Genomic DNA, 56,612 nt, shown 5'->3' with positions numbered 1-56,612 from the left:
ATCTGGTCCTGGGGCATCATCATCCAGAAGCTGATCAATTACCGCGCGGCCCGTCGCGAGGCGCAGGCATTTGACGAGAGCTTCTGGTCCGGCAACCCTTTGGACGAGCTGTTCGAGCAGATCGGAACCCAGCCGGATGGCAGTTCTGAAAAGATTTTTGCTGCTGGAATGATCGAATGGCGCAGGTCGCACCGAAATGATGGCGGATTGATTGCCGGAGCGACCGCGCGGATAGACCGGTCCATGGATGTGGCCATAGCGAAAGAGGCAGAGACCTTGCAGAAAGGTCTGCCCATCCTGGCCACGGTTGGATCGACTGCGCCGTTCATCGGCCTGTTTGGTACGGTCTGGGGCATCATGAATGCGTTTATAGAAATCGCCGAACAGCAGAATACCAACCTGGCGGTCGTGGCCCCGGGTATTGCCGAGGCACTATTGGCAACGGGGCTTGGCCTTCTGGCCGCGATCCCGGCGGTTATTTTCTACAACAAGCTCAGTGCAGACTGTGACCGCATCGTGGGCGGCTACGAAGCCTTTGCCGACGAGTTCGCGACCATCCTGTCGCGCCAGTTGGACAGCTGACAATGGGCGCGGCGGTTCAGCAATCCTCGGGTGGAAACGGGCGCAGACGCGGTCGGCGTCGCGGTCGCGCGCAACCCATGGCCGAGATCAACGTGACACCGTTTGTGGATGTCATGCTGGTTTTGCTGATCATCTTCATGGTGGCCGCGCCATTGCTGACCGTCGGTGTTCCGGTAGATCTGCCCAAGACCGCCGCCAGTGCTTTGCCCGGTGACAATGAAGAACCGTTGACCGTGACCCTGACGGCAGATGGACGTGTGCAGATCCAGACAACAGACGTGTTGCGCGAGGAACTGATCGGCAAGCTGCGGGCCATCGCCGCTGAGCGGAGCAGTGACCGGGTTTTCCTGCGCGCCGATGGCGCGATTCCTTACGCGCAGGTCATGCAGGTCATGGGCGCGCTGAACGCGGGCGGGTTTTCCAACGTTGGGCTTGTGACCGATACGGGCGGGCCGACGCTGGACGAAGGTGGAGAGTGAGGGCGCACGGTGGATACCGGCACCAAGATTTCGGCGATTGCGCATGTCAGCCTGATCGGAGTGGCGCTTTTCGGCGGCACCTTCCGGTCCGAGCCTTTGCCGATGGCCGTACAGGATGTGTCCGTGATCACCGCTGAACAATTCGCGGCCATGACGGCCCAGCGGGATGCGCCTGAGATCCTAGAGGTGCCGGCGGCATTGCAACAACCGCCCGAACCACAGGCTGATAGCACGCCGCCAGAACCTGTGGTCGAGGAACAGCCCCGCCCTGAACCCGTCGTGCCTGCCGAACCCGAACCCGAGCCTGCGCCCGTTATCGTCGAAGCACCGCCGGAACCGGACGTGCCGGATGAACTGCCGGTATTGACAGAGCCCGAGGTCGAACCTGTCGCACAGCCGGTGCCTCCGGGACCCGAGGCGCAGCCGCGCCCGTCCGACCGTGTTGCCCCCGAGGCCATAGCGCCACCACCGCCCGAGGCAAAACCGGATGATTTCGAAACGCCGCCCGTTTCACTGGATGAGGGCGCCGAGGTTCAGCAGGAACAACAGGATCAGACCGCGCCGGAAGAAGCGGCCCCCGAGATCGTGACCGAGGCAGAGGAAACCAAAGAGCAGTCTCCGCTTACGTCTCCGCGACCGCGGGTGCGTCCGAACCGCCCAAGCCCACCGCCCGAACCCGTTGTGGCAGAGACGCCCGAGGCGGCACCTGAACCTGACGCGCAAGCCGACGAGGCCGCGATCAATGACGCTCTGGCCGAAGCCTTGGGCAGTGGAACCCAGCCATCCGGCCCACCACTGACCAGCGGCGAGAAGGACGCGATGCGATTGGCCGTGTCCAAGTGCTGGAATGTGGGCTCTTTGTCTACGGATGCACTGAGTACTGTGGTCGTTGTGGCTTTTTCGCTAAACCGTGATGGTACGGTTGTGGATGGCAGCATTCGGATGCTGGACAGTTCTGGTGGGTCTGCTGGCGCGGCCAATCAGGCCTATCAGGCCGCCCGGCGCGCGATTTTGCGCTGCGGGGCCAGAGGATATGACTTGCCTGCTGACAAATACGCTCATTGGCAGGATGTTGAGATTACATTCAATCCCGAGAGGATGCGGATCAAATGATGAAACTTCTGACCAGCCTCTTTGTCGGCCTGACGCTGATGTCTACGCCGGTTCTTGCACAGAACAGTCCCCTGCGGCTGGAATTGGACCAGGGCATTATCGAACCATTGCCCTTTGCGGTGCCGAACTTTGTTCCCGATGGCCCGTCAGCGGCGCAATATGCACAGGACATCTCGCGCGTGGTGGCGGCTGATCTGACAGGAACCGGGTTGTTTCGCGAGATCTCTTCGGATGCCTTCATCAGTCGGGTCAGCAGCTTTGAGGCTCCGGTTCAGTTCGCCGATTGGAAAGCGATCAATGCCGATGCGCTGATCACGGGGGCAGTCAATGTTTCGGGCAAGAACCTCACGGTTCGATTCCGGGTCTGGGATGTGTTTTCGGGTCAGGAGCTGGGCAATGGGTTGCAATTGGCAGGCACCACCGAGGGCTGGCGGCGCATGGCCCACAAAGTGGCCGATCAGGTGTACAGCCGGATTACAGGCGAGGGCGGATATTTTGACAGCCGCGTGGCCTTTGTTTCGGAAAGTGGGCCGAAAAACCAACGCCTGAAACGTCTGGCGATCATGGATTACGATGGGGCGAACGTGCAGTACATGACCGACAGTGCGGCAATCGTTCTGGCGCCGCGCTTTTCACCCAATGGCGATCGGTTGCTTTACACCAGCTATGAAAGCGGCAGCCCGCGCATCTATGTTCTGGATGTGGGGCGCGTCAAACGGCAGGAGTTGAAGACGCAGGACGGAACCATGAGCTTTTCGCCCCGCTTTTCGCCGGATGGCCGGTCGATCGTGTATTCCTTGATTCAGGGCGGAAACACGGATCTGTGGAAAATGGATCTGGCGTCGGGGCAAAGCACTCGTCTGACCAACACGCCAGCGATTGAGACCGCCCCCAGCTATTCGCCGGATGGCAGCCGGATCGTGTTTGAAAGCGACCGTTCGGGTACACCTCAGCTGTACGTGATGCCCGCGAATGGCGGTGAGGCCACGCGGATCAGCTTTGGCTCGGGTCGTTATGGCACGCCGGTATGGTCGCCGCGCGGCGATCTGATTGCCTTTACCAAGCAAAATCAGGGCCGCTTCCACATCGGGGTGATGCGCACGGACGGATCAGAGGAACGCTTGTTGACCGCCTCGTTTCTGGACGAAGGCCCGACCTGGTCGCCCAATGGCCGCGTCATCATGTTCACCCGTGAAACGCAGGGCGCCAGCGGCCGGGCCTCGCTATATTCGGTGGATATCTCGGGCCGCAACCTGCGCCCGGTGCGTACACCGGATGGCGGCAGTGATCCGTCATGGGGCCCACTACAGAATTGATCGCAGCAAAGTTCACAACGAATCGTCCCTGTGGTAGACAGGCGGCAACAATCAAAACACGAGGCACTTGAAATGAATGTATTGAGCAAAGTCCTGGCGTTGGGCGCGCTGAGTGTGATCGCCGCCTGTACGAACAATGACCCATCCGCCTTGGGCGGCAGCGGTGCCGGCGGCACAGGCGCAATTGTACCGGGCTCGCCCAGTGACCCGCGTTCGCCTGCGTATTTCCAGCAGACCGTCGGGGATCGTGTTCTGTTCGCCGTGGACCAGTCCACCCTGACACCACAGGCGCAGACCGTGTTGCAAGGGCAAGCGGACTGGCTTCTGGCCAATCCGGATTTTGTTGCCACGATCGAAGGTCACGCGGACGAGCAGGGTACGCGCGAGTATAACCTTGCGCTGGGTGCGCGTCGCGCAAATGCCGCTCGTGAGTATCTGATTTCGCGTGGTGTTGCTGGCAACCGTCTCAAAACCGTCAGCTACGGCAAGGAGCGCCCAATCGAGATTTGCAGCGTTGAGGAATGCTATTCCAAGAACCGCCGCGCAGTGACTGTGCTGACCGGATCAACACTGGGGTAAGACAATGCGTATGGCAGGATGGGTATTGGCGGCGGTCATGGCGACAGCCGGTGTTGCACAGGCACAGGATCAGCAAACCCTGGCCGACATACGTCAGGAGCTGACGGTGCTGCATGTGGAAATTCAGCGCCTGAAGCGCGAGTTTTCCACCACAGGATCGCCAGCGCCAAACTTGTCCGGCAGTTCGGTTCTTGAACGGGTTGACGCCATTGAAGCGGAACTGCAACGCCTGACCCGTCAGACCGAGCAGCTGAACCAGCGTGTGCAAAACATTGTCTCGGACGGCACCAATCGCATCGGAGATCTGGAGTTCCGCCTGTGCGAGCTTGAGGCAAACTGCGAGATTTCAGGCGAACCGACCAGCACACTGGGCGGAGAGGGCACAGATGTAGGTACGGCCGTTATCACGCCTGCCACGCCATCCCAAACCGATCAGGGTGAACTGGCCGTGGGCGAGCGGGCGGATTTCGACGCGGCATCGCAAGCACTGGCCGATGGGGATTACCAGACTGCGGCTGATTTGTTTGCGCAGTTTGATACGAACTATCCCGGCAGCCCCCTGGCGCCCGAAGTGAATCTGAAACGTGGTCATGCGCTTGAAGGCCTTGGCGACACCCGCGAAGCGGCACGGGCGTTCTTGGCAAGCTTTACCGGAGATTCCGAAGGAGCGTTTGCCCCCGAGGCCCTGTTCGAGTTGGGCGCGGCGCTGGGGCGTCTGGGGCAGACCGATCAGGCCTGCATCACGCTCAATGAAGTTGGCGTGCGCTTTCCATCCGCACCGGCGTTTGCGGATGCGACGCAAGAGATGTCTGCGCTGGGGTGTTCTTGAACCGTCACAGCGAAAACCTGCTTGCAGAGCTTCGCGCCCGGCTTCCCGAAAGGCTTCCGCCTAAACTGGGCGTGGCGGTCTCGGGCGGTGGGGATTCCGTCGCGTTGATGCATCTTTTGCATCAAGTCGCCCAAAACGAAGAGATCGCCCTTTTTGTGGCCACGGTCGATCACGGCTTGCGCCCCGACGCAGCGCAGGAGGCCGTGACAGTTTCGCGCCAGGCCGCTGCTTTGGGGCTGCCGCATGACATTTTGCATTGGGCGGGTTGGGACAGATCGGGCAATGTTCAGGATGAGGCCCGCAAGGCGCGTTACAGCCTGCTTGCCGGTTGGGCGCAACAGCGCGGAATCGACGCTATCGCGTTGGGGCACACGGCGGATGATCAGGCAGAAACGTTGCTGATGCGATTGGGTCGTTCATCAGGTGTTACGGGACTGTCCGGCATGTCGGCAAGCCGGCAATGGGAAGGTGTGACATTGCTGCGGCCAATGCTGGGGATCACACGCAAGGATCTGAGAACCTACCTGACCGGTATCGGCGCAACATGGGTCGAAGATCCGTCGAATCAGGACCCTCGTTTCGACCGGATCAAGGCACGAGAGGCCGTGTCCGGCCTCAAGCCACTGGGAATTGACGCGCTTTCATTGTCGCGAGTAGCCGAAAATCTGGCGCAGGCCCATGCAGCCCTGGGTGTGTTTGCGCAGGAATCCGCACGGAATGTCGCCCAAGTCGAACAAAGCGACGTGAAGGTGGACAGGGCCGGTTTTGCCGCATTGCCCAAGGAAATCCGACGCCGCGTGTTGCTTGGATGTCTTGTCTGGATCGCAGGGCTGGGATATCCCCCGCGTCAGGCGGCGGTCGAGCAGGCCATGAAGGCCATAATCGACGGGCGGGCAGGGTCGCTCAGCGGTTGCCTGTTGGTCCCGGAAGGGATGAGTGTTTGGATTTGCAGGGAATTCAAGGCCGTGGAGGCTCGGATTTCAGCACCTGACGAAGTTTGGGATAGCAAATGGGTCTTGACCGGGCCCGAGATTTCCGGTGCCGAGATCCGCGCTCTGGGTGAAGACGGGCTGCGACAGATGCCCGAATGGCGCGAAACGGGCCGGCCCAGGCTGGCCTTGAGCGCGACGCCCGCAGTCTGGAAGGGGGGCGCGGTGCTGGCCGCTCCGCTTGCGGGATTTGCGAACGGATGGCGCGCGGACACGACGCCGGAATGGCCCGAGTTCTACGCATCTTTTTTATCGCATTGAACATACCACAATCCTCTCTATTTTAAGAGGTAACTTGGCAGCTCCTCACCTGCCGGAACTTTTGGGAGAATTTCCTTGGGCAACGCTCGCAATATCGCGTTTTGGGTCGTTCTGTTTCTGCTGATCCTTGCACTGTTCAATCTGTTCAGTGGACCGGGCGGAACGCTTCAGAGCAATGAAAGAACTTATTCCGATTTCGTCGGCGCCGTGCAAAGCGGTGAAGTCAAGAACGTGACGCTGGACGGCGAACAGATCCGCTATACGACCGAAAGCGGTGCGACTTACGTCACGATCAAACCCGGCGACGCCGAGGTCACCAAGCTTTTGATCGATGAGAACATCCCGGTTCAGGCGGTCAAGCAACAGCAGTCGGGCTTCCAGTCTTTCCTGATCACGCTCTTGCCGTTCCTGCTGCTGATCGGTGTCTGGGTCTATTTCATGAACCGGATGCAGGGCGGCGGCAAAGGCGGTGCGATGGGCTTTGGCAAGTCGAAGGCCAAGATGCTGACCGAAAAGCATGGCCGCGTCACATTTGACGACGTCGCGGGCATCGACGAAGCCAAGGAAGAGCTGGAAGAGATCGTCGAATTCCTGCGCAATCCACAGAAGTTCAGCCGCCTTGGCGGCAAGATCCCGAAAGGCGCGCTGCTGGTCGGTCCTCCGGGTACTGGTAAAACATTGCTGGCCCGCGCCATCGCGGGTGAGGCAGGCGTTCCGTTCTTCACCATTTCGGGGTCCGACTTCGTCGAGATGTTTGTCGGCGTCGGTGCATCCCGTGTCCGGGACATGTTTGAACAGGCCAAGAAGAATGCGCCTTGCATCGTCTTCATCGACGAGATCGACGCGGTGGGTCGCCATCGTGGCGCTGGATACGGCGGTGGTAACGACGAACGCGAACAGACCCTCAACCAGTTGCTGGTTGAGATGGACGGGTTTGAGGCCAACGAAGGCGTGATCATTCTGGCGGCTACCAACCGTAAAGACGTTCTGGATCCCGCGCTGCTGCGTCCAGGCCGTTTTGACCGCAACGTGACCGTTGGTAACCCCGACATCAAAGGCCGTGAGAAAATTCTGGGCGTGCACGCACGTAAGACGCCTCTGGGCCCCGATGTCGATCTGCGCATCATTGCGCGCGGTACGCCGGGCTTCTCGGGGGCCGATCTGGCGAACCTCGTGAACGAGGCTGCGTTGATGGCCGCCCGCGTGGGTCGCCGCTTTGTCACTATGGAAGATTTTGAGAACGCCAAGGACAAGGTGATGATGGGGGCCGAGCGCCGCTCGATGGTGCTGACGCAGGACCAGAAGGAAAAGACAGCCTATCACGAGGCGGGGCATGCCGTTGTCGGCCTGACCCTGCCGTTGTGCGATCCTGTCTACAAAGCCACGATCATTCCGCGCGGTGGTGCGCTGGGTATGGTGGTTTCGCTGCCTGAAATGGATCGCCTGAACTACCACCGTGATGAGTGTGAGCAAAAGCTGGCCATGACCATGGCCGGCAAAGCCGCCGAGGTTATCAAATACGGTGAAGACCACGTTTCGAACGGCCCGGCCGGGGACATCATGCAGGCCAGCCAGTTGGCGCGTGCCATGGTGATGCGCTGGGGCATGTCGGACAAGGTCGGTAACATCGACTATGCCGAGGCGCACGAAGGCTATCAGGGCAACACCGCAGGGTTCTCGGTGTCGGCGCATACGAAAGAGCTGATCGAAGAAGAGGTGAAACGCCTTATCCAGCAGGGTTATGAGCGCGCGCACCAGATTCTGACCGAACAGCGCGAAGAATGGGAACGCTTGGCGCAGGGCTTGCTTGAATACGAAACCCTGACGGGTGATGAGATCAAGCGTGTCATGAATGGTGAATCACCCACCGAGGATGATGATGAAGGCGACAAGCCGGATGAAGGCAGCGCGCCCAGTGTCACGGCCATTCCCAAGACAAAGGCCAAGAAATCTCCGCCCGATGGCGGGATGGAGCCCGAACCTACCGCATAGTCAAAATAGACCCGGCGCATAGTCCGGGTCTTTTTTCTTTTCATCGGTGTTTTGCCGGGCAATATGCACGCAAGAAAAAGAGCGAAAAGGGAAGGCTATGCCATTTTTGCGTGAAACCGAGTTTGCCGCCGAAGCGGTCTGGCTTGGCCATGTCTCTGCGGGAACCTCTTTACGGGCCAAGGCTGTTGACACGCTGGATCTGGGTTTTGACGGCGTGAAGGGTGAACGCCACGAAGGCCTCAATCGGGCGTCCTGTGTCAGGGTCTCGAACCTTTACCCGAAAGGCACTGAAATTCGAAACGTGCGTCAGCTTTCAGTTTTGTCCGAGGAGGAATTGCAGCAAATTGCGCAGGACATGGGGTTGGATCAGCTTGACCCGTCCTGTCTTGGGGCTTCCATTGTGCTGCGTGGGATCCCGGATTTTTCGCATATCCCCTCGTCTTCACGTCTTCAGGCAACGAGCGGGGCGACGATAACGGTGGACATGGAAAACGCCCCTTGTGTTCTGCCGGGGCGCGAGATCGAAGCGGATCAACCGGGGCATGGCACGGCTTTCAAACCCGCGGCGGTCGGGCGTCGGGGCATCACCGGATGGGTTGAACGTCCGGGGCGCATTCAACTGGGGGACCGGCTGAAACTGTTTGTTCCCGATCAACCTGCTTGGGCTTGGGAAAACGGGCTTGTTTCCGATTAGAAACCCCTGAAACGAACTTACGACGCTTCGCGACGCCAGAATGTCGGAATCCATGGCTATCGGGATTGTACACAAGGGTATGGAATGCACAGCGCCGACGCCCCGCGTCGGTTTTGCACGGTATTCAATCAAGGACCCCGGCCAATGAGCTACAAATCCGATATCGAAATCGCCCGCGAAGCGAACAAAAAGCCGATTCAGGAAATCGGTGCCAAGATCGGCATCGACTCTGCGGATCTGCTGCCTTACGGCCATGACAAGGCGAAGGTTAGCCAGAACTTCATCAACTCGGTTCAGGACCGCGAAGACGGCAAGCTGATCCTGGTGACTGCAATCAACCCGACCCCGGCAGGTGAGGGCAAGACCACGACCACAGTGGGTCTGGGTGACGGTCTCAACCGCATCGGCAAGAACGCGATGATCTGTATCCGCGAAGCCTCGCTTGGCCCGAACTTCGGTATGAAGGGCGGCGCCGCGGGTGGCGGTTATGCGCAGGTCGTTCCGATGGAAGAGATGAACCTGCACTTCACCGGTGACTTCCACGCCATCACTTCGGCTCACTCGCTGCTGTCGGCGATGATCGACAACCACATCTATTGGGGTAACGAGCAGGAGATTGACACCCGCCGCGTCGCATGGCGCCGTGTGGTCGACATGAACGACCGTGCCCTGCGTCAGATCACAGCTTCACTGGGTGGTGTATCGAACGGCTTCCCGCGTGAGGCGGGTTTTGACATCACCGTAGCGTCCGAAGTCATGGCGATCCTCTGTCTGGCGAACGACCTGAAAGACCTGGAAAAGCGTCTGGGCGACATCATCGTTGCTTACCGCCGCGACAAATCTCCGGTCTACTGTCGCGACATCAAGGCCGAAGGCGCAATGACCGTTCTGCTGAAGGACGCGATGCAGCCGAACCTGGTGCAAACGCTGGAAAACAACCCGGCCTTCGTCCACGGCGGCCCGTTCGCGAACATCGCGCATGGCTGTAACTCGGTCATCGCGACCAAGACCGCTCTGAAAGTCGCCGACTATGTCGTGACCGAAGCCGGTTTCGGTGCGGATCTGGGTGCCGAGAAGTTCATGAACATCAAATGCCGCAAGGCGGGCATTGCCCCGTCGGCAGTTGTTCTGGTTGCGACCGTGCGCGCGATGAAGATGAACGGCGGCGTTGCCAAGGCCGATCTGGGTGCGGAAAACGTTGAGGCCGTCAAATCAGGCTGTGCCAACCTGGGCCGTCACATCGAGAACGTGAAGTCGTTTGGCGTGCCGGTTGTCGTCGCCATCAACCACTTCGTCACCGATACCGATGCCGAAGTTCAGGCGGTGAAAGACTATTGCGGCGAGCACGGCGTCGAGGCGGTTTTGTCGCGTCACTGGGAGTTGGGTTCCGAAGGGTCTGCGCCGTTGGCCGAGAAAGTCGTCGAAATCGTCGAAGGTGGCACCGCGAACTTCGCACCGATCTACCCCGACGATATGCCTCTGTTCGAGAAGATCGAAACCATCGCCAAGCGCATCTACCGCGCTGACGAGGTTCTGGCTGACAACAAGATCCGCAACCAGCTGCGTGAATGGGAAGAAGCCGGATATGGCAACCTGCCGGTCTGCATGGCCAAGACGCAGTATTCCTTCTCGACCGACCCATCGCTGCGCGGTGCACCCACGGGCCATTCGGTTCCGGTGCGCGAGGTACGCCTGAGCGCGGGCGCGGGCTTCATCGTGGTCGTTTGCGGCGAGATCATGACCATGCCTGGTCTGCCCCGCAAGCCGGCTGCCGAAACCATCTGCCTCAATGACGCAGGTGAGATCGAGGGCTTGTTCTAAGCCGCCGAATAGGACATCTCGTGGTCCGGGGATTCATTCCCGGGCCATGAGGAGATGACGATGCCCACTCTGATACCGCCTCAGAACTGTAACACGATGCAGGAGCTGCGGGCTGAGATCGACAAGCTGGATCGCCAACTGATCGAAATGTTGGTAACGCGCGCGACATATATTGACCGCGCGTCGCAGCTGAAACCGGGCGAGGGCCTTCCGGCCCGTATCCCGGAACGTGTCGAAGAGGTGGTGCAACGCGTGCGTGCAAGTTCGGACGCGCTGGGGATGGACCCGGATCTGGCCGAGAAGCTATGGCGCATATTGATTGACTGGTCGATTGCACGCGAAGAGCGCGTGATTGGCACCGACTGACTGACCGGGCGTTCTGTGCGCCCGATCCGTTTTTTGAAAGAAGGGATCGAAGTATGGTAGCTCAGGTTATCGACGGTAAGGCCTTTGCCGCAAAAGTGCGCGGTCAAGTTGCCGATCAGGTCGCAAAGCTGAAAGAAGAAAACGGCATCACCCCCGGCCTGGCCGTGGTTCTTGTGGGCGAAGACCCAGCCAGCCAGGTTTATGTCCGTTCGAAGGGCAAAATGACCGTTGAAGTCGGCATGAATTCATACGAGCACAAGCTGGACGTCGATACATCCGAGGAAGATCTGCTGGCGCTGATTGACAAGCTGAACAACGACCCGGCCGTGCATGGCATTCTGGTCCAGTTGCCGTTGCCCAAACACCTGAACGAGGATCTGGTGATCAACTCGATCGACCCGGCCAAGGATGTGGATGGCTTCCACATTTCGAACGTGGGCCTGCTGGGCACCGGTCAGAAGTCGATGGTGCCCTGCACCCCGCTGGGTTGCCTGATGATGCTGCGTGACCACCACGGTTCGCTTTCCGGCATGGACGCCGTTGTGATCGGTCGCTCGAACATTGTGGGTAAACCGATGGCGCAGCTGCTGCTGGGCGATAGCTGCACCGTGACCATCGCACATTCGCGCACCAAGGATCTGCCGGACGTCGTACGCCGCGCCGACATCGTCGTGGCTGCCGTGGGGCGTCCGGAAATGGTGCCGGGTGACTGGATCAAGGAAGGCGCGACCGTGATCGATGTAGGCATAAACCGCATCGAACGCGACGGAAAGAACAAGCTGGTCGGGGATGTGGACTATGCCAGCGCGTCCCAGCGTGCTGGCGCCATCACTCCGGTTCCGGGGGGTGTAGGTCCGATGACCATTGCATGCCTGTTGGCCAACACTTTGACTGCGTGCTGCCGCGCCAACGCTCTGCCCGAACCAGAAGGTTTGACGGCGTAAGGTAATCTGGTCGGGTCGATCTTGTCGGCCCGGCACATTCCTCGGTTGTGCATGACTTCGCGGGACAATCATCGGACGCTCCAGTCAATTTGCCCTGAATGGGTTTGACAGCTTAAAAAATCGTGATATCCCTGTATTCCCAGTTGGTTACAGGTAAGGTGCTTCAGTGCTTGTCGTGCTAAGGTTGAATTTTGTTAAGTCATGCACAAAAGCGGTATGACGTCTGGGATAAACACTATTCGGAATGCTTGCACCCCACAGCGAGTGACGGCGGGCCTTGTCTTTCTTCCATTGCTTGCCTACGCGTTTCCTCCGTTTCTGGTCGCGGATCTGAGCTTCGGTTTGCGTCTTCTTTTCTGGACCGGGGTGATGGTTCTTGCCCTGACAGTCACCGGGTTGGCGCGCAACTTGATGCAAAAAAACCCCGTTCTGTTGAATGTTCCCGTCCGTGATCTGGCATTCGCGGCACTGATCCTGGTTCTGTTCACGCCGTCCCTTTGGATGTTGGCATGGATCCTGTTCACCTGCGGAGGTCACATGGCACCAGGCGCCCAGACCGTCGCGGTATATGGGGTCCTGTTTGCAACGGGTTTGGTTCTTGTGCAACGCAATGATCTGAACCCATTGATGGCCTCGACACCTGAAACCGAGAGGCCGCGTCTGATCAGGCGTCTGCCGCCTGACTTCCATGGTCAAATCCATCGTTTGACGGTCAGGGATCACAATGTGGATATTGTCACTTCGGAAGGCACGTTCACGGTCCGCTCGCGCTTTACGGACGCAATTGCCGAGATGGAGCCGGTTCCCGGACACTGTTCGCACCGTTCACATTGGGTGGTGGACGCGTCCATCGTTGGGGTTGAAAAATCGGGGGGCAAAACCTTTTTGCGCCTGACGAACGGCGATCTGGTTCCAGTAAGCCGCAAGTACAAACCGAAGTTGGAAGAAGACGGGTTGATCTGAACTCAACGCGGCATTGGAATCATTTGCGGATGCGGGCCGGTCAGAATGGCCATTGCGTCCGCGCCCAAAAGATCGGAAAGTGCCCGATCCGAACTGCGCAACCCCCCGGTGTAAGTTCCGTAGGCAGGCAGGATCAGCCGATTTCTGTCCAGCAGAAAGGCAGGTCGGGAAATGTGCCTGCCTTTCGTCCGAATCTGTGCTTTCGGATGAAAATGGCCCGAAATTTCACCTTGCGGCCGATCCTGGGCGATGTGACGAAAGACGAGAGGGCCGCACTGCCATTCGACCAGATGAGAGCCCCCCATCTCGATCGGGCCGGGATCGTGATTGCCTTCGATCCAGATCCATTGGCGCCCGGCCTGCAAAGTCGCAATCCTCAACCCTTCTGCGTCGGGCAAGGCTTGGGCCGCTTCGAGATCGTCAAAGCTGTCACCTAGGCAGATGACGGTTTCGGCGTTGGTGTGTTCCAGATCGCGGGCCAGCCGGTCAAGCGTTTCGCGACTGTCATAAGGCGGCAGCGTAGCCCCGCGCCGACGGGCCATACGTTCGGATTTTCCCAGATGCAGGTCCGAAACACAGAGCAGTTGCCGCGCCGGCCACCATAATGCGCCAGACGGCAACGCATCGAGTTGCTGGCCTGCAAAGGAAAACTTGCACACGTTCATGATACGTTCTTGACCTGATTCCACATCTTGCGCAAGGGGATCAAAGCTGGTCCAACCCGGCGGCTTCCAGCAGGCGTGCGCTTTCTTCTGCAAGCAGCCTTTCCTCGGCGGCCCCTTTGACAGGCACCTTTCCGACCTCAAGAAACAGCGGCGCGGCCAGTGGGGAAACGCGATCTAGACGCAGCAGGTCGATGCGGTCGCCGATGCGCGCCAGCATTGCCTCGATCCGACCGAAGTCAACCAACCCGCGCATGGCTTCTTCGCGGGTGATCTGCATCAACAGATGATCGGGATCATATTTCAGCAAAGTGTCATAGAGAATATCCGACGAAAACGTGGCTTGCCGCCCGGTTTTCCGTTGCCCGGCCATGTTGCGTTCGATCAGACCGGCAATCGTGGCCGACGCGCGAAAGGTACGCTTCATGACTGCGTTGCCTGCCAGCCATGTGTCCAGCCCGTCACGCAGCGCTTCGGGTTGAAACAAAGGGCGTGGGTCAGTGACCGCATCCAAACCCCAAATCAGCGTGGCATAGTCTGTGGCGACAAACCCCAGCGGCGCCAAACCGGTTTCCTCCATCCGTTTGGTCAGCAGCAGCCCCAGTGTTTGTTGCGCGTTGCGGCCAGCGAATCCGTATACGCACAGATGCTCTCGCCCGTCGCTTGGAAAGCTTTCGATCAGCAGACGATCCCGTTGAGGCAGGCGGGACATTTGGCGCTGCAAGTCCAGCCAATCAGCCGTATGGGAAGGCAGGAGCGACCAGTCAGTTTGGGCGAACATGCGCAGAATGCGGTCGCTGAGTTGCGTTGAGGTCGCAAATTTCGTGCCCGAGAAGGTCGCGATCTTTGGTTTGCGATCGGCGCGACGGCTGACTTCGACCACCATTTCGCGCAGACCTTCATACCGTACGATCTGTCCGCCGATCAGGAAGGTATCGCCGGGGGTCAGCGAAGCAGCGAAGGCTTCCTCGACTTCGCCCAACGGTTTACCGCCACGGCTGCGTTTAAGGCGAACTTTGAGTGTATCCGTGTCCTGAATCGTGCCCAGATTCATGCGAATGCGCGACGCTGCGCGAGGATCGCGCAATTGCCATTGCCCGTCGGCACGCTTCTGCAACCTTTGCCATCGATCATAGGCGCGCAAGGCGTAGCCGCCGGTGGCACAGAAATCCAGACAGGCGTCAAATTCCGGTCGGGTCAACTGTGCGTAAGGTCCGGCGGATGTCATCTCGGCATATAGATCATCAGCGTCAAAGGGCCCGGCACAGGCCGCAATCAGAATGTGCTGGCACAACACATCGCGGGGGCCGGGGCCTCGGGGTTCTCCGTCCAGTTCATGGGCTTTGGCAGCCTCGAGCGCAGCGACGCATTCGACAACCTCAAAACGGTTCGCAGGAACCAGCAGCGCCTTGGAAGGCGCGTTGTAGCGGTGGTTGGCCCGACCAATCCTTTGCACCAGCCGCTTGACGTTCTTGGGCGCACCGATCTGAATCACCAAATCGACATCGCCCCAATCAATGCCCAGATCGAGGCTGCCGGTGCAGACGATGGCACGCAATTCGCCACGCACCATCGCGGCCTCGACCCGCTCGCGTTGCTGTCGGTCAAGGCTGCCATGATGGATGCCGATGGGCAGGCCGTCGTCATTCGCCAGCCACAGATTGTGAAAGTAGATCTCGGCCTGCGCGCGGGTGTTGTGAAAGATCAGCGTGGTCTTGTGCCGCCGGATCTGGTCCAGCACAGCCGGAATCGAATAGGCCGCGCCTCCGCCGGACCAGGGCGGCATTTCCGTTGTTTCCAACATCTGGATGTCTGGGTCCGGGCCGGGATCGGCCTGCACAATCCGGCAGGGGTCCGGGTGGCGCGCCAGAAAGCCGGCAATTGCCGCGGGGTCTTCGACTGTGGCTGACAGGCCTACACGACGTAGACCCGGGTTGAGGCGCTGAAGGCGTGCCAGGGCCAGCATCAGCTGATCGCCGCGCTTGCTTTCCGCCAGCGCGTGGATTTCGTCGACGATGATCCGCTGTACCCCATCGAACATGCGCGGCGCATCTTCGTACGAGGTCAGCAGTGCCAGACTTTCCGGTGTGGTCAGCAGGATATGGGGCGGATCGGCCCTTTGGCGTTTTTTCTGCGTGGCCGAGGTGTCACCGGTGCGATCTTCGATCCAGATGGGCAGGCCGATCTCATCCACCGGGGTGCGCAGGTTACGTTTGATATCCGCCGCCAGCGCCTTGAGCGGCGAGACATAGAGCGTATGCAAACCGTTGTGGCCACCGTCGGCCAGCTCGGACAGGGAAGGCAGAAATCCGGCCATGGTCTTGCCGCCACCCGTTGGGGCGATCAGCAAGGTTGCCGGCTGCTTCGCCCGGTCGAACATCTCTTTCTGATGTGGGTGGATGGACCAGCCTTTGGAGGAGAACCACGTACCAATCCGAGCGGGAATCTGCGTCATGGTTGCAGATTACCCGCCCGGAGGAGGGATTGGCACGGCGTTATTTAACGATTTTCTCGTCTTTTACGAACATGTTGGCCCAGGCACGGTCAATCAGGTCCGGGCTCATCTGATAAGGGATGCCTTCGAACTCGCAGATCGAGATCATCTGATCAATCAGGAAGATCGGTTGGTAGTTGGCATAAATATTGTTGATAGTCGGGTACTTGACCTTCAAGAGGTGCACCAATGCCGCCTCGTCCAGCGGCATTCCACGTTTGCGGGCCACCATGGCAAAGATTTTCAGAAAGTTCTCCTGATTGGGGCCGTCAATCTTGATCTTGAAGAAGATCCGGCGCAAGGCCGCTTGGTCGAAGATCTCATTGGGGTGGAAGTTGGTCGAGAAGATGACCAGCGTGTCAAACGGAACTTCGAACTTTTCACCTGATTGCAGGCCGAGGATATCCTTGTTTTCTTCAAGCGGGACAATCCAACGGTTGACCAGCGCCTGCGGCGGTTCGGCCTGACGGCCAAGGTCATCTACGATGAAAATGCCACCGGTGGATTTCAGCTGCAACGGGGCCTGATAGGTTCGGGCGGTCGGGTTATAGACCAGATCCAACATACTGAGCGAGAGCTCACCACCGGTTACGACGGTGGGGCGTTCACACTGAACATAGCGAGAATCGAACCGCTTGCGACGACGCAGGCTGTTGGGGTCGTCCGGCTCCTGTTCGATCGCCGTGTGCACGATCGGGTCATAGACCGTGATCACCTGCCCCGCATATTCGATAGCGTAGGGCACATAGACGTTGTCACCCAACGCATCCCGGATGCCGTTCGAGATCGAGGATTTACCGTTGCCCGGAGGACCGTACATCAGAATCGACCGGCCCGCGCTAACCGCCGGGCCCAGATGGTCCAGCAGGCTGTCGGGCAGAACGAGATGACCCATTGCGCCAACCAGTTGCTCTCGCGTGACTTGAATATTTCGGATCGACTGGCGTTTGACCTGCTCGCGATAGACATCCAGCGGCACCGGCATCGCGCCGAAATATTCGGATTGGCTCAGCGCATCCAGCGCACGGGCCTTGCCTGCATCGGTCAGCTGATACCCCATCTCATTGCCGCTATTGGCGTTCAGTGTCCCGGTCGCTTCAAGCAGTTTCTGATCGCGCGCGATATCGACCAGTTCCTGAGTTACCGATCCCGGGAGACAGATCGCTTCGGCCACTTCTGAAACCGTGCTCGCGTTTTTACGAAAAACCGTCTTCAGAAGGATGTCCCGCATCATTACAAGCGGAAGCTTCATTTCGCCCAAACCCTTGGGGGCAGGGGGGGCCATAACAGAGGAATTCTGCATATTCATGCGCGGTGCTCGTCCATCAATTTGTCACGCCAAGAACCCGAAAAAGGGCGTCTTGAAGAAAAATGAACCAGCTTTGTGGCGGGACAAAGGCAGCGACAAGGCGCGCTGATGATAGTTTACGATCCGAGAACAGTACCCAAAATCAGGTACATGGCCAATGATCCGCCCAAGGCGAAACCCATCGGAAACTGCTTGCCCCGGCTCCAGCTTTCCCAATGCGGCGCGATCGTGCGCAGCCTTGTGATTTTGGCCAAACGATGTGTGACCACGGCAGCCAGAACACAGGCGGTCAGGATCATCAGTATAATTCTCAGATCGCCCAGCCAGACAAACGCCGAAGCGGCGGCCAGAAATTTGGCATCGCCAGCGCCCATTGTGCCCGCGGCATTCAGAAAGATGCCAATAACCAAAACCACGACAATATGCAGCAATTGCCAGAAATAGACCGGCATAGACACGGTGACCGGCCCCAGATTGCCGCTGAGGCTGCCTGTAGACCAGGGTGGAATGGCGATCAGACCTATCACGATGTAAACCAGCGTCAGCGCAAGGACTGCATGGTTCTTGATCCGCATCTCACGCATATCCGTGAAGGCCACGTAAAAGCAGATCGGCAGCACAAACGGCAGAAACCAGGCCGCTGCCACTGCGGGTATTTGCATGTGTCAGGCCCCTTCAAGCGCCCGAAGCGAGCGGACCGCCTCGTCGAAATGCTGCGGGTGGGTTGAAATGGCTTCGCGGAATAGGTTCTTGGCGGTGGTTATATCGCCCTGTTTGACTGCCGAAATACCCATCGTGTTGAGCAGACGCGCCCGCTCGACCTGAGTCATCGGGACGACTGGCAGGCTATAGTTGCCTTGCGCCGATCGGGCTAAAACCAGGTTGTTCTTGGCAGTAAACAGCGAGTTGTCCTGGCGGATCGCTTCCGAGAACAACCGCTCGGCTTCGGCATATTCGCCGCGGGTCAGTTTGGAATATCCCCAGTTGTTCATCACACTGCCCGGACGTGTCGTCAGCCCGACAGCGGTTTCATAGAAATGATCCGCGCGTTTCCACTCTTTCCGGGAATCCGCGACGACTGCCTCGAGGCGATACCGTTTGAAGGTTTCAAAGGTGGGGGGAACCGAATCCAGAACCGTTTTGGCCTGCGACCAGTCGCCGTTTCGGACCAAGGCGTCCGCATATTCAACCTTGTCCGCGGCGTTCGAGCCCTTCATCGTTGTGACGCGCTTCCATGCGGTCGCGGCCTCGGTCGTGCGTTTGGCACGGCCCAAAGAAATTGCCAGTCCGCGCTGAAGATCGATCCGGTCCGGGTTCTTGAGCGCTGCACCGTGGAAATAGGTCACTGCTTCGTTTGGATCTGCGGCGCTCAGAAGCACATCGTTCAGGTTTGTTTCGTCAATAACGTTCACTTCCTGAAACGTTCGTTCAACCTTTTCCTCTTCGGTTTCCTTTGCACAGGCCGACAGGATCAGACCACTGATAACAACAGTCGGAATCAAGAATTGCTGGCGCATTTTTTGCGTCCTTTACTGCTCTCGCCTCAATTACTGGATCTTGCGTAGCGTGAATTGCCCGTCGCCAAGCTGCTCCAGTGTGTATTCTTGTTGTTCTTGTGGGGTATTATTAACAGGATTTTCCATTTTTGCGAGTGCTAAGCGCAGATTGTCCCGGATTGCGTCACTTTCGCCATTGTCCAGCGCATAGGCCCGCTGAAACACTTGCGCGGCCTCGGGGTATTCCTGTTTTTCCATCAGCAGGACACCGAGATTGTTCCAGGCCACCGGCCAGTCCGTGTCGTCTTCGACGGCCCTGCGCAGCAGTTTTTCCGCCTGCCCCAAGCGGCGTAGCCCCACATTTGCAGTACCCAGAGAAGTCAGGACCTGGGGCGTCATACCCTGTTCAAGCGCGGCCCGGGTAAAGGTTTCAAGCGCCAGTTCGTATTCTCCGGCGGCCATCAATCTGTTTCCGACCTCGATGTTGTCCTCTGCTTGACCCTTGGCGTCAATTCCCGGTGCATCCAATCCGTTGGATGACAGGCCTTCTGTGCAAGAAGCCACCATGGCAAAAACCATGGTGGCCCGGAGCATTCGGCGAAACCCGGAAGGGAAGCACCTGAATTCAGCTTTCATATGGTTCTATCCGACCTAGCGTCCAAAACTCGAAATAACATTCGCCGACGGGCCAACCAGAATAATCAGCAGCGGCGGGACCGTCAGCATCATTGTGACAAGAGTCATCTTGGTCGGCAACTTGTTCGCGGCCTCCTCGGCGCGCATCACGCGTTTGTCGCGCATCTCGCCGGCGTAAACCCGCAACGCCTCGGCAATCGATGTACCAAATGTCGCCGATTGGATCATAACGGTGACAAAAGAGTTCACATCCTGCACACCACATCGCACGCCGAAATCACGTAGGACTGTATCCTTATCCTTACCAGCCTTCATTTCGTGCGCGACAGTTTCGAATTCCTGCGCGATATCCGGATAAGACGCACTCATTTCGCTGGCAACGCGAACGATGGCCTGATCAAGCGATTGACCGGCCTCGACACAGACCAGCATCAAATCGAGCGTATCAGGAAAGCCAGCGGTAATTGCTTCCTTCCGTTCTTCAACCCGGCGCGTGATCCAGTATTTTGGTGCGAAATAGCCAATCGCGCCGGGGACAAGCACCCGGATCATCATCTGTGTTCCGGTAAATTCCTGGCCGCCGGAAAAGACCGTGACCAGCAGTACACCAATGAAAATACCAAGGATACCCAAGGAAAACTGCGCAAAGTGGAAGAACCGAACCGAATCCTTCGACCTGTAGCCCGCCTGGCGCAGCTTCAGCTCGACGGCCGAGTATTCTTCTTCGTTCTTGGGCTCAAGGAATGTTGCGAACTTCTCAAGCTGCTCGTTTCGGCTTGAGTTTCGAAGCTGCTCTTTCTTCCCTTTTTTCTGCTTTGGAGGAGCCGCATTCGATCTTTGCAGTTTCTTCAGCGGGTCTTCCGGCTGCTTCATCATCAGTGTGACAGCGACCAGAACCATCAGCAGGCCAAGTACGCCGACAATGATAAGGGGGCCGAATTCGCCCAGATGTTGGGTTAACAGGTCATTGATGCTGGTCAGGAATTCCATTGTGCTGCCCTCAGACCTTGATGTTGGTGATGATTTTCATGACGATCAGGTTCAATGTCAGCAGGATGGCGACAACAAAACACGCGGGAATAAACCATGGGTGATCCAGCACCTCGTCGTAATAGCCCGGATCTTTGACCAAGATGAAAATCAGACAGGCAACGGGAAACCCGGACAGGAACTTGCCGGACCATTGTGCCTCGGCCGTAATCGCCTTGACGCGACGGAACAGGCGAAAACGAGCGCGGATCACCTTTGCCAATCCGGCCAGAATTTCGGCAAGGTTGCCGCCGGATTGCTGCTGAATACCCACGGCTACGGCAAGAAAGCGCATATCCTGCATGTCCAATCGTTCAGCCATGTCCTTCAGCGCCTCGCCCACATCGCGACCATAGGCACATTCATCAGCGATAACGCCAAATTCGGTTCCCAGCGGATCCTGAACTTCGTTTGCAACCACCTGAATCGTCGACACAAATGGATTGCCAACACGCAGAGATCGAACCATCAGCTCAACCGCATCGGGCAGTTGTTCTTCGATCATCCCCATGCGTTTCTTGGCCTTGTGGTTGACCCAGGCGTAAACGCCGCCGATGCCGATCGCGATGGAAACAACGATACGAAGTGCCGTGTCCGTAGCGGTGCCAATGCTCAAACCGACAAAGGCTATGGCTGATACCAGACCCATGATCATGATCAACTGACGGGGAGAGAACGCGATTGCCGCCTTTTGCGCCTTGTCAGCAAGAAGTGAGTACAGAGGAATGCTCTGCGATTTCATATGCTGCTGCATCTCTTTGCGCAGCTGCTCCAGCACCTGTTCGCGTCCGGCACCCTTTTCCAGCATATCCAGGCGTCGGTTGACCCGGCTGTTCAGGCTGATGGACTTGCCGAAGGCGACAAGATAGATGCCCTCGACCAAGGCAAGAACCCCCACAAAGATGGCGACATAAATGATCGCCTCCATAGGCAATTGCATACCTGGTTCTCCTACATTGTGGTTGGGTCGTAGATGGACGCTGGCAAGTCAAAGCCCCACAGACGGAACCGTTCCGAATAGTGGCTGCGGACGCCAGTGGCGGTGAAATGCCCGATGATCTTGTTGTCTGGTGTCAGGCCAACGCGTTGAAAACGAAATATTTCCTGCATGGAAATCACGTCCCCTTCCATCCCGGTGATCTCGGTGATCGAGGTCATCCGGCGTGAACCGTCCTGTAGGCGGCTGGCCTGCACGATCAGGTTCACAGCCGAGGCGATCTGACTGCGGACCGCCTTGATCGGCATTTCGATCCCGGCCATCGCGATCATGTTTTCCAGACGTGAAATGCCGTCACGGGCCGAGTTGGCGTGAATCGTGGTCATCGATCCGTCGTGACCGGTGTTCATGGCCTGCAACATGTCGATGACCTCGGCGCCGCGTGTCTCACCAACGATGATGCGGTCAGGACGCATACGCAGGGCGTTTTTCAGACAGTCGCGCGGGCTGACTTCACCTTTGCCTTCCACGTTGGGCGGGCGGCTTTCCATCCGACCCACATGCGTCTGTTGCAGTTGAAGTTCAGCCGTGTCCTCGATGGTCAGGATCCGCTCGGCATCGTCGATGAAGCTGGACAAGGCGTTGAGCGTGGTTGTTTTACCCGAACCCGTACCCCCGGAAACGATGATATTCAGTCGGGTAGACACGGCGGCCTGCAAATACGCCGCCATTTCTTCGGTGAACGCACCGAAATTGACCAGGTCGTCAATTCCCAGCTTGTCTTTCTTGAATTTACGAATGGAAACAAGCGATCCGTCCACCGCGATCGGAGGCACCATGGCATTGAAACGCGATCCATCGGCCAGACGGGCGTCAACATACGGGTTGGATTCATCGACGCGGCGGCCCACGGCGGACACGATCTTGTCGATGATCCGCATCAGGTGCTTTTCATCCTTAAAGGTAATGTCGCTGAGTTCCAGCTTGCCGGCACGTTCCACAAAAATCTGTTGTGGACCATTCACCAGAATATCGTTGACCGAATCGTCCTGAAGCAGCGCCTCGAGCGGGCCGAGACCCGTTACCTCGTCATACAGTTCCTTGTTCAGTTGGGACCGGTCTTCGCGGTTCAGAACAATGTTTCTTGTTTCCAGAACTTCGCTGGCGATAGCACTGATTTCAGTGCGCAACTCGGCTTCGCCGGCGTTTTCCAGCGCGGCCAGGTTCAAGTTCTCCAGCAGCTCGCGGTGCAGTTCGATCTTGATCTCACCCAACCGCTCCTTGCGTTTGCGGTCTTTGTCTGAACTTGCGACCTCACCTGCATTCTTTTTCACGGGTTTGCGTGCCACCGCGGTCGCGACAGGTGTCGCCTGTGCAGAAGACGCCGCTGTTTCAGCCGGTTGTGCCGGCGTTTTGACGGGCTGCGCTGCAGGTTGCTTTTTGTATCTTGAAAACACGGCTTATCCCCCCTTTGGGATGATGTTACGCAGCTTCTTCGGCACTGCTGCCGAGGCTGTGAAGCGACTTCGCCAGCTTTGCGATTTCCCGGCGCAAAGGGTTCTTGGCGGCCGCATTTGCCAGAGGCAGACCATGATCCCCACTTTGCATGACCGGTTTGCCACCATCAGGCAGCAGCAGGTCGATGGAGATTCCAAGACTTTCCCCCATGCGTTTCACGCGGCTCTTCCCGTTCAGATCGGTAAATTTCGGCGCTCGGTTCAACGCAAAACGCAGCTTGTTGAATGGCAGTTCCTCAGCCTGCAATGCGCGTTTCAGGCGCAGGGCATTCTGGGCGGACCGCATGTCCAGCTCGATCAGGGCGAAATACACATGGGCGGCCTGCAAAACTGTTTCCGACCACAGGACCAGCGTTTTTGGCATGTCGACAATGACATAGTCGAAATGTGCGCGCGCCATGTCGATCACGCGCTGAATGTCTTCCGGAGTGATCAAGTCCAGTGGCACCATGTCGGAGGGTGCGGTCAAAACTTGAAGCTTTTCTTCATATGTTTGAAGGGCTTGCGAGAATACTTCGCTGTCCATCGCATCGGTATCCGACAGCATTTCAAACACGGTCTCTCGTCGCGGCAGATCCAGATAGGTGGAAACAGTCCCGTATTGCAGGTCCAGATCGATCAGACACACGGTCGGCGCGTCCTTGTCAGAGGCACATGCCAGTTCCCAGGCTAGGTTAACGGCCAGTGTCGTTGCACCGACACCACCTGCCAGGCCCTGAACGACGAACAAAGCGCCTTCTTTGGACGCGCCGCCGGCCAAAGGAACGGCGGCTGCTTGCGCAACGGCAACCGGGTCGGGCTGCTTCATACGCTCAATGGCTTCCTGCAATTCGCCTTCGGGAAGAGGATAGGGCACGAACTCGTCAGCACCCTTGCGCAACAGTTGGTGCAGGGATGCCGGAGTAACATCCTCGGCGATCAGAACAACTTTTACTTTCTTTTCATTGGCTTGAGTGATTATCTCACCCAGCAGAGAAAGGTTGTCTTCGTCTTCTCCGTCGATCGCCAGTGCTACGAATTCCAGCGTTTCAGCTTCGGGTTGGCTGAAAAAGGCCAACGCTTCTGCAAATCCCAGATCTCCCCAGCGTTCGCCCAAGATGGCTTCCATGTCTTCGATCAGAAGGTCGAAATTCTGAACATCCCGACTGATGGTGCAGGCCAAGATTGCAGTATTGTCGTCTTGCGGCGTCGCGCTGGTCATAAACACTATCCTCGTCGTGAGGGCTCAGCATGTCATATGAACGAAATCCGCCAGATTGATGTGCTGTCGCCCCAATACGGTCAAATTTGGCCGCAGGTCACCCTATTGTTCACAATGTTGCTTTGAAGTTGGGCGAGAATTGGGCGCAAAAGAACCAATTGTAGGGAAATGGGCGACGATGCCGCCCATTTCAAACGTATTATCCACCGCTGCCAGCGTCCTGGGCGTTCACTTCCTGAATCTGGCTTACAGCGGTCGCACTTTCCACATATTCGCGGTAAATGATCTGAGCGTACTTGCCGTCCAGAAGCTGCGGGTTGCGATCAACGAATCCCGAAACTTCAGTGACCGTTCTGCGATTCCTGCGATCCCGGTTTTGCGTTGCGATCAACGGTTGCGTTTTGCCAAACGATACCACCGCCTCAAGCCGTGAGCGCGAGATACCCTGCTGCCCCAAAAACGCGACGACTGCTTGAGCGCGGCGAAGGCCAAGGCTTTTGTTGTAGCTGGCCGACCCCACAGCATCCGTATGTCCGTAAACGCGGAACCGGGCCTCGGGGAACTGCTTGATCCAGTCAGCCTGTTGCAAAAGAATGCGCTGAGCCGAAGCATCGAGTTGCGAGCTGTTGAACGCAAAGTTCACCTGGCTGGGTACATCCGCGGCAAACCGGCGGCTGAGAATCTGCGCGTAGGTCAATTCGCCGCTTTGTACCTGGACGTTGTTGAGCGTCGCGTTTCCGAAAGTGCCTGTATCGATCTCGTACCCGGCCTCGCGGGTGCATGCGGCGACAGCGACCGAAAGACCCAGTGTGATGATCCACTTATGCATTGGTCCTATCCTCCTGATCAATCTAGGACGTAGCCGTAGGAGCTGCCGAAGTTCTGCTTGGCAACTTCTGACGCTCCGCCGGCGCCCGTGCGCTGTGTGCGCGCCACCTGGCCGTTCAAGAACAAGTCAAATTCGCTGGGCGGTTTGACCCGATCGGTTGGAAGCGCAAGAGTTTCGCCCCGAGTCGGTGAAACCAGATGCGCGGTGATGATAACGACGAGTTCACTTTGCTCGCGCTGGTAGTTGGCGCTGCGGAACAACGCACCCAGAACCGGCACATCCCCCAACCATGGGATCTGGTTGCTCAGATCCGCGAAATCGTCCTGGATCAGGCCTGCAATGGCAAAGCTTTCACCATCGCGAAGTTCAATCGTTGTTTTTGCCCGGCGGGTGATGAAGCTAGGAACCGAATCCCCGTTGATGGTAAAATCCGAGCTGTTGTCGATACTTGAAACAGCCGTGCCCATCTCAAGGTTGATCAGATCGCCATCCACGACGCGTGGGATGAAGTCCATTTCAACGCCGAAGGCTTTGTATTCGATGGCCACAACGCCGTCATCCTGCGGTACCGGGATGGGAACTTCGCCACCGGCTAGGAACGATGCCTCCTGGCCGGACAGCGCGGACAGATTCGGCTCGGCCAGGCTGCGGGCCAGCCCCTTGGTTTCCAGCGCTTCCAGCAACAGGCGAACCTGCGTCGAACCCGCGCCAAACCCAAACAGGATGGCACCGGTATTGGCCTGAACTGCCGGAATGTTGTTCGCCAAAGCGTTGTTCAGTGCGAACTGGTTGTTGAGCGTGTTAAAGCCTCCGGTAACGTCGCTTCCACCGAAGCCAAGCGACGCTGTCAGGCTTTTGGCGACCGAGCGGTTCATCTCTGCAAAGCGGACCTTCAGCATGACCTGCTGCACACCACCGACCGACATCAGGTTCGAGACGCGCTCGGGGGCATACCGTTCAGCCAGTTCCAGCGCGCGCGCCAGTTTGGCCGAGCTGGAGATCGTACCGGACAAAACAATGCCATCATTGGCTGTGCGAACCTCGATGGGTTCGTTGGGCAGGATTTGACGCAGACGTTCCTTGAATTCTGTAACATCCGGTGCGACCCGGACGCGGACATTGGCCAAAAGATTGCCCGCGCCGTCAAACAGTGTCAGCGTGGTCAGGCCAGGCGCCTTGCCCAGAACATAGATCGTGCGCTCCGACAACGACGAGATGTCTGCAATGCCGGCATTGGCAATGCTGAGCTCTGCGAAAGGTTGTTCGCTTTCTACGACGATTGCGCGGTTCATCGGGACGTCCAGTGTTTCCACAGTCCCTTTTTTCACCACGCGCAAAGTTTCAGCCCAGGCGGTGTCGCCAATGGGGCCCATAACAAGCGACAACCCCAGCAGGGTTGCGCTGATCCAGGTACGTATTGTCATGTGACCTGCCTCTCCGATCACGCCTCGTTTTTTTGGGTCTTATGCCCTATGGGAGGAGAGACTGCGCGAAATCCGAATTTATTGCAATAATCAATGGTTTCCGTAAGTTTCCTTATGTGGGGAATTGGCAACATCCGCAAAAAAATGAGCCGCACCAAGGGCGCGGCTCTGAACCTGTAACGTTCTGAATTGGCGTCAATTTGTGCAGGGGATAGGCACATTTACAATTTCGCCACCGCGGCGAATACGTGTCGTGCATACCCTTTCGGCTTTTGCTTCTGGTTCCGGCGCGGCTTCTTGAATTCCCAACAGCTTGCGCTGATCCACTTCAATCGTAGAGGCAACGGACTCATCCTGTACCCCAACCAGAGCCAAGGAAAGACGCCCCGTGTTCTGAGCCTGTGCCAAAGCCGCGACCTGTTCAGGTGTGGCTGCGACCGTGACTGTACGTGCAATGGTTGTGTTGGTGACGTCTGAACCAGCGGTCTGATCGACGGCAATAAGCTGCACGTTGGTTTCGATCAGGCGGGTAATTCCGCCGCTGTTCCCTTCGATGGTTCCACTGGAACCGGTCCAATAGATGTCAACACTGTCGCCGGGCCGCAGGAATCCTGAAACGCCAGAAGCTACGTCAACGCTGATCGCGAAGGCACGCATACCTTTTTCCAGACGTGACGTCAGGCCGGCCTTTTCGCCTGGACGAGTGATCTTGACCTCCATGATCGCTTCGTCTTTTTCCATTGCCCTCAAAACGAAACGTTCATTTGCGCCGCTTTCGGGGAACAGGGCAGTGAGTTCGGTGAATGTACCTTCCGGAATCGCGTTTTCCGGCCAGTCAACTGCGCGGATATCTTCCTCGGTAAGTCGCTCGCCGTATTTTAGGGCGCGGTTCGACACCAATACAGTGACTGTCGGAACAACATCGACTTTGGCATTGGCCAGAGCCTCTTCCGCAGCAAGCCTTTGGCGTGCCAGTTCACTTTGGTAAGCCGCGATATAGTTTCGCGCCATGTATACGGCGCCCCCGGCCAGTGCAACGCCGACAATCAGGACAAGTCCGAAAACTGCTCGCATGCGTGTACCTCATTCTTTTGTTTGGTCGAATACTTAGCGGCCAAGGAACCACATTGAAACAGCCTATTTGCTAACCGCAAATTGTGTCGAAATGTGGGACAAAAATGCCTGATTGTCAGATTTCTGCGCCTTCTTCCGCACAATTCCGCATGGTTATTGTTACCTTTCCCATGATTGCCAGCGGACCGAGCGTAACAAAACAACGCTGCACCCAACGGGCGCAGCGCTTTGCTTCGAAAGGGTTAAGCAAGACGTTTTTGGAAACCAGCCAGAGCGCGCACCAGCTGCAACTTAGCCGCCGCCGGCAGTTCCCGCCGTGATAATACCAGACGGTGCAGTATTCGAGCCGGTGCTGACGACGGCGCTGTTCATGGCCCCGTTGATATTGCCGCCCATGCTGTCGACGCTTGAGCTTATTACAAGGTAGGTCGCGCCCGACAATCCTATGACCACTGCGGTCAAAACCACCCAGTCAACTGTCACCGCTCCTGCTTCGTCAGATTTGAACTGATTAAGGAACCTTAACATGTGCTTTTCTCCAAATACGTCGCGTCAGTGCTAACAACAGGTTGGCCTGAAACTGGTTCGCATGGATGGCGAAAGTTGGGCTAAATATTGATTTCGTAGGGAAATTTTGAGCTCCTACCAGGTTTCGCGCGTTAGTCGAATTGATTGGAGCAGAAGAAACGCGGCAATTACAGCAAAACGCCATGATCGTCGCGATTGCCTTCACAACTTGCGCGCGGGCAGGCTCCAGCGAACTTGCGATGGAGCAGTTTCAGATCATAAAAAAGGCCGCGCCCGATGAGCGCGGCCTCGGAAATTCTCTAGATCAGCAACTTAGTTGCTTTTGCCTTCGCCGGTGATACCACCTGTCGCGGTGTTGCTGCCGGTGCTCAGCGATGCGGCGTTCAGCGCTTCGTTTACGCCGGTTGCCAGGCCAGTGGCGCCAGCCGAGATCTGCTGATAAGCAACGGCGGCTAGGCCGATGACTGCTGCGGTCAGAACAACCCAGTCAACTGTTACTGCGCCGTCTTCGTCTTTGCGGAAGTTCTTGATGAACTTGATCATGTTACGTCCCTCCTAAAGGATCAAAAAGAGTTTAACAAACCTAGGCGTCTTTCAGAGCTTTCTCTCTCAGTCCGCTCATGTCCGTCTCGGTATGGGACTATGTTTGACCGTTGGGCGTGGCAGGAATTGGGCCAAACACAGATTTTTTTTCGCACGGCTTAACTTTTTGGTTATATTTTTTATAACATCATGAAAATAAAAGATAAAAAAATCACAACGGTTGAAGCAAAGGCTCTATAGCGATGCAAAATTGCGCCAAATGAGGCGAAACTGCCCCATTTCGCTTTGTTTTTCTGGCCTTGCGGGAAGATTCGGGGTTCAAATCGCCTAAAAAGAAAACATGAGGCAGGCAAATGAATCTCCGGAACGCACTTCAATGCGCCGGTGTGCTGGCGTTTCTGATATCGGGCACCGCATCTGTAAATGCGACCGAGACAGAGCCGCGCGGCGTATACAAGCGCGTCAAAGCCCCAAAACCCGGTGAACGTCCGCGTGTGACCGTGCAGATCACTCCGGAAGAACACGCAGCTAACCCTTCAGCGCCCAGCACGGGCACTGAACTGGTAGTCCCGGAAATCATCGCGCGTACCAAAGTCGCCCCGCTGCCAGCGCCGGGTGCGGAAGTCAAACGAGATCCCAAAGGATCGTACAAGGCTTTCTGGAGCCGGATTTCACCGCACATTGATGAACGCGGGGCCGGGCGGCTTGACGCGGCGATCAACGCCCTGGCCGCAACCAACGTGAGATCACCGCGACTGCAATCGCTGCAAGATATCGCAAAGGAACGCGGGATCGATATCCTCCGTTCCACTGTGGGAACTAATGTTTCACCTGCGCTGGTGCTTGCGGTCATCTCGGTGGAATCGGCCGGACGTGCAGACGCGGTCAGTTCCGCAGGCGCACAGGGGCTTATGCAATTGATGCCCGCGACAGCGGCCAGATTCGGGGTAAAGGACAGCCTTAAGCCCTCTGAGAACATTGCGGGCGGTGTGAAATACCTCAACTGGCTGATGGAAGAGTTCGGGAATGATCCAATACTTGTATTGGCTGGATACAACGCGGGAGAGGGGGCCGTGCGCAAACACAGCGGCGTGCCACCCTATGCTGAAACTCGGGACTACGTGCCAAAAGTCCTCGCCGCGTTTCAGATCGCGCGGGCTTTGTGCGCAACGCCGCCAGACCTGATTTCTGATGGCTGTGTTTTTCAGACGTCCAACTAACAAGGCCCGCCGTGATCCGGCGGGCCTTTCCATTTGATCAGGAAACGATTGTCGCTTCCGTTGCGGCGCGCAGATCGTCTTCGCTGACACCTTCCGCCAGTTCGACGATTTTCAGACCGCCTTCAACCACATCCAGCACACCAAGATTGGTGATAATGCGATCCACGACGCCCTTTCCGGTCAGTGGCAGGGTGCATTCCTTCAGGACCTTGCTGTCGCCATGCTTGTTGGTGTGATCCATCACGACAATCACTCGGCCGACGCCTGCAACCAGGTCCATCGCGCCGCCCATGCCCTTCACCAGCTTGCCGGGGATCATCCAGTTTGCCAGATCGCCCTTCTCATCCACTTCCATGGCACCCAGAATCGCCGCAGCGATCTTGCCACCGCGGATCATGGCGAAGGATGTGGCACTGTCGAAATAGGCCGTGCGGGACAGTTCTGTGATCGTCTGCTTGCCTGCATTGATAAGGTCCGGGTCTTCTTCTCCCTCAAAAGGGAAGGGGCCCATGCCCAGCATGCCGTTTTCCGATTGCAGAGTGATGTCCTTGTCACCCACATAGTTTGCCACCAGCGTCGGGATCCCGATGCCCAGGTTCACATACATGCCGTCTTCCAGTTCCTCTGCCGCGCGTGCGGCCATCTGATTGCGGTCCCAGGGCATTATGCTTCCTCCTTCTTGCGGGTGGTGCGCTGTTCGATACGCTTTTCGTGTTCGCCCTGAATGATGCGATGCACATAGATACCGGGCAGGTGGATGCAGTCGGGGTCCAGCGAACCACGCGGAACGATCTCTTCCACTTCGGCAACGCAGATCTTGCCACAGGTCGCAGCAGGAACGTTGAAATTACGGGCGGTCTTGCGGAAAACCAGATTGCCGGTGTCGTCAGCCTTCCAGGCTTTGACGATGGCCAGATCGGCAAAAATGCCTTCTTCCAGAATGTAGGTCTCGCCGTTGAAGTCCTTGTGCTCTTTCCCTTCGGCGATCACGGTGCCGACGCCGGTCTTGGTGTAAAAACCGGGAATGCCCGCCCCACCGGCGCGCATCCGTTCGGCCAATGTTCCTTGGGGATTGAATTCCAGTTCCAGCTCACCACTCAGATATTGGCGCATGAACTCGGCATTTTCACCGACATACGAGCTGATCATCTTTTTGACCTGCTTGGTCTGCAACAGGATGCCGATGCCGAAATCGTCCACGCCTGCGTTGTTTGACGCAAAGGTCAGGTCTTTGACGCCCGATTCCCTGATGGCCTCAAGCAACAATTCCGGAATGCCGCACAGGCCAAACCCGCCAGCGGCGATCAGCATGCCATCCGACAGCACCCCATCGAGCGCCTCGGTGGCATTGGCATAGACTTTCTTCATGGAAAACTCCCCCAATGACATGGTGATGGGCTGGTTGTGCCGTCGCGTCACGGGGAAGTCAATGAAACCGGAGGCGGGGTCGTATTTCTACCAATGGAAAGAGCTGTTGCAATTGATCAGGCGGCTCAACATGTCCGCCGCACCATTATAGGAGGTTGATAACATGAAGGGAATTTGTGCCGAAGCAACCGCTGGTGCTGCGCTTTTGGCTATGTCAGCCTGTGAGCCTGAGCAGGCGGCGGTACTTCAGCTCGATGATAACAAGATCAAAGCTGTTGGTGCCGGATACTCTGAGAAGTCTTCATTTGAATCTGCAATTTCAACCGCCAATGAACGGTGTGCGCAGCAGGACAAAGAGGCCTTCGTTCTGGCCAGCGATACCGGCTGTCAGGGGGTGGACAAGAATACAGCCCTGATCGTCTATGTCCTGACCGCCGCTGCCCAGAACTCAGGCCGCGCCCGGTTACTCTCCAAGCTCAAGCGGTTCAGAAGACCGGCAGACGACGCTCGAAGTGCGGTGCGGCCCTCAGCCCAGGTTATTCGCTGACAGCCCGCCGCAATGTCGAAAAGGCGATTGCAGGGGGGGCTTTCCAACCCCGACCACCTGTCAGCCTAGGTTGTTGCTTTCTTGGTGGTTGCTTTCTTTTTGGGCGCGGCCTTTTTCTTGGTGCCTTTTTTGGCAGCGCGCTCGTTGACAAGCTCGATGGCCATTTCCTGCGTCACGTCCTCGGGTTTGATGTCCTTGGGGATCGTCGCGTTGACCTTTTCCCATTTCACGTAGGGCCCATAGCGCCCGTCCAGAACCTGCATCGCGCCGCCATCGGGATGCTCACCCAGTTCTTTCAGAGGTTTTGCCGCGGCCCGCCGCCCACGACCGGGGTTTGCCCGTTTTTCGGCCAGCAACTCAACGGCGCGATTCATGCCGATTTCGAACACGTCATTGGGGTCTTTCAGATTGGCATAGACCGGCTTCGGCTCCTCCGGCAGCTGATGCATCAGGTAAGGCCCGAACCGCCCGAAATTCGCGCTGATCATGCCGCCTTCGGGGTGTTCGCCGATCTGACGAGGCAGGGACAGTAGCGTCAGCGCCTTTTCCAGATCCATGTCATCCTTGCTCCACCCGCGCGGAAGGGATGCGCGAGGGGGCTTTTTGTTTTCGGGCGTGGGTTCGCCCCGCTGAACGTAAGGACCGAACCGGCCGGATTTCAACCAGATCTCATCCCCGGCATCTTCGCCCAGCAGCCTTTCGTCACCTTCCGCGCCTTCACCGGCAATCGGGCGCGTATAGGTACATTCCGGATAGTTCCCGCATCCAACGAACCCTCCCGTACGAGAGGTCTTCAGGTGCAACTGACCGGTGCCGCATTTCGGGCAGATACGCGGATCGGACCCATCCTCGCGCGGCGGGTAGAGCTGCGGAGCCAGAGCTTCGTCGAGCTTGTCCAACACTTCCGATATCCGCAGTTCGGATGTCTCGCCAATCGCGGCTGAAAAATCACGCCAAAACTTGCCCAGCAGGTCCTTGTAGTCGCGCTCCCCGGCGCTGACGTCATCCAGTTCTTTTTCCAGATTGGCAGTGAATTCATACCCCACATACTGCCGGAAGAAATTCAGCAAGAAGATCGTGACGATCCGGCCTTTTTCCTCGGGGATCAGTCTGTTCTTGTCCTTGCGGACATATTCCCGGTCTTGGATCGTCGTTACGATCGACGCATAGGTTGATGGGCGCCCGATCCCCAGCTCTTCCATCCTTTTGACCAGTGTCGCTTCGGTATAGCGCGGGGGCGGTTGGGTGTGGTGTTGAAGGGCCAGAACGGCTTCGTTCTCGGACAGGATTGCTTCTTTCGCGATCTTGTCGCCGCTTTCGCTGGTCGCCTTGGCAAACTGATCCTTCAGAGAGGCTTTGGCAAAACGGGCCGGATCGCCCTGCGTGATCTGTGGCAGGCGCTTTTCATCCTCGTCCGCGACGTCATCCCGGCCTTCTTCGTATACCCGCATGAACCCATCGAACATGACCACCTGGCCCGTGGCGCGAAGGCCGACCTGACCGTCGTCGCTGCCGATCTCGACGGTGGTGCGCTCCAGACGCGCGGCAGCCATCTGACAGGCGATGGTGCGTTTCCAGATCAGATCATAAAGCTTGCGCTGATCCTCGTCTGTCACTTTCAGCGCCTTGGCATCGCGCGACATATCCGTCGGGCGGATACACTCGTGCGCTTCCTGAGCGTTCTTGGCCTTGTTCTTATACATGCGCGGGCTGTCCGGTACATATTCAGCGCCGTATCGATCCGCGATTGTTTCGCGGGTCGCGGCCACGGCCTCGGGCGCCATGTCGATGCCATCGGTCCGCATATAGGTAATGTACCCGGCCTCATAAAGCCGCTGCGCCACCTGCATTGCGTGGCGCGCGCCCATGCCGAACTTGCGGCTGGCTTCCTGTTGCAGGGTCGATGTCATGAACGGCGCGCTGGGGTTGCGGGCGGCGGGCTTGGCCTCGACCGAAGTCACGCTCAGCGCGCGGCTGGTGATGGCCTGAACCGCAAGCTCGGCCTGCGTCGCATTGGCCAGATCGTGCTTGTCCAGCTTCTTGCCGGCCAGCGTGACCAGACGCGCCTCATAGGTCTGCCCGCGCGGTGTCTCGAACAGCGCCCGAACCGACCAGTATTCCACCGGCTTGAATGCCTCGATTTCCATTTCGCGTTCGACGATCAGGCGCAGACAGACGGATTGCACGCGACCTGCCGATTTCGCACCTGGCAGTTTGCGCCACAAAACCGGAGACAGGTTGAACCCAACCAGATAATCCAGCGCGCGGCGGGCCAGATAGGCCTCGACCAACGGCATATCGACCTGACGCGGGTTCTGCATCGCCTCGGTCACGGCGTCCTTGGTGATGGCGTTGAAGGTCACGCGGCTGACGGGCGTATCCTTCTTGATCGAGCGGCGTTTGGTCAACGCCTCCTGCAGGTGCCAGCTGATCGCCTCGCCCTCGCGGTCGGGGTCGGTGGCGAGGATCAGCGCATTGTCTTCTTTCAACGCGTCGGCAATGGCCTTGACATGCTTGCGGCTGTCGTTGCCGACCTCCCATTTCATCGAGAAGTCATGTTCGGGATCGACCGATCCATCCTTTGGCGGCAGGTCCCGCACATGGCCGTAAGAGGCCAGAACCGTGTAGTCGGGGCCCAGGTATTTATTGATTGTTTTTGCTTTGGCCGGAGATTCTACAACAACTACGGGCATTTAAGGGGAAACCTCGCTCGACGAATTTGGCGCCTTCTATGGTGGTGCAAAATGTGTGGGGCAAGCAGGAATTGTCAATGCGTTCCTTTCGCCGGTGGAAAAGCGCCGTGATTTCAGTGCGCTACCACCGATCTTCAGAAACTGGGCACGCCGGTACGAGGGTACGATCAACTTGCCAGCGACAGCAGACCTCCGGGCTGACGCTGGATTCGCCCGTCAAGTTCAAGGTCGATCAGCGCCGGTCCAAGCTCACCGGCCGAAGCCGCGATATCCCGCAGCAATTGATCTTCGGCGATGGGTGAGGGGCCAAGCCGCGCGATGATTTGCTCGTGCAGGTCTCTTGCGGGACGCGCGATTGGTCCCGAGGGCGGTTCGATTGGCCGGGAAAACAGGTCGTCCTGCCTCGGCAAGGCTTCAATAACGTCTTCAGCAGATCGGACAAGTGTGGCGCCGTCACGAATCAACAGATTGCAGCCGGCGGCCCGCGCATCGAATGGATGGCCCGGAACGGCCAGAACCTCGCGCCCCTGATCCAGTGCGTCCCGTGCCGTGATCAGACTGCCGGACTTGGCGGCAGCCTCGACGACGACAACCGCCTGCGCAAGCCCCGAAATGATCCGATTTCGGCGTGGAAAGTGCCGGGCCTGGGGTGTCACGCCCATCGGTTGTTCCGAAATCCGCAAGCCGCGGGACGCGATGTCATGGGCCAGTTCCGTGTTTTCGGCCGGATAGACCACATCAACGCCACCGGCCATGACTGCCACCGTGCCGGTCTCCAGCGCGGCCATATGCGCGGCTGTATCGATGCCGCGCGCCAGACCAGAGACGACAACGTGCCCCTTGCTGCCCAGTTCGGTGGCCAGGCTACGTGCCATCCGCGCGCCGAGCGAGGAACAGTTTCGCGCGCCGACCATCGCAATCGCTGGTTTCTGCAGCAGCGAAACGTCTCCGATCGCCCAAAGCAGCGGCGGGGCTTCGTTCAGTTCAGCCAAGGCCGCGGGGAATTCAGCGGACCCAAGGCACAAAAGCCGCGCTTTAGCGGCTTTTGCGGCCCTGAGTTCCGCCTCGATCACGCCGGGGGGGCAGGTTTCATACCCTTTTATACCGGCGGCGCGTGCCATTTCAGGCAGCGCGGCCAGCGCGTTCTGCGCTGAGCCATGTTCGCGAAGCAGCCGACGAAATGTCACCGGACCGACCTTGCGAGAACGCAACAGACGAAGCCACGAGAACCGGTCCTCTTCCGTGGTGGGTGGGAGTGGGGGGTGATTGGAAGAAAGCTGCTCTTCGGTCATCCGTTGCTCCGCCTTGTTGCAGAACTGGTTTACGGGACAGGCAGTTAACAGCTTGTGAATCGTTGAAAATTAGAAGTGATTTTTTGCAATTCTGTCGGGGGAAAGCATATAACATATTGATAATAAATAAAATAAATAATGCTCAATCAGAAAGGGCGCTTTGGTCACCTAAGGCGATCTTCGGAAAAAAGAGACGCTGGGTTAACCCTGCGCCTCTTGGACTGCGCCGCGTCCGACTCAGGCGGCCGAACCGCCGACAGTCAGCCCGTCCATAAGGACGGTCGGCTGGCCAACACCTACCGGCACCCATTGTCCGTCCTTGCCACAAGTACCCATGCCGGGGTCCAGCGCCATATCGTTGCCCAGCCCTCGGATACGTTTCAAGGCCGATGGCCCGTCACCAATCAACGTGGCGCCCTTGACCGGCGCGCCGATTTTGCCGTTTTCGACACGATACGCCTCGGTGCACGAGAAAACGAACTTGCCATTGGTGATGTCCACCTGACCGCCGCCGAATCCAACCGCCCAGATACCGTCCTTGATATCGGCTACCAGGGCCCGCGGGTCGGCTTCGCCACCCAGCATGATCGTGTTGGTCATGCGCGGCATGGGTTTGTGCGCATAGCTCTGCCGCCGCCCGTTGCCCGTAGGAGCAACCCCCATCAGCCGCGCATTCTGGCGGTCCTGCATGTAGCCGGTCAGCACGCCATCTTCGATCAGCACCGTGCGCGCGCTGGGCGTGCCCTCATCATCCACGGTGATCGAACCGCGACGATCAGCAATCGTGCCGTCATCCACCACGGTCACACCTTTTGAAGCAATCTGCTGCCCCATCAACCCGGCAAAGGCCGAGCTGCCCTTGCGGTTGAAGTCGCCTTCCAGGCCGTGGCCGATGGCCTCGTGCAGCAGGATGCCGGGCCAGCCGGGGCCAAGCGCAACTTCCATGACACCGGCCGGCGCAGGAACTGCGTCCAGGTTGACCAGTGCGATACGCAGGGCTTCGCGGGCCTTGGCCTGCCAGTCGGCGGGGTCGATCAACCCGCTCAGGCCAACCCGGCCACCACCACCGGCGGATCCGCTTTCGCGGCGTCCGTTCTGTTCGACAATGACCGATACGTTCACGCGGGTCATGGGGCGCACATCGCGAACCATCACACCGTCAGGGCGCAGAATCTCGATTTCTTGCACGGCTGCCGCGATCGTGGCGCTGACCTGAACCACACGCGGGTCCAGATCGCGGGCGAAGGCGTCGATCTCACGCAATGTCTCGATCTTGACCGGGAACGCGGCAGAATCAATCGGGTCTTCGTCCGTGTAGAGGCGCGTATTGGTGGAGCGCGGAGCATCCGCCAAGACCCCGCCGCCATCCCCGACAGCCAGTCTTGCCGTTTCCGCCGCCCGTTTCAGGGCAGGAATCGAAACGTCTGTGGAATGCGCATATCCAGCCACTTCACCTTGTACGGCACGCAGCCCGAACCCTTCCGACGCATCGTAAGACGCGGTGCGCAGACGGCCGTCATCGAACACGAGAGACTCGGATTTTCGCCGCTCGACAAACAGCTCTCCGTCCTCGGCACCGTCCGTGGCCGAGCGCAAAATGGCAAGCGCTTCATCGTGCGGTAGAGCGCTTTCAAACGGGCGAAACGGGGCGTCGGACATGGGTTGGGACCTTTCGGGTTTGATCCAGATCAAAAATAGCGTCTGTTTGACGCAAGCATTTTGCTTTATCTACCCGACGGAATATGGTTTTTAACGCGGCCAAAGACAACGGGAGAGGTGCGACCGATTCACACCTTTTCGCCAGGGACGCAAAGATCAAACGATCAGGACAGAACATGAAGAATGCTTTGATGCTTTCAGGGTTTATGACAGCCCTCTCCAGCCTTCCAGCCATGGCTCAGGAGCTTGAGATTATTGGCAAACCGGTTGACGGCGGTATGGGCTTTCAGCCGGCAGCCACCAGCCTTGCCACAGGAATTCAGCGTCTGGACGGCATGATTCTGGTGATCATCACCGTTATCTGCTTGCTGGTTGCCGGCCTGCTGGTTTATTGCATCGTGCGTTACAACGAACGCGTTAACCCGAAACCGGCACGTTTTTCGCACTATACCCCGGTTGAGATTGCATGGACCCTTGGCCCCATCCTGATTCTGGTCTTCATCGGTGCGTTTTCGCTGCCGGTTCTGTTCAAACAGCAGGAGATCCCGGAAGGCGATATCACCATCAAAGTCGTGGGCAACCAGTGGTATTGGACCTATGAATATGTTGATCACGATTTTGCCTTCGACAGCTACCTGCTGGGCCATCCGGCCACTCTGGACGAGGGCGCGCGCCCGGCTGACGCCGACGTGACCCCGTTTGTGCTTGACGATGCCATGCGCGCGAAGCTGGCAGATGCGGGTTACAGCGATGACGAATGGCTGCTGGCCACGGACACTGCCGTTGTTGTTCCGGTTGGCAAGGTTATCGTGATGCAGGTTACCGCATCTGATGTGATTCACTCCTGGACCATCCCATCCTTCGGCGTAAAGCAGGATGGCGTGCCCGGGCGTCTGGCGGAACTGTGGTTCGAGGCCGAGAAGGAAGGCATCTACTTCGGTCAGTGTTCGGAACTCTGCGGCAAAGACCACGCCTATATGCCAATCACCGTGAAAGTCGTCAGCCAGGAAGCGTATGACCAGTGGCTGCAAGGCGCGATCGAAGAATATGCCGGTTTGCCGCAAAGCTATCAGGTTGCATCGAACTGAGCACACTGAGGGCGGGTTGAAGCCCGCCTGACACGAAATGCAGGCTGTGCGGGCTGACCGCGCAGCTTTCGCCCCAGAAGGACCCGAGATGACCGACGCAAGCATCAATGCCAGCACAGCGACCGCCCACGCGGACGAGGCCAGCTTTGGCGATTACTTCGCCCTGCTGAAGCCGCGCGTGATGTCTCTGGTCGTGTTCACGGCGCTGGTCGGTCTGCTGGCGGCCCCGGTTCCGGTCCACCCCTTTGTTGGGTTCTGCGCCATTCTGTTCATCGCCATCGGTGGCGGCGCATCGGGCGCGCTGAACATGTGGTGGGATGCGGATATCGACAAGGTGATGAAACGCACCAAAGGTCGTCCGATCCCCTCCGGCAAGGTGGAAGAGGGTGAGGCGATGGCCATCGGCCTGACCCTGTCGGGCCTGTCGGTGATCATGCTGGGCCTTGCGACCAACTGGTTCGCGGGTGCGTTTCTGGGCTTCACAATCTTTTTCTATGTCGTTGTCTACACGATGTGGCTGAAGCGCTCGACGCCGCAGAACATCGTGATCGGTGGTGCGGCGGGCGCTTTCCCTCCGGTGATCGGCTGGGTGGCTGCTACCGGGTCCATGGCGGTTGAGCCGTGGCTGATGTTTGCCCTGACCTTCATGTGGACACCGCCGCATTTCTGGGCTCTGGCCCTGTTCATGCGCTCGGACTATGACGATGCGGGCGTGCCCATGCTGACCGTGACACATGGCCGCCGAGCAACGCGTGTGCACATTCTCGTCTACACGGCCCTGCTGGCGATACTGGCGGTGGGAACCGCATTTTCTGGCATCGGTGGTCCCGTCTATCTGACTGTGGCTTTGGTGTTGAACGCGTTGTTTCTGCGCGGCGCCTGGCAAATTTCGCGTCGGACCGAGGATGACTCGGAGGCCGATAATTTCAAGGTTGAACGCAGCTTTTTCAAGCTTTCGCTGCTCTACCTCTTCCTGCATTTCGGCGCTGTTCTGGCCGAAGCCTTGCTGAAACCCTATGGTTTGGGAGGATGGTCATGAGCCTGCGCAAAAGCCATGAACTGCATCAGCGACGGTTCAGCCGCAATCTGGGCGTTGGACTGACACTGGTTGCCTTTATCGTGATCATTTTTGGCCTGACGGTCGTCAAGGTCTCGGGCACTGATTTCAATATGGCCACACAGGAGGTCCAGAACTGATGGCTTTGTCTGGTCCACAGAAAACGGTCGCTCAAACCGTGGGTGTGGTTGTCCTGATGGGCAGCCTGGCCTGGGCGGCGGTACCATTCTACGACTGGTTCTGCCGCGTAACCGGATTTGGCGGTACAACCGGTGTGGCCGAAGCCGCCCCCGAAGACATTCTGGACCGCACGGTCACCGTACGGTTTGATGCGTCCAAGGCCAAAAACATGGCCTGGGAATTCAAACCGGTCGTTCGCGAGATGGAAGTGCGCATCGGCGAGACCGGACTGGCTTTCTATGAGGCCTACAACCCAACGGATCGTCCAATAGCGGGTCAGGCCTCATACAATGTGGCACCCTATTCGGCAGGCGGGTATTTTCAAAAAATTGCCTGTTTCTGCTTTGAAGAGCAGGTGCTGCAACCTGGCGAGCGGGTAGAGATGCCGGTGACCTTCTTCGTCGATCCTGAAATGGTCGAAGATCTTGAAGCAAAGTATGTTCATACGATCACGCTGTCGTATACATTCTACGAAATTGACCTGCCAGAGGGCTATGCCGCCCTTGAAGCGCAGGCAGAAACAAACACGAACTAACGCCTGTAGGTGAGGGACGCTGATGGCACACGCTAAAAACCATGATTATCACATTCTGGCCCCGTCGATCTGGCCTCTGATCGGAGCTGTCGGCGGCTTTGTGATGTTGTTCGGAGCCGTCCTTTGGATGCACGGATTGACCCCGTGGATGTTCTGGGCCGGTCTGGTCGCAGTTCTTTACACCATGTTCGCTTGGTGGTCCGAAGTTGTTGTCGAAAGCCGCCAGGGGGATCACACCCCTGTCGTTCGCATCGGACTGCGCTACGGTTTCATCCTGTTCGTCATGTCCGAGGTGATGTTCTTCTTTGCCTGGTTCTGGTCGTTCTTCAAACATCGCATGTACCCGATGTACGACTATGCCGGCACCGAATACATCCAGCCGGACATCCACGCGGTTGACCCGTTCCACCTGCCGCTGATCAACACTCTGGTTCTGCTGCTGTCAGGCTGTGCTATTACCTGGGCGCACCACGCGCTGGTGCATGACAACGACCGCAAAGCGCTGATCAACGGCCTGGCCATCGGTATCGTTCTGGGCATTGCCTTTACCGGTTTGCAGGCGTTCGAGTATTACGAGCTGCTGGCCCATGAAGGCTGGAAATTTGGCGATGATCAGTTCTATTCGAACTTCTTCATGGCGACCGGTTTCCATGGTTTCCACGTCATCATCGGCACCATCTTCCTGTCGGTCTGCCTGATCCGGGCCCTCAAAGGCGACTTCACACCGGAAAAGCATGTCGGGTTCGAAGCGGCGGCCTGGTACTGGCACTTCGTTGACGTTGTCTGGCTGTTCCTGTTTTTCGCGGTCTACATCTGGGGACAGGCCCCGCTGATGTAAGCCCGATCAGCTGATCAAATTGCAAAAGCCGCCCCTTGGGGCGGCTTTTTCTCTATTCCGGGCGCAAGATTGCGCCCCATACAATTGCGTGGTTGCAATTTGGCCCGCACGCCCCTTAACAAGACGCCGGTTCCTGAAACGAGGTTTGACCCTGACATGCGCCGCATTCTGTTCCCGCTGATCTTCGGCCTTGCCGGTTTGGGCGTGCTGCTGTCGCTGGGCATCTGGCAGCTTCAGCGTCTGGCCTGGAAGCAGGAGGTGCTGGCCGAGATCGAAAGCCGAATCTCAGCCGCACCCACCGCCTTGCCCCGGCAGGTTTCAGAAGACTCTGACAAATATCTTCCGGTGACGGTTATGGGCGAGATGGAACCAGGCGAAATCCATGTGCTTGTTTCGGTCAAACAGGTGGGGGCAGGGTATCGGATCATCCAGTCGTTCAGCACCGAGGACCGCACAATTCTGGTGGATCGGGGTTTTGTACCGACAACGGCCAAGCAGACGCCGCGTCTGACCGGCCCGATGGAGATCACCGGCAACCTGCACTGGCCGGATGAGGTCGACAGTTACACGCCTGAACCCGATATCGATGAAAACATCTGGTTTGCCCGCGACGTGCCAAATCTGGCCGCCGCTTTGGGGGCCGAGCCGGTGCTGCTGATCGCGCGGTCTGAGACCGACCCGAACGTGACGCCTTTGCCGGTGGATACGGCGGGAATTCCAAACGATCACCTGCAATATGCAATTACCTGGTTTGGCTTGGCTCTGGTCTGGGCTGTGATGACCGGGTATTTCCTGTGGCGCAACCGCGCCCCTTCTGAGAGAGAAGAGCAATGAAATACATCTCGACCCGTGGCCAAGCGCCAGAACTGACCTTTGAAGAGGCGATGCTGACCGGTCTGGCCCGCGATGGTGGTCTGTATCTGCCCGCCGAGATCCCCGTGATGAGCCATGACGAGATCGCGGCGCTTGCTGGGTTGTCCTATGAAGACATCGCATTCCGCGTGATGTGGCCTTATGTCAGCGGGTCCTTTGCCGAGGATGAGTTCAAGCAGATCATCGGCCGCGCCTATGAAGGTTTCGGCCATGACGCCCGCGCGCCGCTGAAGCAGTTGAACGAAAACCATTTTCTGCTGGAGCTGTTCCACGGGCCGACACTGGCCTTCAAGGATTTCGCCATGCAGTTGATCGGTCAACTGTTCCAGGTGGCCTTGAAGCGTCGCGGAGATCGCGTGACCATCGTCGGCGCGACCAGTGGTGACACCGGCTCGGCCGCTATCGAGGCGTTCCGGGGGCTGGACGCGGTGGACGTGTTCATCCTGTTCCCGCATGGCCGCGTGTCCGAGGTGCAGCGTCGCCAGATGACGACGCCTGCGGACAGCAATGTTCATGCTCTGGCCGTGGATGGCGATTTCGACGATTGTCAGGCCGCGCTGAAGGACATGTTCAATGATTTCGACTTCCGCGACGGTGTCAAACTGGCCGGTGTGAACTCGATCAACTTCGCGCGGGTGCTGGCGCAGATCGTTTACTACTTTTCATCCGCCGTCAGCCTCGGCGCGCCGCACCGAAAGGTCAGCTTCACTGTGCCCACCGGCAATTTCGGCGACATCTTCGCGGGCTATCTGGCCAAGCGCATGGGCCTGCCGATCGACCGTCTGGTCGTGGCGACCAACCAGAACGATATCCTGCACCGGTGTCTGTCGGGCGAGGGATATTTCAAGGGCGACACGATCCCATCGATCAGCCCGTCGATGGACATTCAGGTCAGCTCGAATTTCGAGCGCGCGCTGTATTACGCCTATGGCGAGGATGGCGGTGCCGTGGCGCAGTTGATGGATGAGCTCAAGTCCGGCGGTTTCAACGTCAGTCAGGGCGCGATGGAGGCGCTGCGCGAGACTTTCGACTCGGGCCGGGTGTCCGAGGACGAAACGCTGGCGACGATCAGGCATACGCTTGCCCACAGCGCGGAACTGGTCTGCCCGCACACTGCGGTCGGGATCAAGGTCGGTGAAGAACACCGTGCCACCGGCACCCCGATGATCACCTTGGCCACTGCGCACCCCGCCAAGTTTCCGGCCGCAGTCGAGAAGGCAAGCGACGTGCATCCGCCTCTTCCATCCCGCATGTCTGATCTGTATGAACGTCCGGAACGGGTGACCCGGATTGCCAACGATCTGGGTGCCATCGAGGATCATATCAAAGGGCACATCGCCGAGTGACTGTCAGACAAGACCAACTGAAGAACGGCTTTCGTATCGTCAGTGAACACATGCCGGGGCTGCAATCTGCGGCCATCGGCATCTGGGTGACCGCCGGAGGGCGGCATGAGCGGATCGAACAGAACGGCATCGCGCATTTCCTTGAGCACATGGCGTTCAAGGGAACCGAGCGGCGTTCGGCGCTGCAAATCGCCGAGGCGATCGAGGATGTGGGTGGATACATCAACGCCTATACCTCGCGTGAGGTGACGGCCTATTATGCCCGGGTGCTTAAGGATGACGTGGCGCTGGCGATGGACGTGATCGGCGACATCGTTCTGAACTCGGTTTTCGACCCGCGCGAAATCGAGGTTGAGCGCGGCGTGATCTTGCAGGAGATCGGCCAGGCCTATGACACGCCGGACGATGTAATCTTTGATTGGTTGCAGGAGCAGAGCTATCACGACCAGCCTCTGGGCCGTACCATTCTGGGCCCGACCGAACGGGTCAGTGCGTTCTCGCGCGAGGATCTGTCGGGGTTCGTGGCCGAGCATTATGGCCCCGATCAGATGATCCTGTCCGCGGCCGGTGCCGTGGAACACGATCAGCTGATGAAAATGGCAGAAGAGATGTTCGGTCATCTGCAACCACGCACCGGGCTGATCGCCGAGCCTGCGCGTTTTACCGGCGGTGAAGCACGGCAGGAGAAAGAGCTGGAGCAGGCCCATTTCGCACTTGCGCTGGAAAGCCCGGGCTATCGCGACGATGCGATCTATACGGCGCAGATCTATTCCACCGCTTTGGGTGGTGGCATGTCTTCGCGGTTGTTCCAGGAGGTGCGCGAGTCGCGCGGTCTGTGCTATACGATCTTTGCCCAGACCGGAGCCTATGCCGATACCGGTACGACGACGATCTACGCCGGTACGTCGGCAGATCAGGTGGCAGAGCTTGCCACCATCACCATTGACGAAATGAAGCGCGCAGCCGAGGACATGACCACGGAAGAGGTTGCCCGTGCCCGTGCGCAGATGAAAGCCGGGATGTTGATGGGGCTTGAAAGCCCGTCAAACCGGGCCGAACGCTTGGCGCGGCTGGTTCAGATCTGGGGGCGGGTCCCGTCTCTGGAAGATACGGTGGCCCGGATTGATGCGGTCAGCACCGAAGATGTGCGCGTATTCGCCGAGCAGATGGCCGTCAACGCACCTGCCGCTTTGGCGCTGTACGGGCCGGTTTCGGGGGCGCCGACATTGGCCGAACTACAGGAGAGGCGGGCGGCGTGATGCTGTTGGGCAGACGCAAGCTGAAACTCGAGACTGCGCGGCTCAGCTTGCGCCCGCCTGTACATTCCGACTTCAACGATTGGGCCGCGTTGCGGCGGGCCTCGAAAGACTATCTGACTCCTTGGGAGCCGATCTGGGCCAAGGACCACCTGAGCCGCAAATCCTTTACCAACCGTGTGTATTGGGCACAACGTTCGGTAGCGGCCGGGACGGCAATCCCGCTTTTTCTGTTTCGCCGCGAGGATGACGTGTTGGTTGGGGCCATCACGCTGGACAACATTCGGCGCGGTCCCGCGCAGGCGGGCACATTGGGGTATTGGACCGGTCAGGCTTTTGCCCGACAAGGGTATATGCGTGAAGCCATCGGCGCGATGGTTCACCATGCCTTTACCCGTTTGGACCTGAGCCGGATCGAAGCCGCCTGCCTGCCGGAAAACCGGGCGTCGCGCGGATTGCTGGAAAGTTCGGCCTTCAAATACGAGGGCGTGGCGCAGTCGTATTTGCAAATCAACGGGCGGTGGCGGACGCATGTTCTGTATGCCAGCCTGCGGTCCGACCGGCGCGGAAGAACCGACGCGGGATAGGGGGCGCTGCCCCCGTCGCGGCAAGCCGCGCCTCCCCCGGGATATTTGGGGCCAGATGAACAAGGGGCATGACTTGTCGTCGTTCTGCGCTACACTCGGGGTATGCGCTGGTTGATTGCGGCATTGATGGTGATTTCGGACGGGGCCGCTGCGCAGGAGCGTCGGCCAAGTCACTGTGTCGCCATTGCCGATGCGGCGCCCGGAATCGAGTATCTGCACAGGGCGGCCTGGCAGGATCCGGTACCGGAATTCTCGGTGCGGATCAGCTATATCGCGCATGCCTCTTTCATGATCCAGACCCGCGGCGGGCTGAATGCGGTGACCGATTTTACCGGATTTATCGGCAGCGCAAACCTCATCCCTGACGTGGTGACGATGAACCATGCCCACGGCACGCATTGGACGGCGCATCCCGACCCGGCCATTCCGCATGTTCTTCCGGGGTGGGGAGAGTTCGGGAAAGGTATCGAACATCATCTGGATCTGGGGGAGATGCTGGTGCGCAATGTCTCGACCGATATCCGGTCTGTTTATGGTGGGGTCGAAGAACGCGGCAATTCAATTTTTGTGTTCGAGGTTGAGGGGTTGTGCATAGGTCATCTGGGACATTTGCATCATGTCCCTTCGGATGAGCAGTTTGCCGCGCTTGGGCGGCTGGATGTGGTCATGGCCGCCGTTGATGGCGGGACCACCATGCCTCTGCCCGATATGATTGCGGTTCTGAAACGGCTGAAGAGTTCTGTCATCATTCCGATGCACTGGTTCTCGCAGTTCTCGCTGGATCGGTTCCTGGTGGATATCAGGGATACATTTCCGGTTGAGCGCGACGGGGTTTCGGAGATCACCGTGTCGTTGCGGAACCTTCCGGACCGCCCCACGGTTGTGGTGCTTGAGCCGCGCTATCTGATTGATCTTGAATAAGGCTTGCGGCAACCGCATCGCTTGGGCATTGGAGGCGCATGAGTTTGAACCCCGCTGATGACCGTTTTGCCGCGCTGCTCCGTTCGAAACTGGGCGACGGTGTGCTGCGCCCCGTAGAAGAACGGTATTTGGAAGAACCGCGTGGGCGTTTTTCGGGACGGGTCGGTCTGTTGGCCTTGCCGCGCAACACCGATGAGGTGGCGGAGTTGGTAAAACTTTCTGCGCAGGCACAGGTTCCAATCGTTCCATATGGCGGCGGCACTGGCCTGGTCGGCGGGCAGGTGATGTCGGCGGGGCCCGCGCCGTTGGTGATTTCGTTAGAACGGATGACCGCCATCCGGTCTGTCTTTCCAACCGAGAACGTTCTGGTCGCCGAAGCCGGGGCCGTTCTTCAAGATGTTCAGACCGCAGCCGAGGCGGTAGACCGTTTGTTTCCTTTGTCATTGGCGGCGCAGGGGTCCTGCCGGATCGGGGGCAACCTGTCGACCAACGCAGGGGGCGTCAACGTTTTGCGGTATGGCAACGCGCGCGACCTGTGCCTGGGGCTTGAGGCGGTGCTGCCCAGTGGTGAGATCTGGCACGGCCTCAGCCGGTTGCGAAAGGACAACACCGGCTATGACCTGCGCAACCTGCTGATCGGGGCCGAGGGGACGCTGGGGATCATCACTGCCGCATCGCTCAAGCTGTTCCCGCGACCTGCCAGTGTCGGGACGGCGGTGTTTCAGGTGGCTTCTCCCGAAGCGGCGATCGACCTGCTGGCTTTGGCGCGCGACAAGGTGGGTGAGGGCGTCAGCACGTTTGAGCTGATCCACCGGCAGGGGCTTGATTTCCTGACCGAGGTTCTGCCGGATGTCCGTCAACCGTTCGCCTCGCCGCCGGAGTGGAGCGTGCTGATCGAGCTGGGTCTGGCTGACGGGCAATCACCATTTGCCGCGTTGGAGGAACTCTTTGTTCGCGCTGAAGAGCTTGGTCAGGTTCAGGACGGAGTAATCGCCCAAAGTGAAGCGCAGCGGGCCGATTTGTGGGCGGTGCGTGAACGCATTCCCGAAGCCAATCGTTTGATCGGGTCAGTGTCGAGCCATGATATCTCGATCCCGATTTCTAGAATCCCCGATTTCATTTGCGAAGGCAGAAAATTGATTGCAGGCCTGGGGCCCTTCCGGATCAATTGCTTTGGCCATCTTGGTGACGGCAATCTGCATTACAACGTGTTCCCGCCCAAAGGGCGGCACCGATCGGAATTTGATGATCAAAGAGGCGCGATCAAGCAGGCCGTCCATGATCTGGTTTACGCCTTCGACGGATCAGTCAGTGCCGAACATGGGGTCGGGCGCCTCAAGACCAACGATTTGGAACGCTATGGCGATCCAGCCAAGCTGGGCGCGATGCGGGCTATCAAACTGGCATTAGACCCGCAGGGCATCATGAATCCCGGCGCGGTACTGAAAGGGTGAACACGGCCCGAGCGTCGGACCGTGCCCGGTTGTTTCTTACGAGGCAGGCAGGATCACCTTGTCGATCACATGGATCACGCCGTTCTTGGTTTCGATGTCGGCCTGAACCACGTTGGCGTCATTCACCATCACACCCGAATCCAGATCGATCGTGATATCGCCGCCTTGTACGGTTGCAGCCGTCATGTCATCGCTCAGATCACCTGACATCACTTTGCCCGGCACGACGTGGTAGGTCAGAATGGCCACCAGCTGATCCTTGTTTTCGGGCTTCAGCAAGTTTTCGACGGTGCCTTCGGGCAAAGCCGCGAACGCGTCATCGGTGGGGGCAAATACGGTGAACGGGCCTTCGCCTTTGAGTGTGTCCACCAGTTCGGCGGCCTGAACTGCCGCGACGAGTGTTTCAAAGCTGCCAGCGGCGACGGCTGTGTCAACAATGTCCTTGCTGTGACCATCGGCGAATGCAGCAGTGCTGAACAGGATCGAGGCGACACCGGCGGCGGCGAATTTGCGGAACATGAGCTAAACTCCCTAGGTTGAAATGCTTCAAGCAGCATCACCCGGGGTACGGGGCAACCTGACCACAAGATCACTTGTATTGATCCGTTTTGCGCCTTGATCGGCGCAAAAACCGCGCTAAGCCCGCCCGGTTTTCAGTTTCCAGTCACGTTTTTGTGAAAAACTCCTGGTCAGAGTCCTTCGAATTCGCACAGGACATGCACGTCCATGCCCATCTCCTCCAACACTTTGCTGCCGCCAAGTTCGGGCAGGTCAATGATGAAGGCGCACGAGACGATTTCGCCCCCAAGCCGTTCGATCAGCTTAATACCCGCCGCGGCAGTTCCGCCCGTGGCCAGCAGATCGTCAACCACCAGAATTTTTTCACCGGGTTGGATGGCATCGTCATGAATCTCGACGATCGCCTCTCCGTATTCCAACTTGTAGTCCTGACTGATTGTCGTGCCGGGCAGTTTGCCTTTTTTGCGGATCGGGACAAAACCGACGCTCAACTGATGTGCAATCGCACCGCCCAGAATAAAGCCGCGTGCTTCGAGCCCGACCACTTTGTCGATCCGCTCACCGGCATAGGGGTGCAACATCTGGTCAATCGCCATCCGAAACCCACGGGGGTCGGCAAACAGAGTTGTCACATCCCGAAACATGATCCCTTCATGGGGGAAATCGACGATGGTTCGGATATAATCTTTGACAGATTTGTTTCTGGACATGGACCAACCTTTTAGCGTCAAACACAGGTATTGTGTTTGGCCCAAGAGGGTTGGCCATGCAAGGAACAATTCCACGGCCGGATGAGCACCGGATTTAGGTTGCAGCGTTGAGCAGGCCAAAAAACCGAGGCAACCATGCGCTGGCCAAGATAAGTCTCCGTCCCATTTGCTTGCTTGCTGCCACCTGTTCCAAACAGCCCCCCGCGCTTGGATTTCCGGAAGCGCAATGAGCAATCTGTTTGGTTTGCAATTCGACATGTCCGGGTCCCAGGCGCGGTCGGCTTCAATTGGGAGGAACCGGCTCAAGAACTGCCCGAAAGTGGAAAGGTTCATTGTCAATTTCCTGTCCTTGCCGTTAAGTGCCCGATAACGACAAAAACTATGCTATGGATATACACGGCATCGCCAGATAGAGCTTAACTTCGTTGGGAAAAATACACGTGGCCAGGAATGAAGGCAAAGGATCGACCAAGAAAAACAGTCAGTTGGTCTTGCGCCTCGACAGGGATGAACGTGACTCGTTTGTCGAGCTTTGCAAAGAGCTGGACACGTCGGCTGCGCGCGAAATCCGCAGATTTATCCGTGGATTCATTAAAGAGCACGCCGAGGACTGATGCGGTGTCAGGCCGGTCGGCGCAGGACCGCCGTGGCCATGCCCATTCCGATCAACGTCAACCCGCCAAATCGTGTCATCGCAGTGATCACGCTGGCGCGACCGATAAGCCGCCGCAACCTGTCCGCCAAAAGCGCGTAGGCCAACGCATTCAACCAGGCCAGCCCGACGAATGTGGCAATCAGGATGACGAACTGAGGTCCAAGTGGTTCAGCAGGGCGTATGAACTGCGGCACAAAGGCAACGAAGAAGGCGATGGATTTCGGGTTCAGGGCAGTAACGGCGGCTGCGTGGCCGAATACTCTGCTCGCGGTGACATCCCGCCCGGTGTCGACTGTGCTCAATCCACCGGCTGGTGCGCTGCGCAACAGTTTGACCCCAAGCCAGACCAGATAGGCTGCGCCGACCCATTTCAGCACGGAAAACAGGGTTGCCGATGCAAGAACAAGCGCGCCTAGTCCCAACAAAGATGCAGTCATGGCCACAAGATCGCCCACCGCAACACCTGTGGCGGACGCGACGGCGACACTGCGCCCCTTGGACAGGGCATAGCTGAGAACCAGCAACACCGTCGGGCCCGGGATCAGCAGCAATGCCGTGGAAGCAGCCACAAAGGCCAGCCAGACTTCAAAAGGCATGATGCGGTTCCTTTACTCAACTCAGTTCATACAGATTTTCTGTCATACTACGAATTGGATTCAAGTCGACAATGCCGGACTCAATATCCCTGTTCGAGGCGACAAAACAGGCCAAAAAACGCAAAAAGCATTACGCTCGAAACCCAAGAAGTTCTAGAAAGCGCTTTCTTCAGTAAACACTTAACGAAAAATGCCAAGGAACGCTCCGTTCTGAAGAACTGGCAAAACAATAAACCTTACTAGTACCCAGTGCTAGGCCGGGCTTCGGCGCGATCCCCAGCCAGCAGTAGAAAAACTGGGCGTTTACATCACTCGCCCGGCCACCGCATCCAGCTTGGCCAAAAGCGCCGGATCGCGGTTTTCGGGGGCCGTAAGGATCGCGTATTCCAGCGCCCGGTCGCAGCCATGCGGGCAGGGTGTTCGTTCGGCCCCAAGAAGGGATGGCAGGCCCTTCACCAGTGTGCGGCCCTTGTCGGCATTGCCGGTCAGGGTGGCGATAATCGTGGTCACGTCCACCTCGCCATGGTCCGGGTGCCAACTGTCATAGTCGGTGACCATCGCGATCGACGCGTAACACAGCTCGGCCTCGCGGGCGAGTTTCGCCTCGGGCATGTTGGTCATGCCGATCACGTCACAGCCCCATTGCTCGCGATACATCCTGGATTCCGCAAGGCTGGAAAACTGGGGGCCCTCCATCGCCAGATAGGTGCCGCCCCGGTGGATGGTGATGCCGGCGGCCTTACCTGCCGTCTCGCATGCGTCAGACAGGCGTGGGCAGGTGGGATGGGCAACGCTGACATGGGCAACGCAGCCCGTTCCGAAAAAGCTCTTGTCCCGTGCAAAAGTGCGATCGATGAACTGATCGACAATCACGAAGTCACCCGGAGCCATATGTTCGCGGAACGATCCGCAGGCCGAAACCGAGATCACGTCCGTCACGCCCAACCGTTTCAGCGCATCGATATTGGCGCGATAAGGTACATCGGTGGGTGAATGCACATGACCGCGCCCATGACGTGGCAGAAAGGCCATATCGACACCGTCAAGCGACCCTGTCAGGATCTGGTCTGACGGCGTTCCCCAAGGGGTCTCAACCTCTACCCATTCCGGGTTTTCCAGCCCATCGATGTCATAGATGCCTGATCCGCCGATGACGGCTATCCTGGTTTGGGTCACTGTCCTGCTCCGCCTGAATAACTGATGTTGAATTTGTGCGGGTTCAGCCGAGGTTTGACAAGAGGCCTATTCCCGTAACGTCAACAGGTTGCGCTGCTGCGATTGCACGGTGAAATCATCCCAGGCCGCGCCAAACATGCCCAGAGACCAGGTCAGATCCTGTGATTGTCCGTGCCGGTCTCGGAACACGAAGCGGAACGCATCGCCGGTTAGCATGGCATCCAAAAGCGCCTTGGCGCGTTGGTCTTCGAAGGTACAGCCAAGCCCGGTCAGGCATCCGGGGCGCCGCGTGCGCCATATGGCTTCTTCGCCGTTGTCGATGCGAAATCCGGATGGGTTGAAGAAAGTGCCCGGCTCGATCCCGAATTCAACTTTGAAACCTTCAGGTTCGGGCGTAATGAAAACGAACTGTGCCGCAAATTTTGGCCGAAAGGAAAACACTTCTGCCCGTCGGATGTAGCACCTCTGCCGCAGGGTGCCGTCTTCTTCGCGCTCGTCACAGATCGAATTCCAGATGCCGAAAATCTCGTGATGCGTTACCCGCCAGTTGCCGGCCGTGTCATTGCCATCCAAATCCTGTGCAAGGACGGGAAGGGCCGGGAACAGTAAGAAGAGGATCCAACGCATGGCCTCACATGTTGTGGCTTCATCATGGTTCTGCAAATCAACTTGCCGCGAGCGTCACGTATGCGTCACGCGCATGGCTGCATCCCGTTTTATGCAGTAGCTCAATGCCGGCGCGCCAGCTACAACGACGCCTTCGCGCGAACATATAATCCTATAGGACTGTCTGATGCCCCGAGCCTTGCTGGCAAGCTTTGCCAATCGCCTCGCCATTCCCGATCTGCGCTGGGTTCCAGATGAAGGGCTGACCTTCTCACGCCTGCGGATCGAGCTGCTGTCCGGCCTGACGGTTGCCCTTGCACTGGTGCCCGAGGCGGTGGCCTTTGCCTTTGTGGCGGGCGTGCACCCGTTGGTCGGTCTCTACGCGGCGTTTTTGGTGGGTTTGATCACGGCACTAATCGGTGGGCGACCGGGCATGATCTCGGGCGCGACCGGCGCGCTTGCGGTTGTCATGGTGGCACTGGTGGCCGAACATGGGGTCGAATACCTGTTCGCGACCGTTGTTCTTATGGGAATCCTTCAGGTCATTGCCGGGGCCATGCACTGGGGGCGTTTCATTCGTCTGGTGCCGCATCCGGTCATGCTGGGCTTTGTGAACGGTCTGGCCATCGTGATCTTTCTGGCCCAGATGGGGCAGTTCAAAGTGCCCGGAACCATGGAAAATACCGGTCATGGACTGAGCGGCGGCGAATGGCTGTCCGGGATGCAGCTTTACACCATGCTGGGACTTGTCGGGCTGACAATGGCAGTGATCTGGGTCATGCCGCGTATCACGCGCATCATCCCAGCGCCTCTGGCCGGTATTCTGGTGGTCGCGGCAATCGTGATCGGTTTTGGCCTTGATGTGCCGCGCGTCGGCGATCTGGCATCGATTGAAGGCGGCCTGCCTTCGTTCCATATTCCAATGGTACCTCTGAACTGGGAAACCTTTGAGATCATCCTGCCATATGCAGTCATTCTGGCCGCCATCGGCCTGATCGAATCCCTGCTGACCTTGAACCTCGTGGGTGAGATCACAGGCAAGCGTGGTGGGGCGTCTCAGGAATGCATCGCGCAGGGCGCGTCGAATATCGTGACCGGATTTTTCGGCGGCATGGGCGGTTGCGCGATGATCGGGCAGTCGATGATCAACGTGAAATCCGGCGGGCGTACTCGTATTGCCGGAATTGCAGCAGCGCTTTTCCTGCTGATCTTCATCCTGTTCGCATCACCCCTGATCGAACAAATCCCGCTGGCCGCGCTGGTTGGCGTTATGTTCATGGTTGTGATCGGCACCTTTGCGTGGAACTCGTTCAAAATTCTGCGTAAAGTGCCAATGACCGATGCCTTCGTCATCGTTCTGGTCACCGTCGTAACGGTGATGGAGGACTTGGCCGTTGCCGTTGTGGTCGGCGTCATCGTCTCGGCGCTGGCCTATGCCTGGAACAATGCCAAGCGCATTCACGCGGTCACGCGTGACTCCGAGACCGAGAAAGGCGCGAAAGTCTATGAAATTCAGGGGCCGCTTTTCTTTGGGTCTTCTGACGGCTTTATCGAACTGTTCGACGTCCCGAACGACCCCGAAACCGTTATCATCGACTTCGCCGAAAGCCGCGTGGTGGATCAGTCCGCCTTGCAAGCCATCGAAAACATCGCCGCAAAATACGAGGCGGCAGGCAAACGGGTCATGCTGCGTCACCTGAGCCGTGACTGTCACAAACTGCTGAAAAAAGCGGGACACCTCATGGTCGACAGTGATGATGATCCGGATTACGAACTGGCGGTGGACTACTCTGTCCGCACCGGCATTTTGGGCGGGCACTGACTTTGAAAGGCGGCTGAACAAGCCGCCTTTTTCAAAGGGCCAGACGCTCCAGGTTTTCGATATCTCCCCTCAACAGGCCGCTTTCGGCTTCGATGATCAATTCGGCTGGCCAATCCCACCACTTCAAAGCAAGCAACCGCTCGATCTTGTCGGCGTCAAAACGATACCGCCTTACCTCGGCAGGATTGCCGGTGACAACAGAATAAGGCGGGATCGTCCCGCGAACAACTGAACCCGCACCAATTATCGCTCCGTCACCGATACTGGCTCCAGGCATGATCAGCGCGCCATAGCCGATCCAGACATCGTTGCCGACTAGGGTGTCCCGGACGTCTGGCTGATATTCCAGCATCCGTTCCGGATCGAAAACCGGAAAGGGAAAACAGGTTATCCCATCCGTTGCGTGATTTGCCGAAGCTGTCACAAAGCGGACGCCATGGGCAATTTGGCAAAACTTTCCCAAAACCAGCTTTTCGCGCGAGAACTCGAACAGGTAAGGCGCCAAACGATTGGCCCAATCCTCGGGCGCGTCAAAATCCGACGCATAGGTGTAATCGCCCACCTGAATTCTGGGGTGGTTGATCACCTGTGACAGAAAGGCTGTTCCTCTGTGTTCCGTACCATCTGGCAGAGTGACAGGATATCGGCGCGCAGCGTCAGGCAGGGGCATCAGTCATCCGGTCTCGAAAGGCTGAACAACTCGGAAACGACAGAGTAATCTCGATACCCGAGCCGTGCCAAAGGTTGGAACGAGGTCACGTCAAACTTGCCGTCCCGAATGTGATCGTCGTGCAGGTGCACACCCGTCACCTCGCCAAACACCACCCGATTGGCTTCACCGGGCAGCGTGACGATCTGGGTCAGCTTGCATTCCAACGCAGCTGGGGCCCCATCGATCCGAGCGCAGGGGATGGTTTCGCATTCTATGGGTGAAAGCCCGGCATGCGAAAACTCATCAACTTCTTTCGGCAACCCGGCCGAACTTGCATTCATTGCGTCCCGATGCGCATGGGCCACGACATTTACACAAAATACGCCCGTGGCCTCGATATTGGCGATGCTGTCCTTGCCGGCGTTCTGATCCTGTTTGGTGCCGGTCGAGGCAAACATGACCTGCGGTGGCGTATAGGCGACGCCGTTAAAGAAGGAATAGGGTGCCAGATTGTTGACCCCATCCGCGTCCCGAGTCGAAATCCAGCCAATCGGGCGCGGTGTGATGATGGCGTTGAACGGGTTGTGCGGCAATCCGTGGCCGTCTTCAGGGCGGTAGAACATCTGATCTCCAAGCGTTTGCCCAAGGCGTAGCGAAGTGCTAGGGCGATTGCCAGCAAGTAAATGAGGGCAGGGTGCAGCAATTCGGGATCAGGCCGGAAGAGCCGGACGACTGGTGGGAGGTCGAAGCCCTGTATGACCTGTGTTTTGCGCCGGGTCGCGAGGCTTTGTCGTCCTACCGCTTGCGTGATGATGTGCCGCCGGTTGCGGGCTTGTCTTTGGTCGCGCGCGACGGTCAGGGGATTCTGGCCGGTGCGATCCGGTTCTGGCCGGTTCATGTCGGTGATCATGATGCTCTGCTGCTGGGGCCGGTTGCCGTGCACCCCACCCACCAAGGTGAAGGCCTTGGCGGATATCTGATACATGCAGGAGTCGAAGCGGGGCACACCCGCGGTTGGCAAAGGGTCATGCTGGTCGGGGATGAGCCCTATTACAGCCGGTTCGGTTTCACGCGATTGCACGCGGTCGAGATGCCTCCGCCCACCAACCCTGACCGGGTTTTGGGGCTGGAACTGGTGCCCGGCGCCTGGTCCGGGGTTCAGGGCGCGGTGACACGTTGGAGCCGCTGACCTATTGAAACCATGCTGCGCAACGCCGATGTTGAAAGGCAGGAGGGCGTGAATGCAGAACGTTGTTCTTGTTGAAAACGTGGATACCGAGGCCGAACTGGATCGTTTGGCGGATCACTACCGATCCGCCGGAGGGGCTGGCGTGAAACTTCTCAACAAACTTGGAGGATCAGCCGAGTCATTGCTGGAGCAATTGCCAGAACCCGTTCGGAATGGCCTGACAGGCGCAACCGAGCAGGCGTTATGGCTGGCGATGCATGCGGCCGAGGGTTCGCGGCGCGCGGTTCCTGATCAGCAGCCCTGGGTCAATACCGCGGTGACGACTGCCATGGGTGCGGCCGGGGGGCTGGGCGGTGTTTCGACAGCCCTGATGGAGCTGCCCGCGACAACCGCGATGCTGCTACGTGCCATTCAGGGGGCTGCGGCGCGCGAGGGGTTTGATCCCTCTGCCGAAAACGTAAAGTTCGATTGCGTCCGCGTCTTGTCGGCAGCGGGACCATTGTCGCATGACGATGGGGCGGACCTGGGTTTTTTCTCGGTCCGGCTGACCCTGACCGGACCGGCCATGCAACGCCTGATTGCCGCCGTTGCGCCGCGTTTTTCGATAGTACTGGGGCAAAAGCTTGCAGCCCAGTCCGTTCCTGTGTTGGGGGCATTGGCCGGCGGTGGCACGAACTATGTCTACACGCGCTATTATCAGCAAATAGCGCGCGTGCATTTCGGTTTGCGCCGGCTGGCAATTGACGCTGACATCCCCCATGAGGATCTGGCACGGCGGCTTTCTGCCCGAATGTAGGCGATATCTTGGGCGACGTGAGTGACTTGGCGTGTGATACATCATGTGGTATGATTGCAGGTGTCGGCCGCTAGATTAGGTGAGCGTACCAATTTGGATGGCTGACGTTCGACCGAAAGGGAGCGTCGCTCGATGAAAGCACGATTGTTGCTTCATGACCTTCCAAAAGCTGCAAGGCAGCCAGTTTTGCGGCAATCCTCGGCTTTGTGTTTCCGGATCAAGCGCGGCCGTCCCAAGATTCTGTTGATCACGACACGCAAGTCGCGGCGATGGATCATTCCCAAAGGATGGCTCATCCCCGGTCTGAGCCCGCAGGAAACCGCATTGCAAGAGGCTTGGGAAGAGGCGGGTGTATCTGGCCGGATCAACG

At 58.2% G+C, this 56,612-nt stretch carries 58 protein-coding genes (2 of these 58 only partly in view); 31 read left to right on the top strand and 27 right to left on the bottom strand.

The genetic code is table 11. The features are described from left to right. The 13 genes from tolQ to GS620_RS13325 all read left to right on the top strand — a co-directional run. On the top strand, positions 1-582 hold the 3' portion of the coding sequence (tolQ, locus tag GS620_RS13385) for a protein TolQ (protein ID WP_152457225.1). 114 nt of this gene lie to the left of the window's left edge; only the last 582 of its 696 coding nucleotides appear in the window; its start codon lies off the left edge, out of view; the stop codon is at positions 580-582. A 2-nt stretch (positions 583-584) separates the two neighbouring features. Further along, positions 585-1,061, top strand: a complete 477-nt coding sequence (gene tolR / locus GS620_RS13380) for a protein TolR (protein ID WP_152457226.1) — start codon at positions 585-587, stop codon at positions 1,059-1,061. Positions 1,062-1,070: 9 nt separating this feature from the next. Then, entirely contained in the window at positions 1,071-2,174 is a 1,104-nt protein-coding gene (locus GS620_RS13375; protein ID WP_171616302.1) for an energy transducer TonB, read from the top strand. After that, on the top strand, positions 2,171-3,490 hold the full coding sequence (tolB, locus tag GS620_RS13370; RefSeq protein WP_171616300.1) for a Tol-Pal system beta propeller repeat protein TolB: 1,320 nt from the start codon (positions 2,171-2,173) through the stop codon (positions 3,488-3,490). The genes GS620_RS13375 and tolB overlap by 4 nt, the downstream gene beginning before the upstream one ends. A 72-nt stretch (positions 3,491-3,562) precedes the next feature. Then, a complete protein-coding gene (pal, locus tag GS620_RS13365; RefSeq protein WP_152457229.1) occupies positions 3,563-4,069 on the top strand; it encodes a peptidoglycan-associated lipoprotein Pal in 507 nt (168 codons plus the stop codon). 4 nt (positions 4,070-4,073) lie between these two features. After that, positions 4,074-4,898 (top strand): tol-pal system protein YbgF, encoded by an 825-nt coding sequence (gene ybgF, locus GS620_RS13360; RefSeq protein ID WP_152457230.1) that lies wholly within the window; start codon positions 4,074-4,076, stop codon positions 4,896-4,898. Then, positions 4,889-6,148 carry a tRNA lysidine(34) synthetase TilS gene (tilS, locus tag GS620_RS13355; protein ID WP_371808346.1) on the top strand — a complete coding sequence of 420 codons (1,260 nt, stop codon included), beginning with the start codon at positions 4,889-4,891 and terminating at the stop codon, positions 6,146-6,148. Before ybgF ends, tilS begins: the two co-directional genes overlap by 10 nt. A gap of 75 nt (positions 6,149-6,223) precedes the next feature. Continuing rightward, entirely contained in the window at positions 6,224-8,140 is a 1,917-nt protein-coding gene (gene ftsH, locus GS620_RS13350; protein ID WP_152457232.1) for an ATP-dependent zinc metalloprotease FtsH, read from the top strand. A 97-nt stretch (positions 8,141-8,237) separates the two neighbouring features. Further along, a complete protein-coding gene (locus tag GS620_RS13345; RefSeq protein ID WP_171616296.1) occupies positions 8,238-8,834 on the top strand; it encodes an MOSC domain-containing protein in 597 nt (198 codons plus the stop codon). A gap of 144 nt (positions 8,835-8,978) precedes the next feature. Further along, complete coding sequence (locus GS620_RS13340) at positions 8,979-10,655, top strand: formate--tetrahydrofolate ligase (RefSeq protein ID WP_171117501.1); 1,677 nt, start codon at positions 8,979-8,981, stop codon at positions 10,653-10,655. A gap of 60 nt (positions 10,656-10,715) precedes the next feature. Next, entirely contained in the window at positions 10,716-11,021 is a 306-nt protein-coding gene (locus GS620_RS13335) for a chorismate mutase (protein ID WP_152457235.1), read from the top strand. A gap of 53 nt (positions 11,022-11,074) precedes the next feature. Then, a complete protein-coding gene (folD, locus tag GS620_RS13330) occupies positions 11,075-11,965 on the top strand; it encodes a bifunctional methylenetetrahydrofolate dehydrogenase/methenyltetrahydrofolate cyclohydrolase FolD (protein ID WP_171205634.1) in 891 nt (296 codons plus the stop codon). Between the two features lie 342 nt (positions 11,966-12,307). Then, positions 12,308-12,928, top strand: coding sequence for a LytTR family DNA-binding domain-containing protein (locus GS620_RS13325; RefSeq protein WP_253283928.1), 621 nt, complete (start codon positions 12,308-12,310; stop codon positions 12,926-12,928). A gap of 2 nt (positions 12,929-12,930) precedes the next feature. On the opposite strand, the gene pdeM is transcribed toward GS620_RS13325, so the two are convergent. From pdeM to GS620_RS13250, 15 genes are all read right to left on the bottom strand, one after another. Continuing rightward, complete coding sequence (gene pdeM, locus GS620_RS13320) at positions 12,931-13,593, bottom strand: ligase-associated DNA damage response endonuclease PdeM (protein WP_171117508.1); 663 nt, start codon at positions 13,591-13,593, stop codon at positions 12,931-12,933. Between the two features lie 40 nt (positions 13,594-13,633). Beyond that, on the bottom strand, positions 13,634-16,045 hold the full coding sequence (locus GS620_RS13315) for a ligase-associated DNA damage response DEXH box helicase (RefSeq protein WP_171616294.1): 2,412 nt from the start codon (positions 16,043-16,045) through the stop codon (positions 13,634-13,636). Positions 16,046-16,085: 40 nt separating this feature from the next. Beyond that, positions 16,086-17,393, bottom strand: coding sequence for an ATPase (locus tag GS620_RS13310; RefSeq protein ID WP_152457240.1), 1,308 nt, complete (start codon positions 17,391-17,393; stop codon positions 16,086-16,088). Between the two features lie 116 nt (positions 17,394-17,509). Next, positions 17,510-18,055, bottom strand: coding sequence for a prepilin peptidase (locus GS620_RS13305; RefSeq protein WP_171616292.1), 546 nt, complete (start codon positions 18,053-18,055; stop codon positions 17,510-17,512). A gap of 3 nt (positions 18,056-18,058) precedes the next feature. Beyond that, positions 18,059-18,910 carry a lipopolysaccharide assembly protein LapB gene (locus tag GS620_RS13300; protein ID WP_171616290.1) on the bottom strand — a complete coding sequence of 284 codons (852 nt, stop codon included), beginning with the start codon at positions 18,908-18,910 and terminating at the stop codon, positions 18,059-18,061. Positions 18,911-18,940: 30 nt separating this feature from the next. Continuing rightward, the gene (locus GS620_RS13295; RefSeq protein ID WP_371419729.1) at positions 18,941-19,483 is read right to left on the bottom strand and encodes a tetratricopeptide repeat protein; all 543 of its coding nucleotides are present in this window, start codon (positions 19,481-19,483) and stop codon (positions 18,941-18,943) included. Positions 19,484-19,540: 57 nt separating this feature from the next. Then, positions 19,541-20,515: a type II secretion system F family protein gene (locus tag GS620_RS13290; protein WP_171170844.1), complete on the bottom strand. Its 975-nt coding sequence runs from the start codon at positions 20,513-20,515 to the stop codon at positions 19,541-19,543. Positions 20,516-20,525: 10 nt separating this feature from the next. After that, complete coding sequence (locus tag GS620_RS13285; protein WP_171616288.1) at positions 20,526-21,494, bottom strand: type II secretion system F family protein; 969 nt, start codon at positions 21,492-21,494, stop codon at positions 20,526-20,528. An 11-nt stretch (positions 21,495-21,505) separates the two neighbouring features. Then, entirely contained in the window at positions 21,506-22,948 is a 1,443-nt protein-coding gene (locus GS620_RS13280; protein WP_171616286.1) for an ATPase, T2SS/T4P/T4SS family, read from the bottom strand. A 25-nt stretch (positions 22,949-22,973) separates the two neighbouring features. Next, positions 22,974-24,209, bottom strand: coding sequence for an AAA family ATPase (locus tag GS620_RS13275; RefSeq protein WP_152457246.1), 1,236 nt, complete (start codon positions 24,207-24,209; stop codon positions 22,974-22,976). A gap of 199 nt (positions 24,210-24,408) precedes the next feature. Next, a complete protein-coding gene (locus tag GS620_RS13270) occupies positions 24,409-25,038 on the bottom strand; it encodes an OmpA family protein (protein ID WP_152457247.1) in 630 nt (209 codons plus the stop codon). 17 nt (positions 25,039-25,055) lie between these two features. Next, positions 25,056-26,462 carry a type II and III secretion system protein family protein gene (locus tag GS620_RS13265; protein WP_152457248.1) on the bottom strand — a complete coding sequence of 469 codons (1,407 nt, stop codon included), beginning with the start codon at positions 26,460-26,462 and terminating at the stop codon, positions 25,056-25,058. A gap of 195 nt (positions 26,463-26,657) precedes the next feature. Next, positions 26,658-27,536: a Flp pilus assembly protein CpaB gene (gene cpaB / locus GS620_RS13260; protein ID WP_152457249.1), complete on the bottom strand. Its 879-nt coding sequence runs from the start codon at positions 27,534-27,536 to the stop codon at positions 26,658-26,660. Positions 27,537-27,827: 291 nt separating this feature from the next. Then, positions 27,828-28,064 (bottom strand): hypothetical protein, encoded by a 237-nt coding sequence (locus GS620_RS13255; RefSeq protein WP_171170690.1) that lies wholly within the window; start codon positions 28,062-28,064, stop codon positions 27,828-27,830. A gap of 312 nt (positions 28,065-28,376) precedes the next feature. Next, positions 28,377-28,607, bottom strand: a complete 231-nt coding sequence (locus GS620_RS13250) for a Flp family type IVb pilin (protein WP_117869713.1) — start codon at positions 28,605-28,607, stop codon at positions 28,377-28,379. 353 nt (positions 28,608-28,960) lie between these two features. Here GS620_RS13250 and GS620_RS13245 point away from each other — a divergent pair, with 353 nt between their 5' ends. Next, positions 28,961-29,827: a lytic transglycosylase domain-containing protein gene (locus GS620_RS13245; protein ID WP_171117518.1), complete on the top strand. Its 867-nt coding sequence runs from the start codon at positions 28,961-28,963 to the stop codon at positions 29,825-29,827. 37 nt (positions 29,828-29,864) lie between these two features. Here GS620_RS13245 and GS620_RS13240 read toward each other — a convergent pair whose 3' ends face one another. Next, positions 29,865-30,491, bottom strand: a complete 627-nt coding sequence (locus tag GS620_RS13240) for a 3-oxoacid CoA-transferase subunit B (protein ID WP_171616284.1) — start codon at positions 30,489-30,491, stop codon at positions 29,865-29,867. After that, the gene (locus GS620_RS13235; protein ID WP_171616282.1) at positions 30,491-31,195 is read right to left on the bottom strand and encodes a CoA transferase subunit A; all 705 of its coding nucleotides are present in this window, start codon (positions 31,193-31,195) and stop codon (positions 30,491-30,493) included. Before GS620_RS13235 ends, GS620_RS13240 begins: the two co-directional genes overlap by 1 nt. 163 nt (positions 31,196-31,358) lie before the next feature. Between GS620_RS13235 and GS620_RS13230 the strand changes: the two genes are divergently transcribed. Next, entirely contained in the window at positions 31,359-31,742 is a 384-nt protein-coding gene (locus GS620_RS13230; protein ID WP_171616280.1) for a hypothetical protein, read from the top strand. A 65-nt stretch (positions 31,743-31,807) separates the two neighbouring features. Here GS620_RS13230 and topA read toward each other — a convergent pair whose 3' ends face one another. The 3 genes from topA to tldD all read right to left on the bottom strand — a co-directional run bounded on the left by topA (position 31,808) and on the right by tldD (position 37,386). Next, complete coding sequence (gene topA / locus GS620_RS13225; RefSeq protein ID WP_171616278.1) at positions 31,808-34,435, bottom strand: type I DNA topoisomerase; 2,628 nt, start codon at positions 34,433-34,435, stop codon at positions 31,808-31,810. A 167-nt stretch (positions 34,436-34,602) separates the two neighbouring features. After that, positions 34,603-35,727, bottom strand: a complete 1,125-nt coding sequence (gene dprA, locus GS620_RS13220; RefSeq protein WP_171616276.1) for a DNA-processing protein DprA — start codon at positions 35,725-35,727, stop codon at positions 34,603-34,605. A gap of 237 nt (positions 35,728-35,964) precedes the next feature. Further along, a complete protein-coding gene (tldD, locus tag GS620_RS13215) occupies positions 35,965-37,386 on the bottom strand; it encodes a metalloprotease TldD (RefSeq protein WP_171117528.1) in 1,422 nt (473 codons plus the stop codon). A 176-nt stretch (positions 37,387-37,562) separates the two neighbouring features. Here tldD and coxB point away from each other — a divergent pair, with 176 nt between their 5' ends. The 11 genes from coxB to GS620_RS13160 all read left to right on the top strand — a co-directional run bounded on the left by coxB (position 37,563) and on the right by GS620_RS13160 (position 47,521). Further along, the gene (gene coxB / locus GS620_RS13210; protein WP_152457258.1) at positions 37,563-38,474 is read left to right on the top strand and encodes a cytochrome c oxidase subunit II; all 912 of its coding nucleotides are present in this window, start codon (positions 37,563-37,565) and stop codon (positions 38,472-38,474) included. A gap of 88 nt (positions 38,475-38,562) precedes the next feature. Then, positions 38,563-39,513 carry a heme o synthase gene (gene cyoE, locus GS620_RS13205; RefSeq protein WP_171616274.1) on the top strand — a complete coding sequence of 317 codons (951 nt, stop codon included), beginning with the start codon at positions 38,563-38,565 and terminating at the stop codon, positions 39,511-39,513. After that, the gene (locus GS620_RS13200; RefSeq protein ID WP_171205643.1) at positions 39,510-39,671 is read left to right on the top strand and encodes a hypothetical protein; all 162 of its coding nucleotides are present in this window, start codon (positions 39,510-39,512) and stop codon (positions 39,669-39,671) included. Before cyoE ends, GS620_RS13200 begins: the two co-directional genes overlap by 4 nt. Continuing rightward, positions 39,671-40,246 carry a cytochrome c oxidase assembly protein gene (locus GS620_RS13195; protein ID WP_152457260.1) on the top strand — a complete coding sequence of 192 codons (576 nt, stop codon included), beginning with the start codon at positions 39,671-39,673 and terminating at the stop codon, positions 40,244-40,246. The genes GS620_RS13200 and GS620_RS13195 overlap by 1 nt, the downstream gene beginning before the upstream one ends. 22 nt (positions 40,247-40,268) lie before the next feature. Next, complete coding sequence (locus GS620_RS13190) at positions 40,269-41,084, top strand: cytochrome c oxidase subunit 3 (RefSeq protein WP_152457261.1); 816 nt, start codon at positions 40,269-40,271, stop codon at positions 41,082-41,084. A 156-nt stretch (positions 41,085-41,240) separates the two neighbouring features. Continuing rightward, positions 41,241-41,918 carry an SURF1 family protein gene (locus GS620_RS13185; RefSeq protein ID WP_171616272.1) on the top strand — a complete coding sequence of 226 codons (678 nt, stop codon included), beginning with the start codon at positions 41,241-41,243 and terminating at the stop codon, positions 41,916-41,918. Next, entirely contained in the window at positions 41,915-43,303 is a 1,389-nt protein-coding gene (gene thrC, locus GS620_RS13180; RefSeq protein ID WP_171616270.1) for a threonine synthase, read from the top strand. The genes GS620_RS13185 and thrC overlap by 4 nt, the downstream gene beginning before the upstream one ends. Beyond that, complete coding sequence (locus GS620_RS13175; protein WP_171616268.1) at positions 43,300-44,562, top strand: insulinase family protein; 1,263 nt, start codon at positions 43,300-43,302, stop codon at positions 44,560-44,562. Before thrC ends, GS620_RS13175 begins: the two co-directional genes overlap by 4 nt. Beyond that, the gene (locus tag GS620_RS13170) at positions 44,562-45,146 is read left to right on the top strand and encodes a GNAT family N-acetyltransferase (protein ID WP_171117536.1); all 585 of its coding nucleotides are present in this window, start codon (positions 44,562-44,564) and stop codon (positions 45,144-45,146) included. Before GS620_RS13175 ends, GS620_RS13170 begins: the two co-directional genes overlap by 1 nt. A gap of 102 nt (positions 45,147-45,248) precedes the next feature. After that, on the top strand, positions 45,249-46,067 hold the full coding sequence (locus GS620_RS13165; RefSeq protein WP_171616266.1) for an MBL fold metallo-hydrolase: 819 nt from the start codon (positions 45,249-45,251) through the stop codon (positions 46,065-46,067). A 38-nt stretch (positions 46,068-46,105) separates the two neighbouring features. Then, on the top strand, positions 46,106-47,521 hold the full coding sequence (locus tag GS620_RS13160; protein ID WP_171616264.1) for an FAD-binding oxidoreductase: 1,416 nt from the start codon (positions 46,106-46,108) through the stop codon (positions 47,519-47,521). Between the two features lie 36 nt (positions 47,522-47,557). Here the strand turns inward: GS620_RS13160 and GS620_RS13155 are convergent, their stop codons facing one another. Continuing rightward, positions 47,558-48,040, bottom strand: coding sequence for a fasciclin domain-containing protein (locus tag GS620_RS13155; RefSeq protein WP_171616262.1), 483 nt, complete (start codon positions 48,038-48,040; stop codon positions 47,558-47,560). Between the two features lie 170 nt (positions 48,041-48,210). Continuing rightward, positions 48,211-48,750: an adenine phosphoribosyltransferase gene (locus GS620_RS13150; RefSeq protein ID WP_152457268.1), complete on the bottom strand. Its 540-nt coding sequence runs from the start codon at positions 48,748-48,750 to the stop codon at positions 48,211-48,213. A gap of 440 nt (positions 48,751-49,190) precedes the next feature. On the opposite strand from GS620_RS13150, the gene GS620_RS13145 reads away from it, so the two are divergent. After that, positions 49,191-49,364 (top strand): hypothetical protein, encoded by a 174-nt coding sequence (locus GS620_RS13145; RefSeq protein WP_171170819.1) that lies wholly within the window; start codon positions 49,191-49,193, stop codon positions 49,362-49,364. Positions 49,365-49,371: 7 nt separating this feature from the next. Here GS620_RS13145 and GS620_RS13140 read toward each other — a convergent pair whose 3' ends face one another. The 3 genes from GS620_RS13140 to GS620_RS13130 all read right to left on the bottom strand — a co-directional run bounded on the left by GS620_RS13140 (position 49,372) and on the right by GS620_RS13130 (position 51,804). Next, positions 49,372-50,001: a LysE family translocator gene (locus GS620_RS13140; protein WP_171170817.1), complete on the bottom strand. Its 630-nt coding sequence runs from the start codon at positions 49,999-50,001 to the stop codon at positions 49,372-49,374. 303 nt (positions 50,002-50,304) lie between these two features. Continuing rightward, entirely contained in the window at positions 50,305-51,177 is an 873-nt protein-coding gene (locus GS620_RS13135) for an S-methyl-5'-thioadenosine phosphorylase (protein WP_171616260.1), read from the bottom strand. Positions 51,178-51,243: 66 nt separating this feature from the next. Continuing rightward, the gene (locus GS620_RS13130) at positions 51,244-51,804 is read right to left on the bottom strand and encodes a hypothetical protein (RefSeq protein ID WP_171616258.1); all 561 of its coding nucleotides are present in this window, start codon (positions 51,802-51,804) and stop codon (positions 51,244-51,246) included. Positions 51,805-51,970: 166 nt separating this feature from the next. Here GS620_RS13130 and GS620_RS13125 point away from each other — a divergent pair, with 166 nt between their 5' ends. Next, entirely contained in the window at positions 51,971-53,605 is a 1,635-nt protein-coding gene (locus GS620_RS13125; protein WP_171616256.1) for a SulP family inorganic anion transporter, read from the top strand. 31 nt (positions 53,606-53,636) lie between these two features. On the opposite strand, the gene GS620_RS13120 is transcribed toward GS620_RS13125, so the two are convergent. Both GS620_RS13120 and GS620_RS13115 read right to left on the bottom strand, forming a co-directional pair. Further along, positions 53,637-54,275, bottom strand: a complete 639-nt coding sequence (locus GS620_RS13120) for a CatB-related O-acetyltransferase (protein WP_152457275.1) — start codon at positions 54,273-54,275, stop codon at positions 53,637-53,639. Beyond that, positions 54,275-54,880, bottom strand: coding sequence for a flavin reductase family protein (locus tag GS620_RS13115; protein ID WP_171330173.1), 606 nt, complete (start codon positions 54,878-54,880; stop codon positions 54,275-54,277). The genes GS620_RS13120 and GS620_RS13115 overlap by 1 nt, the downstream gene beginning before the upstream one ends. 71 nt (positions 54,881-54,951) lie before the next feature. Here GS620_RS13115 and GS620_RS13110 point away from each other — a divergent pair, with 71 nt between their 5' ends. From GS620_RS13110 to GS620_RS13100, 3 genes are all read left to right on the top strand, one after another. Next, the gene (locus tag GS620_RS13110; protein WP_152457277.1) at positions 54,952-55,446 is read left to right on the top strand and encodes a GNAT family N-acetyltransferase; all 495 of its coding nucleotides are present in this window, start codon (positions 54,952-54,954) and stop codon (positions 55,444-55,446) included. Between the two features lie 52 nt (positions 55,447-55,498). After that, positions 55,499-56,242, top strand: coding sequence for an EcsC family protein (locus tag GS620_RS13105; RefSeq protein WP_171170805.1), 744 nt, complete (start codon positions 55,499-55,501; stop codon positions 56,240-56,242). A gap of 132 nt (positions 56,243-56,374) precedes the next feature. Further along, positions 56,375-56,612: the 5' portion of an NUDIX hydrolase gene (locus GS620_RS13100; RefSeq protein ID WP_171117562.1), read on the top strand. 224 nt of this gene lie beyond the right edge of the window; the window shows 238 of its 462 coding nt (coding positions 1-238); it begins with the start codon at positions 56,375-56,377; its stop codon lies off the right edge, out of view.

Source organism: Ruegeria sp. HKCCD6428, from assembly GCF_013110595.1.
In the GTDB taxonomy this organism is placed as follows: Bacteria; Pseudomonadota; Alphaproteobacteria; order Rhodobacterales; family Rhodobacteraceae; genus Ruegeria.
Note: the sequence above shows the minus strand (reverse complement) of the source record. Positions and strands in the feature narration are given on the sequence as shown.

Coding starts and splice junctions, on each gene's coding strand:
- GS620_RS13195 (WP_152457260.1), top strand. CDS start 39,671: ATGGCTTTGTCTGGTCCACAGAAAACGGTCGCTCAAACCGTGGGTGTG.
- pdeM (WP_171117508.1), bottom strand. CDS start 13,593: ATGAACGTGTGCAAGTTTTCCTTTGCAGGCCAGCAACTCGATGCGTTG.
- GS620_RS13230 (WP_171616280.1), top strand. CDS start 31,359: ATGAAGGGAATTTGTGCCGAAGCAACCGCTGGTGCTGCGCTTTTGGCT.
- GS620_RS13125 (WP_171616256.1), top strand. CDS start 51,971: ATGCCCCGAGCCTTGCTGGCAAGCTTTGCCAATCGCCTCGCCATTCCC.
- GS620_RS13285 (WP_171616288.1), bottom strand. CDS start 21,494: ATGCAATTGCCTATGGAGGCGATCATTTATGTCGCCATCTTTGTGGGG.
- GS620_RS13295 (WP_371419729.1), bottom strand. CDS start 19,483: ATGCTCCGGGCCACCATGGTTTTTGCCATGGTGGCTTCTTGCACAGAA.
- GS620_RS13105 (WP_171170805.1), top strand. CDS start 55,499: ATGCAGAACGTTGTTCTTGTTGAAAACGTGGATACCGAGGCCGAACTG.
- GS620_RS13270 (WP_152457247.1), bottom strand. CDS start 25,038: ATGCATAAGTGGATCATCACACTGGGTCTTTCGGTCGCTGTCGCCGCA.
- tldD (WP_171117528.1), bottom strand. CDS start 37,386: ATGTCCGACGCCCCGTTTCGCCCGTTTGAAAGCGCTCTACCGCACGAT.
- GS620_RS13305 (WP_171616292.1), bottom strand. CDS start 18,055: ATGCAAATACCCGCAGTGGCAGCGGCCTGGTTTCTGCCGTTTGTGCTG.
- GS620_RS13120 (WP_152457275.1), bottom strand. CDS start 54,275: ATGCCCCTGCCTGACGCTGCGCGCCGATATCCTGTCACTCTGCCAGAT.
- GS620_RS13275 (WP_152457246.1), bottom strand. CDS start 24,209: ATGACCAGCGCGACGCCGCAAGACGACAATACTGCAATCTTGGCCTGC.
- GS620_RS13185 (WP_171616272.1), top strand. CDS start 41,241: ATGCGCCGCATTCTGTTCCCGCTGATCTTCGGCCTTGCCGGTTTGGGC.
- topA (WP_171616278.1), bottom strand. CDS start 34,435: ATGCCCGTAGTTGTTGTAGAATCTCCGGCCAAAGCAAAAACAATCAAT.
- tolR (WP_152457226.1), top strand. CDS start 585: ATGGGCGCGGCGGTTCAGCAATCCTCGGGTGGAAACGGGCGCAGACGC.
- folD (WP_171205634.1), top strand. CDS start 11,075: ATGGTAGCTCAGGTTATCGACGGTAAGGCCTTTGCCGCAAAAGTGCGC.
- GS620_RS13340 (WP_171117501.1), top strand. CDS start 8,979: ATGAGCTACAAATCCGATATCGAAATCGCCCGCGAAGCGAACAAAAAG.
- tolB (WP_171616300.1), top strand. CDS start 2,171: ATGATGAAACTTCTGACCAGCCTCTTTGTCGGCCTGACGCTGATGTCT.
- GS620_RS13140 (WP_171170817.1), bottom strand. CDS start 50,001: ATGCCTTTTGAAGTCTGGCTGGCCTTTGTGGCTGCTTCCACGGCATTG.
- GS620_RS13170 (WP_171117536.1), top strand. CDS start 44,562: ATGCTGTTGGGCAGACGCAAGCTGAAACTCGAGACTGCGCGGCTCAGC.
- GS620_RS13290 (WP_171170844.1), bottom strand. CDS start 20,515: ATGGAATTCCTGACCAGCATCAATGACCTGTTAACCCAACATCTGGGC.
- cyoE (WP_171616274.1), top strand. CDS start 38,563: ATGACCGACGCAAGCATCAATGCCAGCACAGCGACCGCCCACGCGGAC.
- GS620_RS13240 (WP_171616284.1), bottom strand. CDS start 30,491: ATGCCCTGGGACCGCAATCAGATGGCCGCACGCGCGGCAGAGGAACTG.
- GS620_RS13165 (WP_171616266.1), top strand. CDS start 45,249: ATGCGCTGGTTGATTGCGGCATTGATGGTGATTTCGGACGGGGCCGCT.
- GS620_RS13200 (WP_171205643.1), top strand. CDS start 39,510: ATGAGCCTGCGCAAAAGCCATGAACTGCATCAGCGACGGTTCAGCCGC.
- GS620_RS13345 (WP_171616296.1), top strand. CDS start 8,238: ATGCCATTTTTGCGTGAAACCGAGTTTGCCGCCGAAGCGGTCTGGCTT.
- dprA (WP_171616276.1), bottom strand. CDS start 35,727: ATGACCGAAGAGCAGCTTTCTTCCAATCACCCCCCACTCCCACCCACC.
- GS620_RS13245 (WP_171117518.1), top strand. CDS start 28,961: ATGAATCTCCGGAACGCACTTCAATGCGCCGGTGTGCTGGCGTTTCTG.
- ybgF (WP_152457230.1), top strand. CDS start 4,074: ATGCGTATGGCAGGATGGGTATTGGCGGCGGTCATGGCGACAGCCGGT.
- GS620_RS13155 (WP_171616262.1), bottom strand. CDS start 48,040: ATGTTCCGCAAATTCGCCGCCGCCGGTGTCGCCTCGATCCTGTTCAGC.
- GS620_RS13190 (WP_152457261.1), top strand. CDS start 40,269: ATGGCACACGCTAAAAACCATGATTATCACATTCTGGCCCCGTCGATC.
- cpaB (WP_152457249.1), bottom strand. CDS start 27,536: ATGCGAGCAGTTTTCGGACTTGTCCTGATTGTCGGCGTTGCACTGGCC.
- GS620_RS13315 (WP_171616294.1), bottom strand. CDS start 16,045: ATGACGCAGATTCCCGCTCGGATTGGTACGTGGTTCTCCTCCAAAGGC.
- GS620_RS13255 (WP_171170690.1), bottom strand. CDS start 28,064: ATGTTAAGGTTCCTTAATCAGTTCAAATCTGACGAAGCAGGAGCGGTG.
- GS620_RS13250 (WP_117869713.1), bottom strand. CDS start 28,607: ATGATCAAGTTCATCAAGAACTTCCGCAAAGACGAAGACGGCGCAGTA.
- coxB (WP_152457258.1), top strand. CDS start 37,563: ATGAAGAATGCTTTGATGCTTTCAGGGTTTATGACAGCCCTCTCCAGC.
- GS620_RS13235 (WP_171616282.1), bottom strand. CDS start 31,195: ATGAAGAAAGTCTATGCCAATGCCACCGAGGCGCTCGATGGGGTGCTG.
- GS620_RS13115 (WP_171330173.1), bottom strand. CDS start 54,880: ATGTTCTACCGCCCTGAAGACGGCCACGGATTGCCGCACAACCCGTTC.
- GS620_RS13130 (WP_171616258.1), bottom strand. CDS start 51,804: ATGCGTTGGATCCTCTTCTTACTGTTCCCGGCCCTTCCCGTCCTTGCA.
- GS620_RS13265 (WP_152457248.1), bottom strand. CDS start 26,462: ATGACAATACGTACCTGGATCAGCGCAACCCTGCTGGGGTTGTCGCTT.
- GS620_RS13160 (WP_171616264.1), top strand. CDS start 46,106: ATGAGTTTGAACCCCGCTGATGACCGTTTTGCCGCGCTGCTCCGTTCG.
- GS620_RS13300 (WP_171616290.1), bottom strand. CDS start 18,910: ATGCGCCAGCAATTCTTGATTCCGACTGTTGTTATCAGTGGTCTGATC.
- GS620_RS13335 (WP_152457235.1), top strand. CDS start 10,716: ATGCCCACTCTGATACCGCCTCAGAACTGTAACACGATGCAGGAGCTG.
- GS620_RS13310 (WP_152457240.1), bottom strand. CDS start 17,393: ATGAATATGCAGAATTCCTCTGTTATGGCCCCCCCTGCCCCCAAGGGT.
- GS620_RS13150 (WP_152457268.1), bottom strand. CDS start 48,750: ATGTCCAGAAACAAATCTGTCAAAGATTATATCCGAACCATCGTCGAT.
- thrC (WP_171616270.1), top strand. CDS start 41,915: ATGAAATACATCTCGACCCGTGGCCAAGCGCCAGAACTGACCTTTGAA.
- pal (WP_152457229.1), top strand. CDS start 3,563: ATGAATGTATTGAGCAAAGTCCTGGCGTTGGGCGCGCTGAGTGTGATC.